Source organism: Psychrosphaera aestuarii (assembly GCF_017948405.1).
GTDB lineage: Bacteria > Pseudomonadota > Gammaproteobacteria > Enterobacterales > Alteromonadaceae > Psychrosphaera > Psychrosphaera aestuarii.
Map to the genome: position 1 here is coordinate 519045 of NZ_CP072844.1, position 57671 is coordinate 576715.

At 39.4% G+C, this 57671-nt stretch carries 52 protein-coding genes and 2 rRNA genes (2 of these 54 cut by a window edge); 50 read left to right on the top strand and 4 right to left on the bottom strand.

The window, feature by feature from the left end; all coding sequences use genetic code 11:
• The 6 genes from J9318_RS02420 to J9318_RS02445 form a co-directional block, all read left to right on the top strand.
• Positions 1-828, top strand: a 23S ribosomal RNA gene (locus J9318_RS02420) (it extends 2053 nt beyond the left edge of the window).
• A gap of 121 nt (positions 829-949) precedes the next feature.
• Positions 950-1064: ribosomal RNA gene (rrf, locus tag J9318_RS02425) — 5S ribosomal RNA — on the top strand.
• Between the two features lie 114 nt (positions 1065-1178).
• Positions 1179-1661: a YajQ family cyclic di-GMP-binding protein gene (locus J9318_RS02430; protein ID WP_210560965.1), complete on the top strand. Its 483-nt coding sequence runs from the start codon at positions 1179-1181 to the stop codon at positions 1659-1661.
• Positions 1662-1825: 164 nt separating this feature from the next.
• Positions 1826-2359 carry a hypothetical protein gene (locus tag J9318_RS02435; RefSeq protein ID WP_210560966.1) on the top strand — a complete coding sequence of 178 codons (534 nt, stop codon included), beginning with the start codon at positions 1826-1828 and terminating at the stop codon, positions 2357-2359.
• Between the two features lie 233 nt (positions 2360-2592).
• Entirely contained in the window at positions 2593-3540 is a 948-nt protein-coding gene (gene dusA, locus J9318_RS02440; protein WP_244732000.1) for a tRNA dihydrouridine(20/20a) synthase DusA, read from the top strand.
• A 170-nt stretch (positions 3541-3710) separates the two neighbouring features.
• Positions 3711-3944, top strand: a complete 234-nt coding sequence (locus J9318_RS02445) for a hypothetical protein (protein ID WP_210560968.1) — start codon at positions 3711-3713, stop codon at positions 3942-3944.
• Positions 3945-4008: 64 nt separating this feature from the next.
• Here the strand turns inward: J9318_RS02445 and J9318_RS02450 are convergent, their stop codons facing one another.
• Positions 4009-4254, bottom strand: coding sequence for a hypothetical protein (locus J9318_RS02450; RefSeq protein WP_210560969.1), 246 nt, complete (start codon positions 4252-4254; stop codon positions 4009-4011).
• Between the two features lie 236 nt (positions 4255-4490).
• On the opposite strand from J9318_RS02450, the gene J9318_RS02455 reads away from it, so the two are divergent.
• The 6 genes from J9318_RS02455 to J9318_RS02480 all read left to right on the top strand — a co-directional run bounded on the left by J9318_RS02455 (position 4491) and on the right by J9318_RS02480 (position 8035).
• Positions 4491-5210, top strand: a complete 720-nt coding sequence (locus J9318_RS02455) for a PspA/IM30 family protein (RefSeq protein ID WP_210560970.1) — start codon at positions 4491-4493, stop codon at positions 5208-5210.
• A 9-nt stretch (positions 5211-5219) separates the two neighbouring features.
• Entirely contained in the window at positions 5220-5429 is a 210-nt protein-coding gene (locus J9318_RS02460; RefSeq protein ID WP_210560971.1) for a PspC domain-containing protein, read from the top strand.
• A 16-nt stretch (positions 5430-5445) separates the two neighbouring features.
• Positions 5446-5772 carry a hypothetical protein gene (locus J9318_RS02465; RefSeq protein WP_210560972.1) on the top strand — a complete coding sequence of 109 codons (327 nt, stop codon included), beginning with the start codon at positions 5446-5448 and terminating at the stop codon, positions 5770-5772.
• Positions 5773-5839: 67 nt separating this feature from the next.
• A complete protein-coding gene (locus tag J9318_RS02470; RefSeq protein WP_210560973.1) occupies positions 5840-6283 on the top strand; it encodes a copper chaperone PCu(A)C in 444 nt (147 codons plus the stop codon).
• Positions 6284-6298: 15 nt separating this feature from the next.
• On the top strand, positions 6299-7276 hold the full coding sequence (locus tag J9318_RS02475; RefSeq protein WP_210560974.1) for a DUF2333 family protein: 978 nt from the start codon (positions 6299-6301) through the stop codon (positions 7274-7276).
• Between the two features lie 6 nt (positions 7277-7282).
• Positions 7283-8035, top strand: coding sequence for a TIGR04219 family outer membrane beta-barrel protein (locus J9318_RS02480; RefSeq protein ID WP_210560975.1), 753 nt, complete (start codon positions 7283-7285; stop codon positions 8033-8035).
• A 12-nt stretch (positions 8036-8047) separates the two neighbouring features.
• Here the strand turns inward: J9318_RS02480 and J9318_RS02485 are convergent, their stop codons facing one another.
• On the bottom strand, positions 8048-8929 hold the full coding sequence (locus tag J9318_RS02485; RefSeq protein WP_210560976.1) for a TIGR03899 family protein: 882 nt from the start codon (positions 8927-8929) through the stop codon (positions 8048-8050).
• 175 nt (positions 8930-9104) lie between these two features.
• Here J9318_RS02485 and J9318_RS02490 point away from each other — a divergent pair, with 175 nt between their 5' ends.
• Complete coding sequence (locus J9318_RS02490; protein ID WP_210560977.1) at positions 9105-11345, top strand: bifunctional diguanylate cyclase/phosphodiesterase; 2241 nt, start codon at positions 9105-9107, stop codon at positions 11343-11345.
• Positions 11346-11355: 10 nt separating this feature from the next.
• Here the strand turns inward: J9318_RS02490 and uvrA are convergent, their stop codons facing one another.
• Positions 11356-14178: an excinuclease ABC subunit UvrA gene (gene uvrA, locus J9318_RS02495; RefSeq protein ID WP_210560978.1), complete on the bottom strand. Its 2823-nt coding sequence runs from the start codon at positions 14176-14178 to the stop codon at positions 11356-11358.
• A 303-nt stretch (positions 14179-14481) separates the two neighbouring features.
• Between uvrA and J9318_RS02500 the strand changes: the two genes are divergently transcribed.
• From J9318_RS02500 to J9318_RS02535, 9 genes are all read left to right on the top strand, one after another.
• Positions 14482-15360 (top strand): PEP-CTERM sorting domain-containing protein, encoded by an 879-nt coding sequence (locus J9318_RS02500; RefSeq protein ID WP_210560979.1) that lies wholly within the window; start codon positions 14482-14484, stop codon positions 15358-15360.
• Positions 15361-15467: 107 nt separating this feature from the next.
• Complete coding sequence (gene prsT, locus J9318_RS02505; protein WP_210560980.1) at positions 15468-18260, top strand: XrtA/PEP-CTERM system TPR-repeat protein PrsT; 2793 nt, start codon at positions 15468-15470, stop codon at positions 18258-18260.
• 80 nt (positions 18261-18340) lie between these two features.
• On the top strand, positions 18341-19708 hold the full coding sequence (locus J9318_RS02510) for an MFS transporter (protein WP_210560981.1): 1368 nt from the start codon (positions 18341-18343) through the stop codon (positions 19706-19708).
• A 17-nt stretch (positions 19709-19725) separates the two neighbouring features.
• A complete protein-coding gene (gene ssb, locus J9318_RS02515) occupies positions 19726-20364 on the top strand; it encodes a single-stranded DNA-binding protein (protein WP_460851074.1) in 639 nt (212 codons plus the stop codon).
• Between the two features lie 41 nt (positions 20365-20405).
• Positions 20406-20903: a hypothetical protein gene (locus tag J9318_RS13995; RefSeq protein ID WP_244731820.1), complete on the top strand. Its 498-nt coding sequence runs from the start codon at positions 20406-20408 to the stop codon at positions 20901-20903.
• 53 nt (positions 20904-20956) lie between these two features.
• Positions 20957-21790, top strand: a complete 834-nt coding sequence (locus J9318_RS14000; protein WP_244732003.1) for an ATP-dependent DNA helicase — start codon at positions 20957-20959, stop codon at positions 21788-21790.
• Between the two features lie 78 nt (positions 21791-21868).
• Complete coding sequence (locus tag J9318_RS02525) at positions 21869-23458, top strand: tetratricopeptide repeat protein (RefSeq protein WP_210560982.1); 1590 nt, start codon at positions 21869-21871, stop codon at positions 23456-23458.
• A gap of 20 nt (positions 23459-23478) precedes the next feature.
• Entirely contained in the window at positions 23479-23994 is a 516-nt protein-coding gene (locus tag J9318_RS02530) for a hypothetical protein (RefSeq protein ID WP_210560983.1), read from the top strand.
• A 401-nt stretch (positions 23995-24395) separates the two neighbouring features.
• On the top strand, positions 24396-26252 hold the full coding sequence (locus J9318_RS02535; RefSeq protein ID WP_210560984.1) for an EAL domain-containing protein: 1857 nt from the start codon (positions 24396-24398) through the stop codon (positions 26250-26252).
• Here J9318_RS02535 and J9318_RS02540 read toward each other — a convergent pair.
• Positions 26223-27179: a 1-aminocyclopropane-1-carboxylate deaminase/D-cysteine desulfhydrase gene (locus J9318_RS02540; protein ID WP_210560985.1), complete on the bottom strand. Its 957-nt coding sequence runs from the start codon at positions 27177-27179 to the stop codon at positions 26223-26225. The two genes, J9318_RS02535 and J9318_RS02540, sit on opposite strands and share 30 nt — an antisense overlap.
• A 75-nt stretch (positions 27180-27254) precedes the next feature.
• Here J9318_RS02540 and J9318_RS02545 point away from each other — a divergent pair, with 75 nt between their 5' ends.
• The 28 genes from J9318_RS02545 to hflX all read left to right on the top strand — a co-directional run.
• Positions 27255-28217: a hypothetical protein gene (locus J9318_RS02545; protein WP_210560986.1), complete on the top strand. Its 963-nt coding sequence runs from the start codon at positions 27255-27257 to the stop codon at positions 28215-28217.
• Positions 28207-28815 carry a PilN domain-containing protein gene (locus tag J9318_RS02550; RefSeq protein ID WP_210560987.1) on the top strand — a complete coding sequence of 203 codons (609 nt, stop codon included), beginning with the start codon at positions 28207-28209 and terminating at the stop codon, positions 28813-28815. The genes J9318_RS02545 and J9318_RS02550 overlap by 11 nt, the downstream gene beginning before the upstream one ends.
• On the top strand, positions 28812-29471 hold the full coding sequence (gene gspM, locus J9318_RS02555) for a type II secretion system protein GspM (RefSeq protein WP_210560988.1): 660 nt from the start codon (positions 28812-28814) through the stop codon (positions 29469-29471). The genes J9318_RS02550 and gspM overlap by 4 nt, the downstream gene beginning before the upstream one ends.
• Positions 29455-29787 carry an agglutinin biogenesis protein MshK gene (locus J9318_RS02560; protein WP_210560989.1) on the top strand — a complete coding sequence of 111 codons (333 nt, stop codon included), beginning with the start codon at positions 29455-29457 and terminating at the stop codon, positions 29785-29787. The genes gspM and J9318_RS02560 overlap by 17 nt, the downstream gene beginning before the upstream one ends.
• Before the next feature lies 1 nt (position 29788).
• Positions 29789-31468, top strand: coding sequence for a pilus (MSHA type) biogenesis protein MshL (gene mshL, locus J9318_RS02565; RefSeq protein ID WP_210560990.1), 1680 nt, complete (start codon positions 29789-29791; stop codon positions 31466-31468).
• 2 nt (positions 31469-31470) lie between these two features.
• On the top strand, positions 31471-32394 hold the full coding sequence (locus J9318_RS02570) for an ExeA family protein (protein ID WP_210560991.1): 924 nt from the start codon (positions 31471-31473) through the stop codon (positions 32392-32394).
• Positions 32391-33638 (top strand): tetratricopeptide repeat protein, encoded by a 1248-nt coding sequence (locus J9318_RS02575; RefSeq protein WP_210560992.1) that lies wholly within the window; start codon positions 32391-32393, stop codon positions 33636-33638. The genes J9318_RS02570 and J9318_RS02575 overlap by 4 nt, the downstream gene beginning before the upstream one ends.
• Positions 33639-33640: 2 nt before the next feature.
• Entirely contained in the window at positions 33641-35365 is a 1725-nt protein-coding gene (locus J9318_RS02580; protein ID WP_210560993.1) for a GspE/PulE family protein, read from the top strand.
• 14 nt (positions 35366-35379) lie between these two features.
• Positions 35380-36597 (top strand): type II secretion system F family protein, encoded by a 1218-nt coding sequence (locus J9318_RS02585; RefSeq protein WP_210560994.1) that lies wholly within the window; start codon positions 35380-35382, stop codon positions 36595-36597.
• Positions 36598-36600: 3 nt separating this feature from the next.
• Positions 36601-37107: a hypothetical protein gene (locus J9318_RS02590; RefSeq protein ID WP_210560995.1), complete on the top strand. Its 507-nt coding sequence runs from the start codon at positions 36601-36603 to the stop codon at positions 37105-37107.
• 95 nt (positions 37108-37202) lie between these two features.
• Positions 37203-37766: a type II secretion system protein gene (locus J9318_RS02595; protein WP_210560996.1), complete on the top strand. Its 564-nt coding sequence runs from the start codon at positions 37203-37205 to the stop codon at positions 37764-37766.
• Positions 37767-37778: 12 nt separating this feature from the next.
• Positions 37779-38297, top strand: a complete 519-nt coding sequence (locus J9318_RS14095; protein WP_210560997.1) for a prepilin-type N-terminal cleavage/methylation domain-containing protein — start codon at positions 37779-37781, stop codon at positions 38295-38297.
• A gap of 75 nt (positions 38298-38372) precedes the next feature.
• Entirely contained in the window at positions 38373-38888 is a 516-nt protein-coding gene (locus J9318_RS02605) for a pilus assembly FimT family protein (RefSeq protein ID WP_210560998.1), read from the top strand.
• The gene (locus J9318_RS02610; protein WP_210560999.1) at positions 38875-39429 is read left to right on the top strand and encodes a type IV pilus modification PilV family protein; all 555 of its coding nucleotides are present in this window, start codon (positions 38875-38877) and stop codon (positions 39427-39429) included. Before J9318_RS02605 ends, J9318_RS02610 begins: the two co-directional genes overlap by 14 nt.
• Complete coding sequence (locus tag J9318_RS02615) at positions 39429-40253, top strand: PilW family protein (RefSeq protein ID WP_210561000.1); 825 nt, start codon at positions 39429-39431, stop codon at positions 40251-40253. The genes J9318_RS02610 and J9318_RS02615 overlap by 1 nt, the downstream gene beginning before the upstream one ends.
• Complete coding sequence (locus J9318_RS02620; protein ID WP_210561001.1) at positions 40243-40719, top strand: hypothetical protein; 477 nt, start codon at positions 40243-40245, stop codon at positions 40717-40719. The genes J9318_RS02615 and J9318_RS02620 overlap by 11 nt, the downstream gene beginning before the upstream one ends.
• A complete protein-coding gene (locus tag J9318_RS02625) occupies positions 40712-47101 on the top strand; it encodes a LamG domain-containing protein (RefSeq protein ID WP_210561002.1) in 6390 nt (2129 codons plus the stop codon). Before J9318_RS02620 ends, J9318_RS02625 begins: the two co-directional genes overlap by 8 nt.
• 151 nt (positions 47102-47252) lie before the next feature.
• Positions 47253-48296 (top strand): rod shape-determining protein, encoded by a 1044-nt coding sequence (locus J9318_RS02630; protein WP_155696002.1) that lies wholly within the window; start codon positions 47253-47255, stop codon positions 48294-48296.
• Between the two features lie 87 nt (positions 48297-48383).
• Complete coding sequence (gene mreC / locus J9318_RS02635) at positions 48384-49217, top strand: rod shape-determining protein MreC (RefSeq protein WP_210561003.1); 834 nt, start codon at positions 48384-48386, stop codon at positions 49215-49217.
• Positions 49217-49705 carry a rod shape-determining protein MreD gene (mreD, locus tag J9318_RS02640; RefSeq protein WP_210561004.1) on the top strand — a complete coding sequence of 163 codons (489 nt, stop codon included), beginning with the start codon at positions 49217-49219 and terminating at the stop codon, positions 49703-49705. Before mreC ends, mreD begins: the two co-directional genes overlap by 1 nt.
• A gap of 6 nt (positions 49706-49711) precedes the next feature.
• Positions 49712-50281, top strand: a complete 570-nt coding sequence (locus J9318_RS02645) for a Maf family protein (RefSeq protein ID WP_210561005.1) — start codon at positions 49712-49714, stop codon at positions 50279-50281.
• Entirely contained in the window at positions 50278-51750 is a 1473-nt protein-coding gene (gene rng, locus J9318_RS02650) for a ribonuclease G (RefSeq protein ID WP_210561006.1), read from the top strand. Before J9318_RS02645 ends, rng begins: the two co-directional genes overlap by 4 nt.
• 17 nt (positions 51751-51767) lie before the next feature.
• Positions 51768-52235 (top strand): tRNA (adenosine(37)-N6)-threonylcarbamoyltransferase complex ATPase subunit type 1 TsaE, encoded by a 468-nt coding sequence (gene tsaE / locus J9318_RS02655; protein WP_210561007.1) that lies wholly within the window; start codon positions 51768-51770, stop codon positions 52233-52235.
• A 62-nt stretch (positions 52236-52297) separates the two neighbouring features.
• The gene (locus J9318_RS02660) at positions 52298-53572 is read left to right on the top strand and encodes an N-acetylmuramoyl-L-alanine amidase (RefSeq protein ID WP_210562343.1); all 1275 of its coding nucleotides are present in this window, start codon (positions 52298-52300) and stop codon (positions 53570-53572) included.
• Between the two features lie 8 nt (positions 53573-53580).
• Entirely contained in the window at positions 53581-55332 is a 1752-nt protein-coding gene (gene mutL / locus J9318_RS02665; protein ID WP_210561008.1) for a DNA mismatch repair endonuclease MutL, read from the top strand.
• Positions 55333-55359: 27 nt separating this feature from the next.
• On the top strand, positions 55360-56289 hold the full coding sequence (gene miaA, locus J9318_RS02670; protein WP_210561009.1) for a tRNA (adenosine(37)-N6)-dimethylallyltransferase MiaA: 930 nt from the start codon (positions 55360-55362) through the stop codon (positions 56287-56289).
• A gap of 85 nt (positions 56290-56374) precedes the next feature.
• Positions 56375-56620, top strand: a complete 246-nt coding sequence (hfq, locus tag J9318_RS02675) for an RNA chaperone Hfq (RefSeq protein WP_210561010.1) — start codon at positions 56375-56377, stop codon at positions 56618-56620.
• 104 nt (positions 56621-56724) lie between these two features.
• Positions 56725-57671, top strand: partial view of a ribosome rescue GTPase HflX gene (hflX, locus tag J9318_RS02680; protein WP_210561011.1) — the 5' portion only. 343 nt of this gene lie beyond the right edge of the window; the window shows 947 of its 1290 coding nt (coding positions 1-947); its start codon is at positions 56725-56727; the stop codon falls past the right edge of the window.

The window sequence follows — 57671 nt, forward strand, 5'->3', positions numbered from 1 at the left end:
ACTACAGCTTGACACTGAACATTGAGCCTACATGTGTAGGATAGGTGGGAGGCTATGAAACTTGGACGCCAGTTCAGGTGGAGCCATCCTTGAAATACCACCCTTGTATGTTTGATGTTCTAACATTGGCCCCTTATCGGGGTTGTGGACAGTGTCTGGTGGGTAGTTTGACTGGGGCGGTCTCCTCCCAAAGAGTAACGGAGGAGCACGAAGGTTTGCTAAGTACGGTCGGACATCGTACGGTTAGTGTAATGGTAGAAGCAAGCTTAACTGCGAGACAGACACGTCGAGCAGGTACGAAAGTAGGTCATAGTGATCCGGTGGCTCTGTATGGAAGGGCCATCGCTCAACGGATAAAAGGTACTCCGGGGATAACAGGCTGATACCGCCCAAGAGTTCATATCGACGGCGGTGTTTGGCACCTCGATGTCGGCTCATCACATCCTGGGGCTGAAGTCGGTCCCAAGGGTATGGCTGTTCGCCATTTAAAGTGGTACGCGAGCTGGGTTTAGAACGTCGTGAGACAGTTCGGTCCCTATCTGCCGTGGGCGTTGGATGATTGAGAGGGGCTGCTCCTAGTACGAGAGGACCGGAGTGGACGAACCGCTGGTGTTCGGGTTGTCATGCCAATGGCATTGCCCGGTAGCTACGTTCGGAATCGATAACCGCTGAAAGCATCTAAGCGGGAAGCGAGCCTCGAGATGAGTCATCCCTGACAGTTTAACTGTCCTAAAGGGTCGTTGAAGACTACAACGTTGATAGGTAAGGTGTGGAAGTGCTGTGAGGCATTAAGCTAACTTATACTAATTGCCCGTGAGGCTTAACCATACAACGCTTAAGTGTTCTCCTACAGAGACTCAAAATTATTTTGGTTGAATATCCAGCTTTCTGATTGTTAAGACAATTTACGTAAGCGGTGTTTTTATAACATCGATTACAAACAGCTTTGCCTGGTGGCAATAGCGCTGTGGAACCACCTGACTCCATTTCGAACTCAGAAGTGAAACGCAGCTGCGGCGATGGTAGTGTAGCATTTGCTATGCGAGAGTAGCTCACCGCCAGGCTCCCATACTAACCCCTTGCACTATGTGCGAGGGGTTTTTTATTGCCTCCGATTTAATCCACACCCCGTTTTAGTTATACTTGGTTTAAAACCATCAATTAAAAGAGATAAAATAATGCCTTCAATGGATATCGTTTCTGAAGTAAATTTAGAAGAAATGCGTAACGCTACCGAAAACTCGAATCGTGTATTAAGCACCCGTTATGACTTTCGTGGTGTTGAAGCTAGCTTTGAATGGAAATCTCCAGCAGTAAAAATCAAATGCGGTGGTGATTTCCAAGCAAAACAAATGGTAGATATTTTGCGAAGCCAGCTAGTAAAACGCCAAATAGATCCAAACGCAATGGAGATTTCCAAAGCAGAATTTTCTGGGCGCGCCTGTTCTCAAACAGTGACAATCAAGGAAGGTATCGAAAAAGACATAGCTAAAAAGATTGTCAAAATAATTAAAGACAGCAAACTAAAAGTTCAAGTTGCTATTCTAGGTGAAGAGCTCCGCGTTACAGGTAAAAAACGTGATGACTTACAAGCGGTTATGCAACTGGTAAGAACGAGTGAGCTTGGCCAACCGTTTCAGTTTAAAAACTTTAAAGATTAAATCACAGTAAACATAGCTACTGACTTTGCGCATCCAGTTCCTTTGTATAAATGGTCGGTGTTAGTAAATGATCTCTGCTTGGTATTTTTCGTATTAAATTATGAACAAGGTGACTAAGCAGCGATTGTGCAAACATCCTATTAAGCAAAATTAAGAGAACAGTTATGTCATTTAATGCCTCCACAATAAACAAAGATAGCAACTTGTTCATGGTCGATGGTTTGCCATTGATTACGGTTTATGACGATAACTTTTTTGTGCGGAATGATTATGATGTCCTGTCGGTGGGTCAACGAAACTACTTAATTCGATATTTTAATAAACTTGGTTTTACCCAAACAAGCGGTAAGACCTTAACTAAGTCTATTACGACACTACACATTCCTAAACCAAACTCTAATCTTGCAGTCTCTTCTTTTGACGAACGTTTTCTTAAGTTTGACGGAGCCAATTATTATTGTGTTACTCCTACCATGTTCGCTGAAGCGCTTTTTTACTTAACATTGGATAAACAAAATCATGATGTTATAAAGACTTTACGTAGATTGATCAAAAAATGCCCTTATAATATCGAGTGGTTAAGGGATGTAAGTTATCACTCTCCGATAGAGAATATCACCAAACACACCTACCAAGATTTGGTAGATTATCAATCCTTTATAGTCCAGAAGCGTTACAAAAAGAAAAAGTCACTTTGATGGTTAGCTATATGTTTTGAAATGCTATAATACGCCACTATTTTTATCCTATTTTGGTGCCCCTGAGGGGGTTTTTTTGCCCCTGAGGGGGTGAAATAGGGGTGTTTATACCGGAAAACGCCGTTTTTGGACTTTTATTAATTCTCCATATGGGTGCTGTAAGGTCATGTATTTAATGAGGTATTGTCAAAGTGACTAAGAAAAAACTAGATAGGCGTTTTTGCGTAGCTCCAATGTTGGATTGGACTGACCGCCACTGTCGTTATTTTTATCGTACTATGTCCAAGCATTCAGTTTTGTATACAGAGATGGTCACTACTGGAGCAATCATCCACGGAAAGAATGATTTTTTAAAGTTTAACGAGAGAGAACAACCAGTCGCTTTACAGTTAGGTGGCAGTGATCCTGAAGCGTTAGCACACTGTGCCAAGCTAGCCGAAGAAAGAGGCTACGACGAAGTAAACCTTAATGTAGGTTGTCCCTCGGATCGTGTTCAAAATGGAATGTTTGGTGCCTGTTTAATGGCAAAGCCTGAATTGGTTGCGGAATGTGTTGCGGCGATGAAAGCAGTGACCACAATTCCCATTACCGTTAAGTCTCGTATTGGCATTGATGACCAAGACAGCTTTGAGTTTTTACTCGATTTTGTGACAAAAGTTAAAGCAGCAGGTTGCGATACATTTATTATACACGCAAGAAAAGCTTGGTTAACTGGTTTAAGCCCGAAAGAAAATCGTGACATTCCACCACTCGATTACGGCCGTGTTTATAAAATCAAGCAGATGTTTCCCGACCTAGAAATCATAATTAACGGTGGCATAAAAACCTTAGAAGAAAGCATTGAACACCTAGAGCACGTTGATGGTGTTATGATGGGTAGAGAGGTTTATCAAAACCCTTATATTATGGCCGACGTTGACGCTGCTATTTATGGTGAACCAACAAAAAAAATAAAGCGCTCAGAAGTTTTATCGGAGATGTCCGAGTATATCACTCTACATGAGCAAGACGAAGGGCGTGCATGGCATGTGCTTCGCCATATGATGGGCTTATATTTAGGTTTACCTGGTGCCAAAATATGGCGTAGATATTTGAGTGAAAATGCGGTGAAAACAGACAAAAAAGGTAAAGAACTTGTTGAAGAAGCAACCTCGTTCTTTAGAGAAAGGGGAATTGACTAATAATTGGTTAAATTAACTAACCAATCAATATCTTGAAAATCTTCAATTTGTTTGTTTGTACTTGCAAACCTCAAGTGGCCCTTTAAATATAGGGCCATTTTTATTTCAGGTATGGCACAACCTTTGTAATAGTATCTCCGACTAAACATAAAAACATCAGGAGATAAGTCATGCAATCATTAGTTTTAATCAGCAGCCTAGTTCTAAATACACCAGTTTCAATTAGTTCGTTATCTGATACTCAAGACTTAAATAAGTTAATTAACGAGCAAGTTAGCACCGTGCAGAAACAGGTTCGCCACAACACTCAATTGTCTATTTTAGACACAGACATTTTACAAGCTAGACATATAGTGAAATTAGTAAAAAGCGCGAGTAGTACAAACAACGAAGCAAGTGAATAATTATGGTGAGTTCGTTAACGCTGTTAGTTGTTTCGATGTTGCCAGTAATTAGTTTGGGAGTAGTTTACGCACTAGTAAACGCAGTTAACTCCTCTAATTTATTTAGCGCGGTTTTTTCATACATAAATAAGCAAATTAGTTTGTAGTCAATTTGCTTTAGTTGCTTTAATCCTCCAAATTCCAAATTCCAAATTCCAAATTCCAAATTCCAAATTCCAAATTCCAAATTCCAAATTCCAAATTCCAAATTCCAAATTCCAAATTCCAAATTCCAAATTCCAAATTCCAAATTCCAAATTCCAAATTCCAAATTCCAAATTCCAAATTCCAAATCTAATGTGCCGGCGATTTATAAATCGGCTTCAATTTTCATACTAATGGTTTTTAGCGCTAATACGAATTATATGGCTTCGTTAATCTTGTTGTGTTTGTTTGATTAAAAGTTAGTCAAATTAACCACCAAATAAATGTTTCAGATTCAACTCATTTTCCTTTCTGAATTTATAGTTATTAAAAACAAGCACTTATAAAGTTCATTGGAGTGGCATGACGATTGAAAGTATAAAAGTGATTTTGATTAACCCACTAAACGATCAGGAGATTACCATGGGTGTACTAAATAGATTTGTTGATGTAGTAAACGCGAACCTGAATGCAGCTTTAGATAAGGCTGAAAAACCAGAGCATATGTTAAGGCTAATTGCTCAAGATATGGAAGAGGCTCTGGTAGAAGCTCGCACACATGCAGCTAGTCTAATTGCTGAAAAAAAACATATCACCAGAGAATTGGATTTAATCTTAAAGCAGCAAAATGAATGGCAAGTTAAAGCAGAATTAGCGCTAAGTAAAGATAGAGAAGATTTAGCGAGAGACGCGTTAGTTCAAAAAGAAAAAACATCTAGTGAGGCAGAAGTATTAAAGGCGCAGTTGGTAAAAATAGAAATGGATTTGGAAACAATATCATCCGACACGAGTCAATTGCATGTAAAGCTAGCTGAAGTAAAAGAGAAGTTAAAAAGTACCTATCGACGTCATGAGTCGGCATCGGTTCGTCAACGCTCTCAACAAGCAATGGATAGCAATAAGATTGATATGATCAGTAACCGTTATGAAGCATTGCAGCGCAAAGTGGATGACCTAGAAAGCCAGGCAGATGCATATGATTACACATCAAGTAATTTGCAAGATGAGTTTAAGAAGCTAGAAGTCGAGTCAAAAGTTGATGATCAACTAGCACAATTAAAGAAAAAATTAGCTAAAGCTTAGGAGCGAATTATGAAAAATGAATATATTGGTAATCCAATTACTAAAGACGCATTAAATAGAAAGTTAACCGGTGTATGTGCAGGTATCGCAAAACATTTCAACCTACCGGTTTGGGCTGTTCGAACCGGTACCGTGATATTTGGTTTGTTTTATCCATCTGCAGCCATTTTTGGTTATCTCTTGGCATCGATTTTGATGCCAACTCGAAAATACTACTAATTGAAGGGGGAGCGTTATGGCTAGTTTTTTTAAAGTTACTCTATATCTACTAGGTATATGCTTTATATTAAGCTTGTTACCAACTTTTTACTTCAATGTGGAAGGGTTTAATCACTGGGTAAGTATTGGTGGAATAACAGAAAATATCATTGGCTTTGGAGTCGCAATCATTGTGTTTTTTGGTCTTGCGGTTGCATTTATAAGTTTGTTCGCTGGATTATTTGTTGTATTCGCAATGATAGTTGGAGGGATTATATTAGCGGGTCTAACGGCTACTTGGCCAATTGTTCTGTTAGCTGTGTTCGCTTATTTAGTATTTTCTCGAAAAGAGAAAAATCATTAAATAAATATCCAATCAAGACCTAGGTTACGGTATGATTATTATCAAATAACTTTGTTAGGTGTCTGAAATGAAAATAATTGTACTTTTATTAGGTTTATTATTGGCGAGCACAAATGCAATTGCTGATTTATCAATTTCTGCGACTGACGCCTCAGTTCGTGCACCAATACCAGGCATGAAAAATACCGTTGGATATCTGAAGTTAACCAATAATGGTATATCTGACGTAGTACTTGTAAGCGCACAAAGTAACGCATCAAAAGTACTTGAATTCCATAACCATGAAATGACAGATGGGGTTATGCGAATGTATCAACAGCAAGAAGTAAAAATACCAGTGGGTGAAACAGTAGTTTTTCAGTCTGGTGGACTACACTTAATGTTTCTAGACGTTGAGCCTAGTCTAAAAGGTACTAATAGCGTAGACGTTACCTTTGGAACGAAAAGCGGTGATAAGTTCACCATCCCGTTTAACGTTGAGTCAATAAAAGTAAAACATCACCATCATTAAAAGAAGGTCAAAAAAATGCAAAAGTGGTTAGCAGCAGGCCTTGGAGCTATTGTCGTTCTGTCTATTTTACTGGCACAGTACTGGAGTTTCATGCCAGATGTTTTTTCTGTAGAAGAGCGAGCCCTTTCAAAAGCAAAACAATTAAACACAACACCGGTTACAGGCTTTACAACAACGCATACGTTAATTGAAGTAACAAAAGTACTGCTGGATAAACCGGGTGGGTATTTATCAAATGACATAGCGCCACCTTCGGTATTTCTAGACAATATCCCTGCATTTGAATTTGGGGCGTTAGAAATGAGCAGAGATTTAGCATTAGCCTTGCGTCGAGATTTCAGTCGCTCTCAATCTCAATCGGTAGAAAACCCGTATCTAAAAGTCGCGCAACCACAATTCAGTATTGATCATAACTCGTGGGCTTTACCAAGCTCCGAGTCTTCTTATCGTATGGCTGTAGAAGCTCTAGAAAAATATCGTGATTCATTAAGCGATGAACAACAAGGTTCGGCACAATTTTATGCACGCGCCGATAATTTAAAAGACTGGTTAAATGAAGTAGAAAAACGCCTAGGTAGCTTGAGTCAAAGATTAAGCGCGAGCGTCGGTCAAGATCGTATTAACATTGATTTAGCAGGTGACACCGCAGCAATACAATCCACACAAACCGCTAAGAGCCAAATGGTACAAACGAGTTGGTGGAAAATAGATGATGTCTTTTATGAAGCAAAGGGAGCGAGTTGGGCTCTATTGCACTTTTTGAAAGCGGTTGAAATCGATTTTGCTAGCACGTTGCAGAAAAAAAATGCACAAACGAGTTTGAAACAAATTATCCGAGAGCTAGAAGCGACACAACAAGCTATTTGGAGTCCAATGATATTAAATGGCAGTGGATTTGGAGTGTTAGCAAATCACTCTCTTGTAATGGCTAATTATATTTCAAGAGCTAATGCTGCAATTATCGACCTTAAAACATTATTAACGCAGGGTTAAGCTATTATGTTTGTGTCAGTTTTGAAAATTATCGCGTTGGTCTCTTTGTTAATCATTGCGTCACCTCTATACGCAAAAGATATTTTCAGTTTTTCACTTGGAATTGATCAATGGAAGAATGATGCTCCCTCAACTTATGGAGTCGCCAGTGATAATCTACTTGAATTTAAAGACGAGGGTGCTACAGCACGACAGCTGGAGCTTTCCCTTAGCCATAAGCTGCCACTGATACCAAATATTCGATATGCGACGTCATCGACAGATCAAGCAGCTAATAATACGCTTGCGCAAACTTATGTTTTAGGCGGAGAAGTGTTTAGTGTTGCCAGTCAGTTATCGTCAGAAAATAAAACTCAGATACATGACGTGTTACTTTCTTATCCTATGCTCGATTTTAGACTGTTAAAAATGGACATGGGACTTTTGGCGCGTTACCAAAAGTTGGAGATTAATACGAGTAAAATTGGAGACACTCAGCAGTCAATGGTCGACTCCGATAAAATTGTGCCTATGTTGCATGTAAACTTAGAGAGCGGAGTCCCATTACTCGGGTTCTTCGTATTTGCTGAATTCAACAAAGGTGACAATAACCATCTATATCAGAGTGGTATTGGCTATACTTTTGACAATAATCTAATCCCAGACGTCGATTTAAGAGTGGGCTTTAGAAATGAAAATATAGACTTTACCGCAGGTGATGGTGTTATTTTCCATCAAGAATTAGACGCGACTTTTGCTGGAATGAGGGTACGCTTTTAAACTTCAATTGAGCTATGCTTTTGTGGCAACTTGATGATTGCTATCGAATAAGTCGGTAAAGTCGTTTAGAAGATATTGTAAAAATTCACTGTCATCAGGTGCATTCACCAAGCGACTAAGTTCGTAACCAGACTGAGTTAACTTATAGTAAGTAAAAACGATATCTTTCTGTTTTATTGTTACATTAAAGCTTTGTTTGTTTTGCGCTATAGACAGTGAGTCATTGACGTTGTAAGCAGCGGATTCAATCTCTTGTTGATGTATAAGTCCTAATTCTGCCAATGAAATTAAGTGTGTATAAGACAATCCGAACTGATTTAAATTTAAACTAATCTTCCCTGTATTTGAAAAGAGACTTATCAGTGTGGGTTTTTTGTATATGCCAGTTAATATCCTACCTGAATGTTCTTCATTAAATCGACACATAAGTTTAACGGCTTTATAAAATATTTTTGCCTCTTTAGTTCCAAGTTCCGCCAGTGTTTTTAAACTTCGGTATGAAAAGGAACCTTGTTGAACTAACTCTACAGATAAAATTTTTGCCCAAAGTTCATGCATTGATGGTGTATAACAACATTTGGCCATATCAGTAAACTTCATTACCCAATCCAAATCTAACCTATCAATGAGGACATCACCCTTTACATAGTCTAGGGCCAAACTAAATATTTGTTCTAAATTATATTGCTGTCTAGCTTCAGTAATTTGATCTCGTTTATTGATGCGCTGCGATATGCTTAAGTCGGGGTCTCGGAGTAACACAACTTCATCATTCTTGAGACGATTGATTACTTTGTTCTCTTGGTCATGTGTTGTAGAGATTTCAAAATCTATACCCGTTAATTGCTTAACGAGGTTTAAGTATTTTGTTCGTGAATCTACAGAGTTAGTCATTTAATTTTTTATTCTTAATCACCGAGTTATTCATAATCTTGAAAACATCAACAAAAGTCAAAGAAATGGCAATATTTAAATAGTAAGTTTTTGTACAAAAAGTGGTTTTGTTTCTACACTTAGGTTGGACTTTATGAATTATAAGTATTATTTCTAACGAGGATGTTGCTGGCCGATGCCAACTCAAAAAACTAAAAGCCAAGATGATTTTCTTTTTTCGGGACAATTACTTACCGCTGACGATAACATTAACGAACAAGAATGTTTGGACCATTGGAATATCTTAATTGTTGATGACGAACCAGAAATCCATCAAGTTACAACGATGGCGCTAGCAGGTGTAAAAATTGCGGGTAAAAAGCTCAAGTTTTTCCATGCGTACAGCGCAGCGGAAGCGTTAGAGCTTTTAAAAGAACAAGATAAAATCGCCGTGACGATTTTAGACGTTGTTATGGAAAGTGATGATTCAGGATTAAAGTTAATTCGCTGTATAAGAGATAAGCTGGCGTTACTAGACATGCGTATTATTTTACGCACTGGACAGCCTGGCTTTGCGCCTGAAGAACAAGTTATCTCTGATTACGAAATTAATGACTACATAATGAAAACTGAAACGACTCGGAGTAAGTTGTTTACGTCTCTGTGTTCTGCTATCAGATCTTATCAACAACTCTGCATTATCAGCGAGGCGCGAGACTTTCTGCAGCGACTCACTATCATGAATAGTGAATTAATATCTCAAACGACGTTTACGTCGTTTGTTCAATGTTTAGTCCATAACTCGTTAGAATTATTCAGTGCCTCTGGCCCGGGTTTATTATTAATAGATCAAGGAAAAAAGAAGGGCGAGCCTACTCGATTTGAAATTGAATATAGCAGTGAGCGCACACATCAGTTTGTAGGACAAAACTTTGAGGATGCTCTGTCTGACGATATTGTTGTTAAAATTAAGCAAACTATACTAAGTCAAACCTCTTATACACTCGGCTCTGACTTGATTTTATTTATTCCATCAAAGTCATGTAGCGTTATATTGATACTGTTTGATGTTTATCCGAACATAATTCGACCGGAACTTATTCAATCATTTGTATCTAATATCGCCTCCGATGTTGATAATTCTTTGCTTTTAAAACAGATTAGTAACATCGCTTATCTGGACTCGTTAACAAAATTGCCAAATAGAACCAAGTTTATAGAGGACTTGGATTCTCTACATAAATCGAACAAACAAATAAAGTCAGTTACATTAATCGATATAGAGCACTTCTCAGATATTAATGATGGCCTCGGTCAGGATTATGGCAATTTGCTACTTGTCGCAGTTGCAGAACGGTTAAGTTCAGAATTTAGCGAATCTGTGATGATTTATCGAGTTGCTGCCGATGTATTTGGCGTAATAGCGACGACGACATCCCTTGACGAAAATGAAATCCTACGGATATTCGATTTACCATTTATGGCCGGCGAGCACCTAATCCCAGTCAACGTCCGAATTGGTATTTCTAAAGGTGAAAATAATGTAGCCAACGGTTTAATACTTATTAAACAAGCAAATATAGCTTTAAATCGAGCTAAAAAAGGTCAACAGAATAGAGCAAGTTACTATGCCTCCGAGATGGAAGATGAGACCGCATGGCGCTTAGATATGATTCGTAAACTCACCGATGATTTTTATGCGCAAAAACTTCAGGTATGGTACCAGCCGCAATTAAATTTAAAAAACAATAAGATTATAGGTGCCGAGGCATTGCTGAGGTGGCCGAATGGTAATGGTGGATTTTATTCACCTCTAACATTTATACCGTTAGCTGAATATACAGGACTTATTGTTGATATTGGTAGTTGGGTTATTGAGCAAGCTTGTTTAGAGATAGTGCGGTGTAACAAGCTCGGGTATAAAGACATTCGCATAGCTGTAAATGTATCTATGCCGCAATTTAAGAATAACACTTTTGTTGACACCGTTTTATCTATTACAGAAAAACATAATGTTAAGCCTGAAAATCTCGAGTTAGAAATCACTGAAAGTGTAGTAATGGACGATACAACATTAGTTGTAACGGCCTTAGAACGTTTAAGACAGTTAGGTTATACAATCGCGATAGATGATTTTGGAACTGGGTTTTCATCTCTCAGTTATTTACACAAACTACCGATCAATCGGCTAAAAGTAGATCGAGAATTTATCAAAGATATTGGTTTTGGAGGCGACGGAATTTTAGCAGAGACAATCATTAACTTGGCCCAAAAGCTTGGTTTAGAGGTTATCGCTGAAGGAATTGAAACGGCTTATCAACAGGACTTCATAAAACAATTAGGGTGTGATGAGGCACAAGGTTATTATCATGCTAAGCCAATGCCAGCTGACGAACTTGAAGAATTCCTTCAAAATTTCGACAGCCAACATAAGTAATTGTAACGATTTAATTTAGTAACGGTTTAAGATATTTTGCGGTGAAAGATCCTTCGACATCGCATATGTCTTCCGGTGTTCCTGCAGCGACAATAGTTCCGCCGCCAGAACCACCTTCCGGCCCCAAATCAATAATGTAATCAGCCGTTTTTACAACATCTAAGTTATGCTCAATAATAACAATAGTATTACCATGGTCTCGAAGACGATGGATTACAGTTAATAGCTGCTCAATATCATGGAAGTGAAGGCCTGTGGTAGGCTCATCTAAGATATACAGCGTTTGTCCTGTATCTCGCTTCGACAACTCCTTAGCAAGTTTAACACGTTGCGCTTCACCACCGGATAAGGTAGTTGCGGACTGACCTAACCGAATATAACTAAGGCCAACATCCATTAACGTTTGTAATTTTCTTGATATTGCAGGAATAGCATCGAAAAACTCTCTTGCGTCTTCTACCGTCATTTCAAGTACTTGGTTTATATTTTTACCTTTGTACGTGACTTCAAGCGTTTCCCTGTTATATCTCTTACTACCACACACATCACATGGGACATATACGTCCGGTAAAAAGTGCATTTCGACTTTTATAAGGCCATCACCTTGGCACGCTTCACAGCGACCACCTTTCACATTAAAACTAAAGCGACCGGCTTTATACCCTCGAGCCCTCGCTTCTTGAGTTCCAGCGAATAGATCTCGAATATTAGTAAATATTCCGGTGTAGGTTGCTGGATTAGACCTAGGTGTTCTACCAATTGGGCTTTGGTCAATATCAATAACTTTGTCTAACTGCTCCAGGCCGGTAATTTCTTTATATGGTGCAGGCTCAGACAACGTCGCTTTATTTAATGCACAGTGAGCAATAGGAAATAAAGTACCATTAATTAGTGTAGATTTACCCGAGCCTGATACGCCGGTAACACATGTCATCAAGCCAATAGGGATATCTATGGAAACATCTTTTAGATTGTTCCCTGTGGCGCCTTTTAACGATAACCATTTATCTTTGTTAACAGACACTCGATTTTGTGGAACCTGTATTTTTCTTGCACCGGATAAAAATTGTCCGGTTATTGAATTAGGGTTGTTTTTTACCTCTTCTGGAGTGCCTTTGGCGATTATCTGACCACCATGAACACCTGCTCCAGGACCGATATCAATAACATAATCAGCAGCTCTAATCGCGTCTTCATCATGTTCAACCACAATCACGGTATTGCCGAGATCTCTCAGATGTACCAATGTTTGTAATAACCTATCATTGTCACGTTGATGCAGTCCTATTGATGGCTCATCTAGAACATACATTACGCCCACTAAACCGGCACCAATTTGACTTGCTAGTCTAATTCTTTGCGCTTCACCACCAGAGAGTGTTTCGGCACTTCGTGATAAAGACAAATAGGTCAATCCGACATTAACCAAGAAACCTAAACGCTCTCGTATCTCTTTTAAAATCTTTTCTGCAATTTGTGCTTTTTGGCCACTTAAATTTAAGTTTTCAAAAAACTGACTCGCGTCACCAATTGACATATCAGTAATAGTAGGCAAATTAGTATTTGTTACAAATACATGGCGAGCTTCTTCTCGTAAACGGCTACCACTACAGCTTGGGCATGGCTGTGTACTAATATATTTAGTTAACTCTTCTCGTACTGTATTTGATTCGGTTTCTTTATATCGACGTTCCATATTAGGCAATATACCTTCAAATGGATGATTGCGAACAACAACGTCGCCTCGGTCATTCATGTACTTAAATTCAATACTTTGTGCACCGCTACCATTTAATATGACTTCGCGATGTTCAGCAGGTAAGTTATTAAATGGCAGGCTTAAATCAATTTTATAATGTTGAGCCAATGACTTTAACATTTGGAAATAATAGAAGTTACGCTTATCCCAGCCTCTAATAGCCCCACCGGTTAAACTTAGTTCGTCATTAATTATTACTTTATCTGAATCAAAGTACTGTTTAACACCTAAACCGTCACAACTTGTACAAGCGCCGGCTGGGTTGTTAAATGAAAATAAACGTGGCTCTAGTTCCTGCATTGAATATCCACAAACTGGACACGCAAAATTAGCACTGAAGGTTAATGGTGGAGTATCTCCTTCCATAAAGGCAATGTTAACGATACCACCACTTAGTTCTAATGAAGTTTCTATAGACTCGGCAAGTCTTTGTTGAATGTCGTCACGAACCTTTAAGCGATCAACAACGACTTCAATAGTGTGCTTTTTATGTAGCTCTAATTCAGGAGGATCTGATAAATCACACACCTCTCCGTCGATGCGGGCTCTGATAAAGCCTTGGGCAGATAAATTCTCTAATGTTTTTACGTGCTCACCTTTCCGGTCTCTCACAACCGGAGCAAGAACCATTATTTTAGCGCCTTCTGGCAAATCTAAAATACGATCTACCATTTGCGATACCGTTTGTGCTTCTAACGGTTCACCGTGTGTAGGGCAAGTTGGCGTGCCTACTCGAGCATATAAAAGGCGTAAATAGTCATAAATTTCGGTGATGGTTCCGACAGTTGAGCGTGGGTTATGTGAAGTCGACTTTTGTTCAATAGAAATTGCTGGTGATAAACCTTCAATATGATCTACGTCAGGCTTTTCCATTAACGAAAGGAACTGGCGTGCATATGCCGATAAAGATTCAACATAACGTCGCTGGCCTTCAGCGTATAAGGTATCAAATGCAAGTGAAGATTTTCCCGAACCTGATAGGCCGGTGATTACGATTAATTTATCGCGAGGAATTTCAATATCTATATTTTTCAAATTGTGGGTGCGAGCACCACGAACTTCAATTTTATCCATATTCACTTCTTACCAATTCATTAGATCAGACAGTATGACACTAAACCGCCCAAGGCGTAAATAAAACACTGTATGAATAAACGAGTACAGAAGATCACTTTAGTCAAAATTAAATGTGGTCAAAAATGGACCAACCAGTTAAAATACGCTTTAGCTGTCATGCTTTTTTACACTTTGTTTTTTGGTTTTGGATATTCCTAATAAAAACAAAGGTTTGTATTCTAGTCCGATGATTGCTATACGACAATTAGGAAACGAATTATTTTAGTTGCTCGGTACATCACTGAGTATGAAGGAAGTAGTGTGTTAAGAATATTATCAATTATTTTAGTACTAGGTACGGCATTAAATGCTCAGGCTGATACAACAACATTAGGATGGGACTTCGGAAACCAATCTAATTTTGTTAATACGGTTGCTGGTGAAAATAACTCAGTTACTAATGACTACAGCTCGTTTGATGCAATGAGTTATCAGCATATGGCAGGTCGTGGCTGGGTAGCATCAGATAGAGAAGCTCTAACGGTTAGTGGTTGGTCTATGGTAGAAAACCCAAATCGTACTGATAGACTAACAGCTGTAGGAGCTGATATTTATTCATGGGGTAGCTATGGTATTGGCGTTGTTAACCAAAATGAAAGCTATTCGAATAACGAACATGCAATTGATAATCGCAATGTTAACCAAGGTGAAAACCAAGAGTTTGTATTGCTGTCGTTTGCAGAAGAAGTTGCATTAGAAGGTTTTTGGGTTGGCTGGGAGTCAACATATGGTGCCGGTAATGATGAACTAAACATCGGAACACGCACATTGTCTACTCGCGCAGTGAACAAAATTGAAGATGAAGATCGTAACGTAGCATGGAAACGTGGCTTTTTAGACAACTCTATGACCAGCGCTATTAATACTACAGGCTCTGTGGCTAATAGTAGAAATGTTGTTTATTATTCAATCGGGAATACAACTGGTACCACGTCTAAGCATTGGATTGTTGGTTTGTTTCAGGAAGTAGTAAGCGGTAACTATGATGCGTTTAAACTTCGCGGTATTGTTGCTTCAAGAACTACACCGACAAACGTTACTGAAGTGCCTGAACCATCAACGGTTGCGATGTTTGCTTTAGGTCTATTGTTACTTTTAAGACAGCAAAAATCTAACAAAAAGTTTCAGTTTCACGCTTAGGATTTACTCTTCTAACAAATATAAAAAAGGTGGCGTTTGCCATCTTTTTTGTTTTTAATAATCTTATTTTTCCAAATTCTATATTTATCTTTTACAGAGGCATAAAAATGCTTAAACGCTTGTTATTTCCTGTCGTTGTCATCTTTTCACTTAGCTTTAGTAATATCTCTTTTTCTGCAAATAATTATTATGAACAGGCTGTACAAGCATTTAACGAGGGCAACTATGAAGCCAGTTTCATTTATTTAAAAAACGCTTTAGAGCAGCAACCAAGAAACTTACCGGCAAAAATATTGATGGGTAAGATATACCTGCACAAAGGTTATTTTGATGAGGCTATTACTGAATTTGAAGAGGCGTTGGTTTACAAAGCAGATATCAACTTAATTGTTGCCGACTATGCAAGCGCGCTTAACTTCGCCAAGCAATATAAAAAGGTCTTAAGTTTTTCGGATGGTTATAACCTGAACTTACAGAGCCAATATGAATTGTTACTTAATAAAGGCATAGCTTACCAAAACTTAGATTTAACAGAGCTAACAAAACAAACGTATGAAAAAGCAATTCAACACGCCAAAGCGGATATTAGAGCTTTTAATAGTTACGCTGCATTTCTATTAGCCAAAGGAGAGGTATCCGAGGCAGAAAGGTTAGTGAAAAAATCGTTAGAGAAGACACCATATGATCATCGAACCTTACATTTACTTGGCACGGTACAAATAGAAAAGGGGGATATTGACGCAGCAATAGAGTCTTTTGAAAATGCCTTGTTAGATGTTGAAGAAGATCCTGTTGTACTTCGCTCACTCGTTAGAGCTTATATTAAAGCTGATAGGTTAAAGGACGCGAAAAACCTGATCGATAATATATTAGAAATGACGCCAAATGATCCACATATGATGTTGTTATCTAGCTGGCTACTATCAATTGATAAAAAGGATGCGGAATCAGCTCAGATGTTAGAAGCATTATCAAATGCAACATCTTTGATACCGGAGGATGTTTTTAATGAAGACCCTTCTTTAATATTTGTCGGTGCATTATCAGCTTATTTACAAGGCAACCTTGAGCAAGCCTCAAAAGATCTTACTCGTTACTTGGCGGTTCGTGCTGGTGATACAAACGCCATTGCCATGTTATCTGACGTATATATAAAATTAGGAAAAGAACAAGAAGCTGAATTGCTATTAGAGCGTTATGAATCAAGCGTTATTAAGAATAAAGACTTAGCTATTCGATTAGTTGATCTTTACAACAAAAATGGAAAACGTTTTGATGCAGAAAGACTTCTATCTAAGCTGCAAAGCGAATATCCCAATGAAATTGATATTCTTTTACGTCAAGTTAACTTATTAAACAAAGCTGGTCGCTCCATGGAAGCAAAGCGTTTAATCGAAAGCATTGAAAGTAAAAATGATACAACGACATCCAGGTTAGCGTTGGCCAAAGGCTTAATGTATTTACAAAGTGGTGATATATCCAATGCGTCATTAATTGCGGAACAATTATTACAAGCCCAGCCCGAAAACCTAGAATTACTAAATTTTAAAGTCGCAGTTTTAATAAAACAGAATCAAGCGGAAAAGGCTCAAGCGATTGCAGAGCAAATTATTGAACAAAAAAGTGAATTTTTTGAAGCTAGATTTAATTTAGCAACCGCATTGAAAATGCAAAACAAAGTTACTCAAGCGCAAAGTATATTAATAGAATTATTTGAATTAAGACCAGAGAATAATGATGTTAAATATATGTTGAGCGAAACGTATGCGATAAATAAACAGTTTGATAAAGCCATTCCTTTATTAGAGACCATTACTCTTGGGGTTACGGGTCAGCGAAGTAAAGAACTGTTATATGATATTTATTACCAGTTAGGTGAATTTACGCAAGCAAATCGTATCATTAAAGACCTTACCAACACTAACTTGTATAACGTCGAATACTTATTTAAATATGTTCAAACCCTTAAAAAGCTAAATCGATTTACCGAAGCAAAACAACAGCTTGGTATTCTTTACGGATTAGCTGAGAATAATGGTCGATTGCTTTTTGATATTGCCGTTTCACAAAGGGGGATCGACGATATTGAAGGGGCAAGTACAACGTTAAGTCGATTAACAAAATTACTACCCAATAACCTTCGCGTGAAATTGGAAGTCATTAGGCTTAGCATGGCGCGCGGAGATATTGATAGCGCAAAACAACAAGCCATTGCGTTAACTAAATCACATAAAAATGAGCCAAATATACTATTGCTTTTAGGTGATATTGAGTTGCTCTTAAAAAATAAAATTAACGCGTTTGACTATTATTGGCGAGCATTTGAGGTGGATAACAAGTTTAATATGGCGTTAATGAATTTGTATCAACTAGCAAAAGACGGCATAAATAGTGCGCGATTGACGACAAAATTAAAAGCCCTAGCTGAAGAATATGATAATGAACTGTGGCGTAAGAAATTACTGGCCGATCACTATACAAATTTAGGGGACTTTAGTTCAGCACTACCTATATACCTAAATTTACTAAACAATAAGATATACCAGCAAGACCCATATTTACTGAATAACTTGGCCAATATTTACTTAGATGAGAATCTAGATAAAGCTTATGAGTACGCGATAAAAGCTTACAAGATTAATGATGCTAACTCTGCAATAGCAGATACATTAGGCTGGATATATTTTAAATTAAATAGAAATGATGAAGCGTTACAAACGTTGAGAACCGCATTTGCAATGGACTCGTCAAATCCAACCGTGCGTTATCATCTTGCTAATGTGCTAATAAAGTTAAACCGTAAAACCGAAGCGAAAAATGAACTTGAGTTTGCAATAAAAAATGCAAAGTCTCATGTTTGGTTAAATGAAGCGAAAGTGTTGCTAGAACAGTTACGTTAGCCGTTTAATAATAAGTGTTTTCACAGTATACTAACCGGCTAACTTATAACGTCACATAAGCACTGTTAACACATCGAACTATGCATTCAGATAAACTAAATAATCTTGAGAAGCGCACAGCAGTTTCGCTAGCGTCAGTTTTTGCAATCCGTATGCTGGGATTGTTTATGTTGATGCCAATTATGGCTATATATGGTCAATCACTTGATGGTGTATCGCCTTTATGGATTGGTTTAGCTATTGGTGCTTATGGCTTGACGCAAGCAGCCTTTCAAATCCCAATGGGCTGGTTATCAGACAAATACGGCCGTCGTCGAATCATTGTTTTAGGTTTGGTTATTTTTGCAGTTGGCAGTGTGATAGCTGGTTTAGCAGAAGACATAGTAACAGTGACAATAGGCCGGGCAATCCAAGGTATGGGAGCGATAGCCAGTGCTGTACTCGCATTAGCTGCAGACGTCACTCGTGAGGAACAGCGACCAAAAGTGATGGCCGTCATTGGCATGTGTATTGGATTAAGCTTTTCGGTGGCGTTAGTGCTTGGCCCAATGGTTGCTGAATCATTTGGCTTGTCGGGTGTTTTTTACCTTACTGCAATATTAGCAATTGTTGGAATTATTATTGTTTTGACATTAGTTCCTAGCTCTGTGACTAAAGCACGCTCAGGTGAAATAACCGCGAGCTCAGGTCAGATTTTTAGCATGATGTGTAACCGCCAATTATTGAGATTAGACTTTGGTGTGTTGGTACTGCATCTCATGATGACTTCCATGTTTATCGCAATCCCGGTGTTGTTTTCAAAAAGTGGATTTGCAGTGTCAGACCATTGGATGGCGTACTTACCCATATTACTGCTTTCGTTTGTCTTCATGGTGCCGATGATTATTATTGCAGCTAAAAAGTCACAAGAAAAATCATACTTCCTGTTTGCAATTGGCTTATTAGTAGCATCGTCATTTGCTCTTGCGTTAAACACAGATTTTGCCAATATCATTGCAATGCTTTTTATCTTTTTTATAGGCTTTAACTTTTTGGAAGCAAGCTTACCAGCACACGTTTCTCGAATTTCTCCTGCTGGGCAAAAAGGCACGGCTATGGGAGTATATTCAAGTAGCCAGTTCATGGGGGCTTTTTTAGGCGGTGTAACAGGGGGTTACGTTGCAGAAACATTTGGCTTTACTTATTTGTTTGCGAGTAATGCGGCGCTTGCGGTATTATGGTTTGTTTTCGCATCTGGTATGGTATTACCAATTAGCTCAAAAAGAGTATCTATTCCATTTGATTCTGACAATAAAATTGATTTAGAGTCCCTTATAGAAAATATTTGTCAGTGTGCCGGTGTGATCGAAGCAACGCTGGTGGAAGATGAAAACCGAATTTATTTAAAAGTTGATAAGCAGTCTTACGATGAAGTGAGTGTGAATCAGCTAATTACCAATTTTAATTAGTTTGCAGGAGAATTATTATGGCTCGCGGAGTCAATAAAGTTATTTTGATAGGTACACTTGGTACAGATCCAGAAGTTAGATATATGCCAAATGGCAACGCAGTAGCTAATATCAGCCTAGCAACTAATGAATCTTGGAAAGACAAAAATACTGGCCAAATGCAGGAAAAAACTGAATGGCATAGAGTTGTTGTATTCGGTAAATTAGCTGAAGTTGCTGGTGAATACTTACGTAAAGGTTCACAAGTCTATTTTGAAGGCAAATTGCAAACTCGTAAGTGGCAAGATCAAGCGAGTGGCCAAGAAAAGTATACAACAGAAGTTGTTGTAGATTTTGGTGGTCAAATGCAAATGTTAGGTGGACGTAGTGATAATGCTGGCTCTGCACCAAATGCAGGCTTTCAAAAACCAGCAGCAACACCGGGCGGTTTCGCGCAGCCGAATCAAGGTATGAATCAGAATATGAACCAAGGCATGGGGCAACAACAAGCGCCATCGCAACAAACATCAGCACCTGCTAACCAGCCATATCAAGCTCAACAGCAGCAAGGCAACTATGGTCAGCAAAACCAAGGTATGCAACAAAACCAGCCTCGTCAGGCGCCAACACAAGCTCCGGCACCTAGTATGGACTTCGATGACGATATTCCGTTCTAGGAAACGTATATTTTAAAAGTGTAAATATAAATCGCTTTTTAATGAAATATCAAACCAAACCCAGTGTAAAAGCTGGGTTTTTTATTTTTGGTCAACACTGGTCAGTCAGAGGCAACAGGCTAGTCGAAGACATGGAGACAGGTGAACAGCTAATCAAATTTATTGCTAAAGAAAATGACAAGCGCTTAAGTGCAGCCTTAGAAATAGCAATAAGAAAGGAAATTGATAAAGGCCATACCTATACATCACAAGCGGATCTGCGCCCACGGCTAACAAAATTACTTAAAGACAAAGAACTTGTTAGCCAAGCATTTAAAGCTGGTCATGATAAAGCGCAATACATCCTTAACATTGAAACTGGAAATTATCATCCAACAGCTCAGTTGCTGATGGAAAGTGTCGTTGCTAAACGACTAAAACAGCTATCTGAGCAAACAGATCTTTATGATGAAAAAGCCAACAGTGCCTACCTGAAAGCTGTTAGTGAGTTACCTTATGAATTAACGCAAAAGCAAACTGAGGCTGTACAACGTGCTTAGATAAAGCAATTAGTTGTATAACAGGAGGGGCTGGTACAGGCGAAACTACGGTACTGAAAACAGCATTGCGTGCATATCATCAAATGGGATTTGAAATACACGCTGTTGCTCTGAGTGGTAGAGCAGCTATGCGTTTGCATGAGTCTATCGGTTTTATTACATCAACAATTGCTAATACCAAACTTGATATCGTAAAAAGGAAAGAAGGCACAACAGGAATCCCTGAATATTCAAAGTTGATTAATCAAGGAATTGTTCCTGACAACCTGTCATCAGGAGCAATCTATTTTCATCAAACTGAAAGAGATGATATAGCTAGAGTTTGCTGTGACCTATACCAGCAATCCCCTAGTGATAGTCGAATCATGGCTCCAACTAAGAAGTTAGTCGCTGATATAAACAAGTTAACGCAAGAGGCAGTTAACTCTAATGGTAAGTTATTGGAGTTCACTATGCACGGAGAGCAGTATTATCAAAACCTCAGACTAAATGATCAAATTCTTTTTACTCAAAATCACTATGACAAAGGCATACAAAATGGCTCACTTGGCACACTAACCAATGTTGAATTTTATGGTGATATTTATGGCGCAGTCACCCTTGATACTGGTGAGGTAATTGAGGTCAACCAACCTGTATTGGATTGCATGGAACTGGGTTATGCAATAACCCTACATAAAGCACAAGGCTCACAATTCCCTAGAATTATCATTGCCCTACAAAAAGGTCGAATTGTAGATAGAGCTTGGCTGTATACAGCAATTACTAGAGCAGAAGCAGAAGTTCATATTGTTGGAAATAAATCAGAATTTCAGGACATAATTAAAGTGCCAAGTAATGCGTCAAAAAGGAATAGTTACCTAGTTGATTTATTGAAGAAAATCTAAGTTATTTATTTATTTATTTATTGGATTTTTGTATATTTTTACACTTTGTAACAACTTTATAATCGGAGTAGTAATTTAATGGATGTTGTAAAAGCCTGTATTGGATTAGGCATAGGGATACTTTTAAGCGGCTGTGCAGCCACTTACGAGTCGGCAGAAAAGTCATATCAAAAAGGGGAAATTAACGAAGCAAGGAAAGACTGGGAAAGTCTAGCAAAGGAAGGTGATGTCAGGTCTATGTACCGACTATACACATCAGCGAGACGAACCTCAGGCAGCGATATAGAGTGGTTACAAAAAGCTGCTGATTCAAATTTAGCAGAAGCACAATATGATTACGGTATGTGGCTTCATGGCAAAGAAAAATACCAAGCATCTAAAGATTATTTAGAAAAAGCCTCTGAAAACTCTTCACAAAAAGCCAAATCATTTTTATCAAATAATGAAAAAACATTTCCTCTATGGTTAAAAGTCGAAAAAGGGGATGAAAATGCCCCTGCAAAGCTTGGTCAATATTACTGGGAAAAGAAAGAATACCTCAGTGCTGTTAAATGGTATGAGCGTTGCACAGAGGTTGATATCTATTGTTCTTTTAATCTAGGTCTAGCTCATGCCAATGGTTATGGAGTAACGCAGGATTACAAAAAGGCTATTGAGTGGTATTTATTATCTTCAGAGAAAGGGAACTTAGATTCTGCAAGAAACTTAGCTTGGCTCTATGAAGATGGTAAAGGCACTGAAGTAAATAAATCAGAAGCTTTTAAGTGGATGAAAATAGCAGCCAAGAAAGGATGGAAATATGCAAGTATTTCTTTAGGCAGATTTTATTTGTATGGTATTGGTACTGAGAGTGATACAGATAAAGCGATTGCACTTCTTAACCCATATTCAGGAAAGGACCTTAGCGCTACTTATCATTTAGGAAGAATGTATTATTTGGGGCTGGGCGTTGAAAAAGATTATAAAAAATCTTATCAGCTTTTTTCTAGCAAGGTTTTAGCTGAACATGCTGCTTCTATTTACTATTTAGCTGAACATCACTACAGAGGGTATGGCTTAGAAAAGGAACTAAGTAAAGCATTTGAGCTATATACAAAAGCTGCTGAGAAAGGCGATGCGAGTGCAACATTTCGTTTAGGTTGGATGTATGCAAATGGTGAAGGCGTTCAAAAAAATGATAGAAAAGCGTTTTATTGGTATACCCAAGCATCAGAAAAAGGGAGTGCACCAGCTCAAAACAACCTTGCCGTTATGTATGATAGTGGGACAGCAACTGAAAAAAATAAGTACACGGCATTCAAGTGGTTTAAAAAGTCAGCAGAACAAGGCAGTGCAACAGCACAGCACAACTTAGCTGGCATGTATGAGGACGGCTCAGGAACTCGAAAAGACTTTCAAAAAGCTGTTTATTGGTATGCTAAAGCGGCACAGCAGAACCATCAAGGGGCGCAGTCAGGTCTTAATAACATCCTGTATAGAGTTACTAAAAAGTATATAAATGTCAGTGAGTCTAGCTTATATGCTAAGCAGGACTTTGATAGCCAAGTTATAAAAAGAGTAGGTCGTGGCGATACAGTTTATATTATTTCAAACAGCCGAGGTTGGAGCCAAGTTTACTTCCCTGAAAATAATTCGCTTGGCTACGTTCACAATTCACACTTACGATAATAATTAATGGAATATAAATAATGAAAAAAACAATATTTGCGCTATTTGCGTTACTAATTTCAAATGCAGCATTAGCTGATCCTACGGTCTTTGGTTTAACAATTAGCAAGACTAAAGTTGAAGAATTGAAAAACAAATATTCAGTAACTTATAAAGGGCAGAACAAATATAGCGGTGGTGATATGTATGAAATTGCCACAGGACAAATTGGTTTCGATGGTCTTAACAGCTTGACAGCAATCTTCAGCAAAGAAGGTGTTTTAATTGCTGTTTTAACAGGTTTTCCAAAGTCTAAGTTTGATTACCTGAAATCTTCACTGTCGAACAAGTATCAGTTAGTTAGCCAGAAAATCCCGTTTGTAGGTAACAAGTCAGCTAAGTACAAGGATGGCAATACTGAAATCGAATTAGATGCTCCGCACATGAGTTTTGAAATGACGATGAATTATATTCATACGGACTTACTAAGAGCATTCAATAACCAATCAGCCAGCGAAGAAAGAGCTAAAAAGAAAAAAGAAAGCTCAATGCTATAACGGCAAACCAAATGAGCTATGATAAGCCGCATGGATGCGGCTTTTGCACTTCACTTTCCAAATACCCGCAACTCCTTCCTGCTAAGCTAATCGAATACAACACTGATCATGCTCGACTTGTTGGAACAAGTCGTACTCAAATGTTAAGGTTATAAACAATGTAAAAATTCATGGATGAATGATTACCGATGAAGGACTCAGCGCAAATTACTTTAATTTTAAAAGTTGATTCTTTATTAAAAGTTTTGTTTAAGCTCTTTGTTATTAAATAATAATCTGAATTATGAATTGGGCTTTTGACGCAAGTCGCCTGGTCGGAGCACCATAATGGGTACGAAGGTTGATTGTATTTAAAACAGGCAGTACATTGGCTTAACGGAATAACAATAAGTATAAAAAATATGCAGTTAACCAAAGTGCTTTACCGCGGCCTAATGAGTTCTGCAGGTTATATCATTTTGTCGCTGTTCATTTTTACTAATAGCGTATTATTCATCGCTTTGAATTCTGTCTATCAAAGTAACATCAAACAACAACTAGCCCTGCTTTCAGCGTCCACCCAAATATCAAATAGCGTTTTACCTAGCCCAACTAATAAAACGACACTTCAAAATCAAGTCGCAAAATTGACGAATCAGAGTGATTTTATAATTAGCTCATTGGTAAGAGATAAAAGCGAAGCTTATGCTGCGAGCATGGACTCGAAATTTAATAGCACTAGCTTATTGATAATAGGTGAAAATTATAATCTGGAGGTTCAGTTTAGATCTTTCTGGCGCATTCATCTAAAGACATTCCTCGGTTATAACTTCTTATACGGACTAATCTGTATTTTAAGCATTATGTTTACCCAGCGACGCCTATTTAAGCACTGGAAGATTTTAATTCAACTAGAAATGTGGGCAAGCCGGCAGGCTAAAGATGATAATTTTAAATTCTTTATTTCTAGTGAAAAATATCATTTAGTTAACACCATTCGAAAGCTAAATAATCAAAGGATTGAAGCTAAAAAAAGCGGTCAAGAAATCGATCATCTAATCCGCAGTCAGGCGTTTCTGGATCAAGTTACCGGATTAGGGAACCGGCGTTACTTTGACAATCGACTTGAAGCTCTATTGCAAGAAGAAGGTGAAGTAAGAGGTGCTGTTTTTTTTATAAACTTTGCAACACTTGATAAGTTAAAAAACCTTCAAGGAAAGAAGGCCACTGCCTACTATGTGAAAAATTACGCTAATTTATTAATACCTTACCTAGACGATACTCAGCAGTCTATCGTTGCTCGACTTACTTACAGCGAATTTGCGATCTTAATCCCTTTCGTAGATGCAAAAATCGTTGAAAAAGTAGCATCTGAATTAATCGATAAAAGTCAGAGACTTGCCTTACCATTTGGCTTAGATCAAACCACGTCATGTTACATAGGCGTAAAAATGTTTGATCAAACCGAGACGTCTTTTCATATTTTGGCAGAAACCGATTTAGCACTTCGAGCCGCTCAGTTACAAGGTCCATCGAGCTGGTTTATGTATGAGGCGAATTATTTACCAGAGTCTGAGGTTAAAGGCTCAGTTCGATGGCGAATATCGTTAGAAAAGGCATTAAAAAGCAGACACTTTTTACTCGACTTAAAGCCAGTTAATACCTTCACCGGTAAAGTTGAACAATTTGACGCTACGCTCAAAATGATCGATGAACAGCAAAATTTAATAGCGGCTTGTATATTTATGCCAATGGCCCGCAAAAGTGGGATGATAGCTGAAATTGATAAGTTAGCTTTAGAGTTAGCATTAGAAGAATTAGCGCAATTAGAAACAACACCTATTTCAGTGCGCTTGCACATAGATAGTCTGTTAAACCGTGATTTTGATTTGTGGTTAGTTCGATTTCTAAAACAAAACTCAACGATGATGCCAAGAGTCATAATAGAAATTTCAGAATTTGAGCTTACTAATAATGTGAAACAAATCAGGCAGCTGCTTAAAATCGTTAAGCGTTATAATGGCAATGTTATGGTAAGCCAGGTGGGCTTATATGTTGTTGACTTGAGTTATTTAAATCTACTTAGCGTTGATAGTTTAAAGTTGCACCCGAGTATATCGGGGCTGTTGCAAAATAAATATGAAAATCAATTATTTATTAAAAGTCTAGTTGGTGTTGCCAATACTCAGAAACAAAAAGTTATCGCTACTGGTATAGAATCCGAAAGTCAAATTAAAAAGCTTAAACATTTAGGTGTAGATTGTTTCCAAAGAAATTGAGTCGAGTACCGGCGCCCATGCTTTCGCACATAATTTTTTAGCGTAAATTAAGCCATGTATTCCTTGCAATCCACCGGTATGAATAGCTAAAACGTTATCGCTATCCGTTAAACCAAGTTCGTCGCGCTGGTGGCATAACGCATAGAACATTTTTCCAGAATAAATAGGCTCAATCGCTATTCCTGTTTGCGCGTGAAAGTCTAAGCAAAAATCGATTAATTCATTATTAAACTTGGCATAACCGCCAAATAAGGCGCCGCTGTAAATACATGATGCCTTGTTTAAATATGGTTGAACTTCATCAAAGACCCTTTCGTCATTCACACAAGCCATACCGATTAACTTTTTATTAGGCAGTGTTTTAGCGAGCCCTTTTAACGTGCCACCCGAACCTAGTGGCACAGCAATAACATCATAATTGACATCTTCTAAACACTCAGTCGCGAGTTCATTTACTCCTAAGTTGCTGAGCTCGTTGGTTCCCCCTTCGGGAACGAAATGATAGTTAGGATACTGTGACTTTAGGGATGTTAGAAATTCAGGTGTATGTCGCGCCCTATATTGCTCGCGGCTTACGGCTATCAATTCCATACCATTTTTTGCAGCAAGGTTTAATGTCGGATTATTTTTATCAATTTTATGGGTTCGAATGAAGCCTACCGTTTTCATGCCTGCTCGAGCACCAGCACTGGCGGTCGCGGCAATGTGGTTTGAGAACGCACCTCCAAAGGTAGCAATACCAGATTTATTATTTTCGACTGCAAATTTTATATTAAACTTTAATTTACGCCATTTGTTACCGGAAATAGTGGGGTCTATAAGATCATCCCGCTTAACCCAGAATTGAACTTTTTTACCAATACTAAGCTGATATTCAACTAGATCTATTTGGGTTCGCACATATTTGTCAAAAAAAGCAATATTCATAGGGTTTTGCAGTTGAATTGTTGAGGCGTATCAGGATACATTAGTCGATCAGCAGGGAGTATCAAAAAAATAATAATGAGTTTAACTTTGCCAACTTCAATTTTAAATATATTTCAAAAGAAAAAAACGAACTTTAGTGCGGGCATTTCTATATTACCCGATAAGGTGCAATTGGTGAAAGTTGAGAGCGTAAATGGCTCTATGCAGTGTGTTGGCTTTGATGTGGTCTCGACAACAACCGATGATCAAGCTATCACAGCATTAGAGACGCTAATTAACAAACACCAACTCGTTTCTGCAGAAACCACCATTATTCTTCCAGCGAATAAAGTTGAAAGCACTCAATTAGATACTTCGGAACTTCCAGATAGAGAAGTAACAGCAACACTCCCTTGGAAAATTAAAGAGCTTATTAACATAGCGCCACAGGATATGGTGTGTGACTATATTGACATGCCATTGCAACCAACTGGACAACAGCCAAAAACACAGGTTTTAGCAGTATCTAGAACCTATTTAGAACGAGTTATAAAGCCCTTCCATGATGCAGGTGCACCCATTCATGCACTAACGACCGAACAATTTGCGCTTGCTAAATTGCAAACAACGCAAGATGCTGCGCAGTTAATTTTTATACAACATCACAAATCCGATGCCATTTTACTTATTGTGAAAAACCAGCAGATTTGTTTTGCCAGAAAAATTCGAAATACGGCGGCCACAATCGATATGACCCCAGAGCAACTTCAAATGGGTGGCAGCGATATGATTGCAATAGAGATTCAGCGTTCGATAGACTATTTTGAAAGCCAACTGAAACAACCGCCAATTAAAAATGCTTTCCTTGCAATGGAAGGCAACAATGCCGACTTATTAGTTGACGCACTTAATCAAGTTTTACCAGTAAAAACAAAACTCATACCATTAGATAATCTTGATGGGCAATCGGATTTGGACTCAAGTTATATTGCTGCCGTCGGTGCGGCTTTGTACTCTCAGCCACTTAAAATTGCGGTGGAGGCCAAAAATGAAAACTAATATTAACTTTTACACCGAAGACTTAAGGCCAAAAGTTTATTATTTAACTTTGACTAACATTGCGATTGTGTCTGGCATTTTTCTTTTGATAATGGTGTTATGGTTTGCTCAAATTTCTTTATCTAATAGTCAATTAGCAAAACAAAAGCAGGCACTACAGAATGAACTAAGTTCTGAAGAAGAGCAGTCAGTAAATTTTCAAGCCGCATTAATTAAGCACAATGACACAACGCGTTTTACCAATGCAAAAAATGGATTGGAGCGCGAGTTAACGGCCAAGAACGCGCTGTATAAATTAGTTTCAGCGCAGTCATCAGCCGATGCAATTGACTATTCTGTTGTGATGGAAGAACTGACGCAACACCACGATCATAACCTTTGGTTAAAGGACTTTCGTTTTAATAAAAACAACGTCACTTTTCACGGTTACGCATTAGAGTCTAAAGCGGTTACGCAGTGGATGTCTTATCTTCAAGCAACAAATAGCTTTACCGGTAGAGAGTTTAGCCTTTTGAAAATAAACGCTATTAACGATCAAGTGTTAGAGTTTAATGCTGCTACAACCGTAGGCGATAATAGCCAGGAGGCTGGACTATGAACCAATGGCAAGCATGGAACGATAAGTTTATCGCATTGACTCAACGTGAAAAGGTGATAGTCGCCCTAGCTGTAATCTTTTTAGTAACATATGGTTTATTTTTTATTGCTGTGAAGCCTGCTTTAGACAGTCAAAATGCGCTTTATAAATCTAAGCAGCAAATTAGCAAACAGGTTGATGCAATTAGCAATCAAATTACCAATATTAAGCAGGCTTTAAATCAAGATCCGAATGCAGAATTAAAGCAACAGATTAAACAATTAAACGCAGAGTTAGCCAAAGTCGAATCTGCACTTAGTCATGTAATGGATGACTACGTCGCGCCGGAAAAAATGGTCAAAGAGTTAACTCGTCTATTGGAAACTGAACGACAAATCCGAGTGACTGGGTTGTCAGCGATGTCTCCTGAGCTTATTAAAGCGGATTTTGTCGAAGGTGAAGACACTATTGAGCTACCTGTATTGTACAGCCATAAATTTGAGCTAATTGTGGAAGGTGAATACTTTCCTTTAATGAATTTTGTTAAAACAGTTGTCGCTAGAAATAAGCAGTTTGCCGTTGACGATTTACGTTATGAAGTCGATGAACATCCAAAAGCGCAACTAACATTAACCTTAGTAACGATAAGTGATAGCAAAAATGTTATTCGATTATAAAACTCTATCGAAATTAGGGGCGCTATTTTTAGCGTTAGGGTCACTTTCTGTTTCGGCGGATAAGATTCACGATCCCACATTACCAAAGATCAATTTAAATGTAGCAGACAATAACACAGCGCAAGCTATGTCGAATGAAGCCTTATCGCTCCAAGGCATAGTAAATAAAAAAGGCGCGAAAATGGCTATTTTATCTGGCAAACTTCATCGTGTTGGTGATGTTGTTAATGGTTTTAAAATTAGCCAAATAAATAATAATAATATTGTTCTGCTGAAGTCAGGCTCTCAAAAAAGATTATATGTATATGAAAAGTAAAATGAATAAAATCAAACCTTTATTAATTTCATGCCTGGCAACAAGTGTTTTAGCTGGTTGTAGCCTAAATGATTCACCACGTAAATCAGATGAAGTTCATCAAGTATTTAATGAACAATCTCAAGCGGTTGCTAAGCAAAAAGAACTCGCTATTCCTGATTCAGTCAGTGCTGATTTAATGATGCCAACAACATCCCCTATCGATGTTGGAGCAATCGAAGATAGATTCAACGTGGCAGCTAACGGCGTGCCTGTTAAGCCGTTCTTACAGGGCTTGGTGGCCGACTCCCCGTACAGTGTTGCCTTTCACCCTGGCGCACAAGGTAGTATTAGTCTTGATTTAAAAGACGTAACAATTCAAGAGGTTGTTGAGGTTCTTTCCAGCCTGTATCCATTAGACATTCAGTTTCGTGGCAAGGTAATTCAGGTTTATCCAGCAACAATCAAAACAGAAACTATTGCAATTAACTACCTAATGCTGAAGCGTTTTGGGATGACATCGACCAATATCAACTCTGGTGGCATTGTTCAGCAAAATGGTCAGAACGGGCAGAATGGCACTCAAGGCAACAACGGCTTTGGCAACCAACAGAATAGCAGCTTTGGTAATCAGCAAAATGGTCAAAATGGTTTTGGTAACTCTATGGGTATGGGGCAAGGAAATGGTTCAAATATCCAAACCAGTTCAGAAAGCGACTTTTGGAAAGAGTTAGAAGATACGCTAAAAATGATCATGCGCTCTACCGATGAGTCAATAGCGAATGTTGTTGTAAGTCCTCAGTCTGGATTAATAACCGTTCGCGGTTTAACCTCGGATATTCAAGCAGTTAAAGACTTTGTGAAACGCTCAGAACAAAGCTTAACTCGCCAAGTAATATTAGAAGCAAAAATAGTAGAAGTTGCCTTGGACGATGATTACCAGCAAGGCATAAATTGGCAAAACGTCATGGCAAATAATGGTGGCACGAATTTCACCTTTAATACCACTGGTGGTAGCTTCGGAAATGAATTAAGTGCGGCACTTGGGGGCTTAACCAGCTTAAGTTTTACTAACACAGACTTTTCTGGCGTAGTTAACTTATTAAAAACCCAGGGTAATGTGCAAGTTCTATCTTCGCCAAGGGTAACGGCGACGAATAACCAAAAAGCGGTATTAAAAGCGGGTAAAGACGAATATTTTGTAACGGATGTATCGACAACAACTGTAACGGGTACAGCAACGTCCACCACACCTGAAATTAACTTAGAACCCTTTTTCTCTGGCATTGCGTTAGACGTTACGCCTCAAATTAGCGACCAAGGTGAAGTCATTTTACATGTTCACCCTTCGGTAACAGAGATTGATGAACAGCAAAAAGTTGTCACGCTAAACGAAGAACAGTACATATTACCACTAGCGCAAAGCAATATTCGTGAGTCAGATACCGTGATCCGTGCTAAGAGTGGTGAAATTGTTGTGATTGGTGGTTTAATGCAAACGATGTCGTCAAATGGTGAGTCGAAAGTACCATTCTTAGGAAGCATTCCAGTACTTGGGAACTTGTTTAAATCTAAACAGGATACTGAGAAGAAAAAAGAGTTAGTTATACTAATTAAGCCAACGGTTGTAGGCACAGGTACATGGCAAGAGCAAATGAAGCGCAGCGCAGATATTTTGAAACGCTGGTATGGTGATGAGTAAATATGTACTTGTACCACTTTGGGCTTAGGGAACTTCCTTTTTCTCTAACCCCAAACACTAATTTTTATTTGCCGCTGCAAAGCCACTCTGAAGCGATGCAGGTTTTATTAACGGCACTAAAAACGGGTGAAGGTTTTATCAAAGTAACCGGTGAGGTTGGTACAGGAAAAACGCTGCTTTGTAGAAAGTTACTTAATGAAATACCTGATGCTTTTGAAGTGGCTTATATTCCTAACCCGGCTTTAAGCCCTGAAGAAATGCGCTATGCCTTGGCGAGTGAATTGGGTATTAAAGGTCTAAGCAGGATCAACCAACAGCAGTTAAGCCAAAAAATTCAGCTAAAACTATTAGAACATAATCAACAAGGTAAAGGTGTAGTCTTAATAATTGATGAAGCGCAGACCATTCCATGGGAGACGTTTGAGGCACTAAGGCTATTTACTAACCTTGAAACCGAATCAAGAAAATTAATTCAGGTCGTTCTCTTTGGGCAACCGGAGTTAGATAAAATGTTAGCGACGCACAGACTCCGTCAACTTCGTCAGCGGATTACTTTTTCGTATCAGCTAAGAGGTTTGACCGCAAGTGAGTTAAATCAATATGTTCAACATAGACTCTTAGTAGCTGGGTTTGACTCGGATAGTTTATTTGATAGTAGGGCACTTGCTGCATTGCACAAATACAGTAATGGCGTGCCGCGATTAGTGAATGTAATGTGTCATAAAGCTTTAATGTTAGTTTATGGCGAAGGGGAGCAAACTGTGAGTAAAAAGCATATCCAGCTTGCCGCCCAAGACACAGATGCCATTGAGACAAAAAAAGTGGATGTAGCAACAATAGCGATTGTTGCAATGCTAATGGTATTAACTGCAGTAGTTACATTATTTGTAATTGATGTACCGGCTGTTCAGGAGTGGATGCAGTGAGTGTGATTAATAAAATGCTTAAAGATTTAGATAATCGACAAGAGCAACCAGAGACAATGGTTAAGTCAGGACCAGCGAACTCGTCATCAACATCAAACACAACAATGGTTGGCAAGGGATCAATAGCTTTATTGGTAGTAATAGTGATTTTGTTAGCAACCATAAGTTGGCAAATTTTTAATGGAACGCCTGCCGTTACTACACAACCAACATCGACATTACCAAGTTCACAAAAAGTTATTGATGGCGTTGTTGTTGAAATTGAGCCAACTGTCGCTGAGCCTGTGGCAGCTGACATATCTGACATATCTGACATATCTGACATACCTGAAATACCTGAAATACCTGACGTCGCTGAACAGGTGCCGGCAGAGTCCACTGATGTATTACCAGCAGAACCAGAATCTGTTCAAGTCGTGATGGAACCCGCCGCTCAATCAGCGCCTGAGCCAACGCCTGAATTGGACGAGTTAACGGAAAAGGAAGCGAATTCATTAACGACAAACTTAGTTACTGATTCAACTGAAAACTCATCAAATAACGTCGCGACTGAATCCTCACGTAGCACTAGTTCAACTAGCACTGCTAAAAATGCTGAAGTCACAACTCCACCAAAACCATCGACTGCCGAACAGCCACCAGTTTTTATTATTGAAAAAACATCGTCTGAGTTAACGCCACAAGAGCGCATAGCTAAGTTACTCAGCAAAGCAAAAGAGTCATACGATAGAGGTTACGTTACAGAAGCTATTGAGCAGCTCACTCGCATTCTCTCGATATCCGACAGCAACGTAGAAGCGAGAAACTTATTGGCGGCGGCTTGGTACGGAAGAGGTGAGGGTAACAAAGCCATATCAATTATTAATGATGGATTACAGCGATATCCATTAATAGAAGAGTGGCGAGTAACGGCCGCTAAAATATTTTTCAAAGATAACAACGCAGCTGGCGCCTTTTCATATTTAGATGTGAATCTAGAAAGTGCATCGAAAGAATTTTATACCTTAAAAGGAAATTTAGCTCGAGAGCTAAAATATTTTGCCAAAGCAGAAGCCGCTTACGCACAGTTAACCAAACTTGAACCTTTTGTGGGCAATTGGTGGCTTGGCTTAGCAATCGCACAAGACAGTTTAGGTAAAGCTTCTGATGCAATATCAAGTTATAAAAAAGTATTAGATGTTGGCGGAGTTTCTTCGCAATCAATGTCGTTTTCGCAAAACAGAATTGACGTTTTACAAGGGTAATCATGGCGGCTCCAAAATTAAAGAAACGATTGGGTGACCTGTTAGTTGATGAGGAAATCATCAGCAATGATCAATTGATGTCGGCGCTGTCGGCACAAAAAGAATCTGGCCGAAAACTTGGCTCTGTACTAATAGACTCAGGTTTTATAACGGAAGAGCAGTTGTTACGCTTTTTAGCGCAACAGTTAAACCTTCGTTTCATTAATATCGCTAACGCACAAATTGATCCTAAGCTTGCCTCCGAGCTATCTGAGGTTCACGCGCGCAGACTTCGAGCGCTAGTACTAGAAAGTACAGAAGATAGCGTGACGATTGGCATGTCGGATCCAGCAGACTTGTCGGCTATTGAGCAGCTATCAAACCTGTTTGGCTCTAAATCTATTGAGATTGTCGCGGTTCGTGAAAGTCAGCTCCTATCTGCATTTGACTCACTGTACCGCAGAACAAAAGAAATTGAGCAATTTGCTCACCAACTGCAAGCGGAATATGAAGAAAGCGCTGATTTTGATTTTGCTGCAATGGACGGTGGTGAAGAGGGTGATACAGTTGTTGCCAAGTTACTTCGCTCATTATTCGAGGATGCCGTTCAGGTCCGCGCATCTGATATTCATATTGAGCCAGATAAAAATAGCCTACGAATTCGTACACGTGTTGATGGCATTTTGCAGGAAAGCATCTTAAATGAAGTGAACATTGCACCTGCCCTTGTCTTGCGCTTGAAGCTAGTTGCTGGCTTAGATATTTCGGAAAAACGTTTACCTCAAGACGGTCGATTTCATATCAAAGTTAAAGGGCATGAAATAGATGTTCGTATTTCGACTATGCCAATTCAACATGGTGAGTCGGTGGTAATGCGACTACTAGATCAATCTGCCGGTCTATTAAGTTTAGAAGCGACGGGTATGCCACCTCACATTCTTATGAAAGTAAGAAAGTTGGTGAAAAGTCCAAACGGAATGTTTTTAGTTACTGGGCCAACAGGTTCTGGTAAAACAACGACGCTATATGGTTGTTTGAGTGAACTTAATAATGCTGAGAGTAAAATCATCACGGTAGAAGATCCAGTTGAGTATCAACTACCACGCATTAACCAAGTACAAATAAATACCAAGATCAATTTGTCATTCTCTTCTGTATTAAGAACGGCATTACGTCAAGATCCAGATGTAATTATGGTCGGTGAGATTCGAGATCAAGAGACCGCAGAAATTGGTTTGCGAGCCGCATTAACTGGACACATGGTTTTATCTACCTTACATACCAACGATGCCATTTCTACTGCATTACGATTAATTGATATGGGCGCAGCACCATACTTAGTTGCAAGCTCTTTGCGCGCAGTACTTGCGCAGCGACTAGTTAGGCGAGTCTGTGATGTGTGCAAAACCGATTATACTCCTGATCCACAAGAGTTAACGTGGGTTTCAAATATTGCTCGTAAAGACATGAGTGGCGCTAAGTTTAGCCATGGTACTGGTTGTCAAAATTGTAACGGTACAGGCTATAAAGGGCGAGTTGGTATTTATGAATTATTAGAAATGACTAATGAGACACTGATATCGGCGTTACGTAACGGTGATACGGAAGCATTCTCAAACGCTGCAAAAGCACTACCGGGTTATCAAACGCTTGGTCAAGCCGCTTTAGATTATGCTCAAGAAGGCATAACTAGCATTAAAGAAGTGTTACGAATTTCGGAAGTAGTTGCAGATACTGCAACGTACTAAGGTTGGATTGAACGATGCCATTTTTCTTGTATGAAGCAAAAGATGCCAAAGGCAAGAGCATTCGAGGCCAGATTGAAGCCACGAATGAAGGTGCAGCCGCTGACGTATTATTAGCGCGTCAGGAGTACCCGACGAAAATTACGTTAACTGAGGAAAAGGAAGAGGGCTCCGGTTTATTCGATAACCTTTTTGATCGAGTCACGACTCAGCATCTAGTTGTTTTTTCGAGACAAATGTATTCGCTTACTAAAGCGGGTATTCCTATGATAAGAGCAATTTTAGGCTTAGCGGATAGCTCGACTAATAAAGCTTTAGGTCGTACACTTGCAGATGTTGCTCAACAATTAGAACGAGGTCGTTCGTTGTCGGCCGCGATGGCAAGTCACCCTAAAATCTTTCCGCGTTTAGCGATAAGTATTGTTCATGTAGGTGAAAATACCGGTCGATTAGAAGATGCATTTTTACAGTTAGCTGAATACTTTGAGCGTGATGAAGAAACGAGAAAGCGCATCAAGTCAGCTATGCGTTATCCAACCACGGTTTTAGTCGTAATAGTTATCGCTATGTTTGTATTAAATTTATTAGTGATACCAACGTTCGCGACCATGTTCTCAAAACTAGGCGCAGACTTACCTTTAGCAACCAAGATCTTAATTGGCACTTCAAATTTCTTTGTTAATTATTGGCAGTGGTTGTTTATATTTATTATTGGCAGTATTTTGATATTCAATAGCTGGCGAAAGTCAGCATCGGGACAATTACGCTGGGATAAAATTAAATTATCGATACCTTTTGTTGGCTCAATTATTGAACGAAGCCTATTAGGGCGATACGCTCGAAGTTTCTCAATGATATTAGAGTCTGGAGTGCCTATGACTTCTGGCTTGTCACTAGTTGCAGAGGCGGTCGATAACAAGTTTATGGAAACGCAAATCAAAGAAATGCGCCGTAACATAGAAAAGGGCGACTCTTTGTTGAGAGTATCTGTAAGTAGTAATTTGTTTTCACCATTAGTGTTACAAATGGTGGCGGTAGGTGAAGAAACTGGACGAGTGGATGAACTGTTGAAAGAGGCTGCTGATTATTATGAACGAGAAGTTGATTTTGATTTAAAGAGTTTAACAGCAAAGATAGAGCCGATATTAATAGGTTTTGTGGCAATTATGGTTGGTGTGCTAGCTCTCGGTATATTTACACCTATGTGGGACATGATGTCTGCATTCAAAGGTTAGTAGATGAAAAATCTGCGGCAACAAGAAGAGTCATTAACAGAACACTGGTTTTTTCGAGTGTTAATCGGACTTATGCTAATTGCTGTGTTGTTTTTTACTGCTAGTCGCTATTTGTCAGACGTATATGACGATGTGGGCGAATACAAAGCATCATTAATGGCGGATAGATTTGTAAAGTCGGTTAGCCATATGCATCAACAATGGATTACCACGGGCAAGCCAACGCTTATGACGCTCGATTATTATGAAACTGCGAGCAGCTCAAAAGAAATTGAAGTGCAGATGAATAAATCTGGTTGGCCATTGAATATTGGTACAGATTCGGGCTTGTTGAATTGCGAGCAACTTTGGATTTATTTTGCCGAAACGGAATTAATAGAAAGTGACGCATCAACAATTGAAATTGTACAGCAACGTACATCGTGTTCTTACTATTGGCAAAGCGGTGGCGTTAATAAAAAAGTACTTGAATATGATGTACATGTCGGTCGAATGACTCAGAACCATTAATTTCCTGATAAATTTACCGATATAGTAGGATAACTGTTTTAACAACGACAATTTTTATATAGACTAAATTTAAATTTTTACTGAGGTTTTAAAAAATGAAAAGACAACAAGGTTTTACGTTAATCGAGCTAGTAATCGTTGTGATTATTCTTGGTTTCTTAGGTGCAGCTGCTGTACCTCGTTTATTAGATGTGACAGACGATGCACGTGACGCTTCAGTAGAAGGTGTTGCTGGTGGATTTGCTAGTGCAGTTGGCCTTGTTCGTGCTGAATGGGAACTAGCTGGGCGTCCAAGCGGTAATACAAATATTAATTACGATGGTATTGCATTAGACGTAACAGATTCAGGTTACCCTGCTGGTAATTCAAATGAAGCAACAGCGTCAGCAATGACAGCTTCAAGCTGTGAGTTTGTATTCCAAAGCATGTTCCAGTCTGCGCCTACAACGGTAATTGCAGATGGTGCTAACACTTATGATGGCGAACGTTACATTGTCCGTTTTTCTGCAAACAATGAGTGCCAGTTTGTCTTAGCTCAAGGTTTAGAAAATGGTGACACAATATCTGCAACCTATGTAAATAACGGTGCGACAACTGCTGATCGTCAAGGTTTTGAATATAATGCCGATAACGGTCAAATTACAGTATTCAAAAACTAGTAAGGATATACGATGAAAAACACTCAACAAGGTTTCACGTTAATCGAGCTGATTATCGTAATTGTTATTTTAGGTATTCTAGCCGTTACTGCTTCACCTAAGTTTTTAGATTTACAGGGTGATGCTAAAGCCTCTACTGTTCAAGGTCTATCTGCATCTTTAAAAAGCGCATCGAACATTGTTTATTCAAAAGCGTTAGTGCAAGGTAAAGCAAATGCTGCGACTGAGACGACAACAAATCCAGCTATTTCTGTTATTTACGGTTACCCAGCTGCTGAATCTATGGCCGCTATTTTAGATATTTCTCAAGTAGCAGCTTCAAATTCGGCAGTAGCTGAAGGCATTGATTGGGAAGTTGCAGTAAATTCTGGCGGCACAGCGGCTCGAATCTACCCAGCAGGTTCTTATGATGGCGATGCTGCATTTTCTAGTGACACAGCATGTTATGTAGAGTTTACAGAAGCATCTGCGTCAGGTAGTCCAGCAGTAATAACTCCAGCATCTGTAACATTAACAACAAGCGGTTGTTAAGTTAGACGATTGTAAATATATAGAGGCAAAATCTTTGCCTCTTTTTAATCAGAGGTTCCGATATTGAGGAGCAAATTGATCAAGTCAGCGGGTTTTACACTTGTTGAATTAATCGTAGTAATTCTCCTGATTTCAGTATTAGGGATCACCGTATTGCCAAAACTGCAAGGCACCTCTGAATATCAACTCATTTCCCAACGCGATCAACTGGTGTCTTTATTAAGAACCGTTCAATCTCGCGCAATGCAAAACACTCAAGATGATACGTTTACATGTCACCGAGTTTTATTTCTAGCCGATAAAATAGGCTTGTCTGCCCAAATTACGGCAGGCGCCAATACCGGTGGTTGCGCTACAGGCGTTGTGGATACAAGCAATAATCAAACACTAGATTTTTTGGTTATTGAAGAGCTATCAAGTTATACGGCGACAAACCGTCAAGGAAGCGCCATCTCTACAATAGATTTTGATAGTTGGGGGCGTGCCATTACGAATGTCGGAAATTGCACAAAGCCAGGCTGCAAAATTACAATAGAGACTAATTACGCGGTGTGTATTAACAACCAAGGTTATATCAATGTTTGTCAATAATAAGGGATTTACATTAATTGAACTTATTGTCGGAATAGTTGCCTTATCCGCGGCATTGCTGTTACTTACTGGAGTGTTGGTCCCACAGGCAGAAAAAAGTACGAATCCTTGGTTTCAGGTACGCTCAGCAGAATTAGCCCAGTCTATAATGAATGAAATAAATGCACGTCGCTATGACGAGAATTCTCCGACTGGAGGTAGCTTAATTCGTTGTGATGAGGCGGGTGGAACGGCATGCGTAACTGCGCTCCCTGTTTGCCCAACTCCGGGACAACCCCGCGATTGGGTAGAGGAGAACAGTCGAGATGTTTATGATGATATTGACGACTTTCATTGTTTAAGCCTTTTGGGCGATCAAATCACGAACATAGAAAACACCAGTTTATTGGAAGTATATAGAGCATTTACGGTCAATGTTTATGTTACTTATGCGGGTAATGACCTTGGTTTAAATCCGAGATTAGCGAAACGAATTACGGTCTCAGTAACACCACCAAAAGGTGAAGTTATCAGTTACACGTCATACAGGACTAACTATTAATGACCAAGTTAGCACGGCGTGATGATAACCAAGGTTTTACTTTGATAGAGCTAGTACTCGTCATTGTGATTCTGGGCATATTAGCAATTGCAACATCAAAGTTTATTGTGTTTGGCACACAAATCTATTTGCAAGCAACCGATCGCCAACATGTACTAAGTAAAAGTCGTTTTGTTGTAGAGCGACTAACCAGAGAGTTAAGAGCTAGTGTGCCAAATAGCGTGAGGATTTCACCAGATAGAGCCTGTATAAACTTTGTACCAATTAAAGCATCAGGGGCGTACCGAGATGATGCAAATGCTATCCAACCGCCGTTTTCACCAAAGGCTGGGACAGAAATTGATATTGTAAGTTGGTCAGGCAGTTATGCTCTAAATGATCGTTTTTATGTGTTTCCGCAAACATCTCGTGATATTTATTTATCAGATACTCAGTGGGCGTCTATTTCAACTGCAACACCAAATCCTACAAGCCCCAACTATCGTATAACGCTTACTAGGAATAATACGTTTCCATTTTCATCGCCAAATAAACGTTTTTATACGGCGCGAACGTCGGTTTATTATTGTTTAGCTAATAATAGTATTTACCGATATGAGCAGCCGTCGATATCAGGCTTTTTCTTTCCCGCAAACGTGGTTGCGGCATTTGGAGACTTAATGGCCGAAGGTTTAACGAATGACTTAGCGCTAGAGCCACCTTTTAATTATAGACCTGGGGCTTTGTATCGAAACTCTGTGGTGAACTTGTATTTTGAATTTGCCGCAAATCAAAGTGAAAATATGTTTTTTAATCAAGAGGTACATATTCCAAATGTTCCTTAATGTCCGTTCAAATAAAAAAGCGCTTCAACGCGGCAGTAGTTTAATTGTTGCTGTATTTTTAATTGTGGTTTTTGCGATTTTAAGTTTAGGGATCACCCAAACTATTTCGTCTAGTACCGATCAGAACATTAATGAAATATTAGGCACGCGAGCTTTGTTAGCAGCGGAGAGTGGCAATGAAATTGCGCTACAGCAATTGTTCCCAATCAGTGGTGTAGTATCTAGTTGCGTGGCAACACAGCAAACCTATTTTTATACAGATGGATTGCTACATTGTAACGTAGTCACAAGTTGTAAAGAGCAAACGGTTTCGGATGTTAGCTATTATCAAGTTGTAAGTACCGGCATTTGCAAAGCCTTATTACAGGGATCCAATGTCAATAAACAGTCAATCGATTCAAGATGTTTAGCCAATGAGCTATGCGTAAGTAGAACCATAGAAGTTGAGGCAATTGCAAATGAATAACAAATTGCTTTTTTCCATTATGTTTCATTCGTTAGTGATATCTACGGCTGCAATTCTGCTTGCTCAACCGGTGCAAGCCGAAGGTTTTGAAGACTCTGTGGTTACCGGCGTAAAAACGCAATACAACGATACGACATGGGCAGCGTCAAACTTAATTGATGGCAATGACAGAACACGCTGGTTGAGCCGAGATCAAACTAACGATATTAACTTTCTTTTAAGCTCAACGGGCGATCCCAAATGTTTTGAAGGGCTTAAATTAAAAAATTACACGAATAGCGGCCGCAATATAAAAGAGTTTGCCTTACTGACCACCTCTGACGATGCCCTTGCTGGTGACTTTGGAACGGCTGGCTGGCAACCAATTGTAGCGGAACAAAACCCCACGGGTCTGATCAATTATTTAAGCTGGGCGCAGGGGGCTCGCATAGTTAGCATCGATGCAGAATACAACGCAACGACGTGGGCAGGCGAACATATTAATGATGGTGATACGTCATCTCGATGGATATCGAGATCGGGCCGAAATATCATTGAATATAATTTTGATACTGATTGGAACGGCACTACGGGTGACGGGATCACTATAGACGAACTAGAAGTATTTAATTTTGGTACCGACGACATTGCCGTAAAAGAATTTCAAATAGAGTACACAACGGACGGTGTGACTTGGCAACGACTAGAAGTACCAAGCTCTATGGCTGGCGATCCTGAGTATATTTTTTCGAGGGATATTGACGGAGGAATATTAGGTCTTGTTGATAGTGCGTACAACAATACAAACTGGACAGGCGATCACATTAATGATGGTGATCAAAATACGCTTTGGTTAAGTCGTAAAGGTAATAATAGTATTGAATTTACTTTTGATCCTAGCAGAAATGGTATATCAGGTGCCAATGGCGATCTAAACGACTTGTTTAATCTTGATCAAATTAGGCTGATAAATTACGGCGAAAACGACGACCGTTCCATTAGGCAGTTTCAAGTAGCGGTAAAGACGCTTAGTAACCCTAATTGGCAGAAACTAACGGTGCCTGGCGCACAAGTAGGCGAAGCTAATTATAACTTTGCGTTGTCATATCACGGCGGCTTATTATCCGAAATTAGCAGTCAGGTAAACACCACAAATTGGGGCGCCGACAACATTCATGACGGTGATCAAAACACGAGATGGTTATCGCAAGATCAAAGCTCTCAATTGGCGTTTCGTTTTGATGCTAATGAAGACGGCGTTGCAGGGGAGCCAGAAGATCAATTTACCTTTGAAGAGTTTTACATGCTCAACTATGGCAATGACGATCGATCAATAAAGCAGTTCCAAATCCAAGTTACTACAGCATCAAATAATACTTGGCAGAATATCCCCGTTCCAGGCGCTGCGATTGGTGATGCAAACTTTAACTTTGCATTAGTAAATAATGGTACCACTCTAAATGCTATCGATAGTGAACTGAACGCTACGAGTTGGGCCGCCGCTAATATACATGATGGTAATTCTCAAACACGTTGGCTTAGTCGTAAAAGTAATAATGTTTTGGAGTTTGGCTTTTCTGAAGCTCCATTTATGTTTGAGCGCTTAGTATTGCAGAATTATGGCGATGACGATCGTTCAATAAAAGAGTTCCAAATAGAAGTGCTTACCGCTAATTCTTTAGGTTTATGGAAACTTCTTCCAGTGCCTGGAGCGACAATAAATGACCCTAACTTCAACTTCGCACTGGATAATAATGGTGCTGAACTAAGCTATATTGAGTCAGAGTACAATACGACGTCGCTCGCTGCAAAAAACATTCATGACGGCGACGAGAGCACGAGGTGGCTTGCGAGAAAGAGCCATACTAAGCTCGACTTTGTTTTTGACGTTAACGGTAATGGCGTTATCGCGGAAGCAGGTGATAGGTTCACCGTGGAACGAGTGTATATAAAGAACTACGGGAATGACGACCGATCAATTAAAGACTTCCAATTAGCTTACCAAACGCTGACGGATACTAATTGGCAATATATCCAAGTACCAAATAGTGTTGCAGGAGTCGCTGGTTATGACTTTGTTTTGCCCGCTCATGGTGGCTCCATATCACGTGTAGATTCAGAATATAACAGCACAAGCTGGGCCTCAAAAAATATACATGATGGCAACTATTCAACTCGCTGGTTAAGTCGTAAACAAGATAACGAAATCGACTTTACGTTTGATACCGATCGTGATGGCGTATCAGGTGATAGTATTAATCTCGATACAATTGAATTGATTAACTATGGTATTGACGATCGCTCAGTTGCTACTTTCTCTATTCAATACCAGCAAGCTGGCGGTGCTTGGCAGAACGCACAACTGCTTGATGGTAGTGAAACGATTAACGCGGCGATGAACAATGATGTACAAACATGGTCAATTAAACCGCTCGCAAATGTTACCGCGGTGCGCTTTAAAACTTATACCAATCACGGCGATCCTAGCTATACAGGGGTCAGAGAAATAAGACTCAAAGGTGCTACAGTTGGACCAACTTATTCATTCCAAGCCCAAATGAGCACCGCCGGCCAATATTTTGAGTTAGACAACAGTAACTTGCCAACTGACATAACGGCATTTAGGTTAGAAACCGTGACAAACCATGGTGATCCAAGATACACAGGTGCCGCTGAATTTAGAATACTTGGGCCGTCGATTAGTGAAACGACAATTTTTACTGCGCTTCAATCGGATGCTAAACAGGAATTTATATTGGACTCTGATGATGTTCCAACTGATGTAATCGGCGTTAGACTGCGGACAATTAGTAATCATGGTGACCCAACATATACAGGTGCTAAAGAATTTGAAATTATTGGGCCTGCCGTATCTGAGACAACAATTTTTGAAGCTCAGCAAATAGATACCGGTCAAACCTTTACGCTAGATGCCAATGATGTTGTAAATAATGTTACCGGCGTTAGGCTAGTGACGATAAATAACCATGGCGATCGTAGTTACATTGGGGCCAGAGAGTTTGAAGTTAGAGGATCGTCGGTTACCGAAAGCAAGACGTTTGAAGCGCAAATGGGGCTAGCGCCACAGTCCTTTAGGCTGGATCCGGAAGACATCGCGAATCAGGTTACAGATGTAAAGTTTATAACGATAAATAATCATGGTGATCCAAGTTACATAGGTGCGCGAGAAATTGAAATATTGGGGCAATCTGTAACACCGGCACACTCGTTTTATTTGCCACAATCAAAAGGACCTCACCAAATTGTTTTAGATGATGAGGATAAGGTTTCCGGCGCCACGGGGGTAAGATTTATCACCATAAATAATCATGGAGACCGAACGTATACCGGTTTGACGGAACTAAGAATTTTAGGCACCGCAATTACTCCAAGTTATATTTTTAAAGGCGAAAATACCACACGTCTCCAAGACTTCAGTTTTGATTCGACGAATGCCAAGTACTTAAGGCTGCATACTATGACGAGTTATGGCAGTTCCAGCGACGCGGCAGCAGCCGAATTATCTTTAGTAGAGGGAAACTGTGCGTCTGGACAATGGCGACTTGACGAGTTTAGTTGGGATGGTTCAGATGGTGAAGTATTAGATAGTTCAGGTTCGGAGTTTCATGGCAAAGCCCTAGGCTTTGGCAATGGAACTGGTGCCAACACGGCTTTTCTTGATTCCGCCATTGCAGGGTCACCTGGCACTTGTCGATACGGGGTATTTGATGGTGTGGATGATTACATTGAAGTTGAAGACCGTGACAGCCTAGACAATACTTCGCAGATAACATTATCTGCCTGGTTCAAAGCCGATAGCCTTAGGCAAACCAATGGTACTAATGCGAGAGGGCTATTATCGAAGCGACCTGACTTTAATAGCAATATCTCATACGGGATGTTTTTCTTAAACGGCGGTAATAACAGGCTTTATATAGATATTGATGGTCACAATAATCGCTTTGCAACACAAACTAGGTTTAATACGGATCAGTGGTATCACGTTGCAGTTGTGTTTGATGGCTCCTTGCCAAGCAACGAACGCGTCAGTGTTTATGTGGATGGTGTGTTAGATGGTAAGTACCGAGAATCGAGTACTCTTATCCAAAATACCAATTCTAATTTTTACATCGGCAATCTATACACCGGCACAAGAGTTTTAAAAGTATTTGACGGGAGTATTGATGAAGTTAATGTTATTCCTTTTGCATACTCTCAAGGTCAAATAAACAAGCTGATGCGACAAACTCGACCTTGTGCTGCAGGATTAGATCATATTGAAATTAGTCACAGTGGATCTGGTGTATCTTGCGCTGCGCATACGGTAAACCTTAAAGCTTGTGCAAATGCGGACTGTTCAGCGCTATATACGGGCTCTAATATAGATTTTACGCTACAAAAGGACGTTGCCGGCGTGATCACGGATTTAGCAACTTACACTATTGATGGCACTACAGGTGTACTTAATAATGCTCAGTTTGTTGAGACAAATACCGGTGTCTTTAGTTTCACAGGTGATGCTTCCTTGGCTACTAATGTCGAATGTGTAAATACAAGTTCAGGCAGCAACTCATGTGATTATAATGTATCTGCTAGTGGCTATATTGTAACGTCCGGCAATAATAATACCGCGCAATCATGTACTACAAACTCATTTGTTATCCAGGCTGTTAAATCTCCGGATACGGGGGTCGGTGGTGCATGCGTGCCTGCGTATGCAAGTGGCAACTTCCCACTTACGTTTAGTTATAGTTATGTAAACCCAGATGGATCATCCGTTTTGAATACGGCCTCGGCAAACATTCAAGGTCAAGTACATACTGCAAGTCAAACAGGGTCTGCTGTAAACGTAGCATTTGATGCCAATGCACAAGCTCAAATCGATGTTTCATATGTGGAAGCCGGGCAGATTTCAATTGTTGTGAATGATGCGGATGGTAAACTTTCTAGTACTTCTGCAGTTTTAGGGTACATACCAAGCAAACTATCTGCTCAATGGGCGGATGGCAATGCAAATAATTTAGCTGCTATTGATGAACAAGTCGTGATCTCAGGTCAGTGTGCAGACGGCACTGTGCTGCAAAACTATGTACCGTCAGGAAAATACTTAGTTCAAGCCAATAGAAGCATGCCGTCAGATGCTGAAATTCTGTCGGTTAATTCCTCTCTCACCCCTAATGACTTAGAGAACTTAGTTATCGCCAATAGCGTTAATATTGTACCGAACTCAAGTGGTGACATAGTTGATGTTAGCGCAAGTGCTAATACTAACGTGCTAGATTTAAATTATGATGAGGCCGCAAGGTTGCAACTGACATTTACTGACACCGACTATTTAGGTCAAAGTATTACAACGGACAGTGCTCTAGACGGTTTTTTTGCAATTAATCATTACAGCGCATCAGTCAATACGCCAACGCTAGCTAGTTCTTGCAACATGTTTTCTTATATTGGACAAGAAATTGATTGGAGTACTAAACCGGAAGTAACCTTAACGGCGCGAAACGCTATTAATCAAGTGACGCAATTTGCAGACGTCTTAAATTATTGGCAACAAAACATTACTGATATCAGTACTGGAATGATAGGCAATACTTACGTTGAAAACACACCAAACGCCAACAACACAATTGGCGTGAACAACAGTAACCTTTCTATCGCAGAAATCGACCTTGATAAAGTTGATGGCAGTCGTAGCTATCAAATTTCCAATCAATTACTGCAATATTTGAAAACTCGAACACCCGATATACCATTTAATGCAGATGTTAATTTAACAATACCAGCCAGTGCCTTCATTGATAGTTTTGGTATAGGTATAAAAAATGACAATACAGATACAAGCTTTCAGGCGGTCGTTTTTAGTAATATTGTAGGGCCCGAATTAGTTTATGGTCGCATGAAAGTTGATAATGCATTTGGCTCAGAGTTGCAAGATTTGCCATGGCGAGGGGAATTACAAATGTTCAACTCAAGTAGATTATGGCAGCGACAAGAAAATGATAGTTGTACCGTTTTCTCGCAAGACGCTATAACTATCGATGGTTTAAATCAGTTTGACGTTATTAATAATCCACCGAAATACACGTTAGACACGACTAATGCGCCAACGCAGTTAGTTAATTTTGAAACTCAAACAAGCGTAACGGCGATATCAGGCTTTATATCTTTGCCATTTGCTGCGCCGGGGAATTTGAACATAGGTAGTGTAAATATAGACGTTGATTTAAGCTTAGATAATTCATTCTTGAGATGGGATTGGGATGCAAGCGGTACAGGCACATTTACTGATGCAGATGGTGATGGTATCGATGATGCACTCGATTTAAACTTACCAACAACGAAAGTTACCTTCGGACGATTCCGTGGTAATGAACGAATTATTTACAAAAGAGAGCGTTAGATTGTAAAGAGGGGTAAATTAAAGCCACTTTTTGTAATTAAATCACTGAAAAGTGCATTTGTTTACAATACACTCTTGCTCAGTCAATAACCGTTAGGTAAAGTTAGTGGTTATTATCTTGATGAAGTTTTCCAAAGGAAGTTAAAGCGCCATGTTCAAAAATCTGCGCGGCATGTTTTCAAACGATTTGTCTATCGACTTAGGTACGGCAAACACTCTTATTTATGTTAAAGACCAAGGAATTGTTCTTAATGAACCTTCAGTAGTTGCTATTCGTCAAGAACGAGCTGGTGGCCCTAAAAGTGTAGCCTCAGTGGGTGGCGAAGCGAAAAGAATGTTGGGTAGAACGCCAGGCAACATAAAAGCAATTCGACCAATGAAAGATGGTGTAATAGCCGACTTTTATGTTACTGAAAAAATGTTACAACACTTTATAAAACAAGTGCATAGCAACAACTTTTTACGTCCAAGCCCACGAGTGTTGGTTTGTGTCCCTTGTGGTGCAACTCAAGTCGAGCAAAGAGCTATTCGAGAGTCGGCTTTAGGCGCGGGTGCTCGTGAAGTATTTTTGATTGAAGAGCCTATGGCTGCAGCAATCGGTGCAGGCCTGCCGGTTTCTGAAGCAACCGGCTCAATGGTGGTTGATATCGGTGGTGGTACTACAGAAGTGGCTATCATCTCACTAAATGGGGTTGTGTATTCGTCGTCTGTTCGTATAGGTGGCGACCGCTTTGACGAAGCAATCATTAACTACGTTCGTCGTAATTTTGGTAGCTTAATTGGTGAAGCTACAGCTGAACGTATTAAACAAGAGATTGGTTTTGCTTATCCATCTCAAGATGTAAAAGAATTAGAAGTGCGTGGTCGAAACCTAGCTGAAGGTGTTCCACGTTCATTCACACTAAACTCCAATGAAATTTTAGAAGCCTTACAAGAGCCATTATCTGGCATTGTTAGTGCGGTTATGGTGGCATTAGAGCAATCACCACCAGAGCTAGCTTCTGATATTTCAGAGCGCGGTATGGTATTAACAGGTGGTGGTGCTTTACTTAAAGACCTTGATCGCTTGTTAATGGAAGAAACTGGTATTCCAGTGATTATTGCTGACGACCCACTAACTTGTGTTGCTCGTGGTGGTGGTAAAGCATTAGAAATGATTGATGTTCATGGTGGAGATGTATTTAGTTACGACTAAAGCGTCTTGTTAGGCTCGTCATTCCATGAACCATTACGGCAGTTTCGACTGCCGTTTTGCTAACAAACGATATAACTTAGGTACCGTATGAACCCCATTTTTGGCGCAGGGCCAGCACTTTCGTTAAGATTTGCCATTGTCTTTGTACTTAGCATTGTAGCCATGACTGTTGATGTTTATACAGAAAGCTCTAAACAAATTCGTAGCACCCTAAATAGCTTAGTTGCCCCTATTCAATATATTGCAGATTTGCCTCAGCAAAGTTTCGATGCGGTTTCAAAATACGCCGCTCGTAAACAATTTATATTAGATGAGAACACCCGCTTAAAAAACCTTCAGCTCATTCAAAATGAAAAGCTTCAGCGTTATCAAATGCTGTTGAATGAAAATAACAAATTACGGGCTTTACTTGATACTAATGCTCGTATTGAAGCGCGTAAAGTTGTCGCAGAAATTATGGCCGTTGCTAGCCATCCATACTCTCATAATGTATTAATTGATAAAGGTCTAAGTGATGATGTGTTTCAATCACAGCCCGTCATTGACGAATTAGGTGTAGTTGGACAGGTGATATCAGCAGGCAACAATACTGCACGCGTCATACTATTAACGGATCAAACACATGCAATACCGATTCGAAATTTAAGAAATGATATTCGTGGTATTGTCAGTGGAACAGGGGTTATTAACCGTATGGTTTTAAATAACATTCCTCATGATACCGATATTAAAGTTGGCGATAGACTCATTACTTCGGGTTTAGGAGGGGTATTTCCAGATGGTTACCCAGTTGCAAAAGTGACCGAAGTGAAAGTAGATTTAAGTCAGCCTTTTTTAAAAATTACTGCTGTGCCAATTGCGCAAGTCAATCGCCTAAGGCATGTATTGTTGTTATGGCCTGAAAAAAAGGAAAGTGAATAATGGCGAAGGTTGGTGGTTCACCTTGGTGGTTTATTGGCATCACTATTTTTGTTGCGCTTATACTGAGCATTATGCCATTGCCACTAGAGTTAAAAGCATTCCGTCCCGACTGGCTAGCATTAGTGTTAATCTACTGGACAATGGCTTTACCGCATAGAGTCAACGTTGGGGTTGCCTGGATGCTCGGGTTTATTCTAGATATTCTATTGGGTACGGTTTTAGGTGTTCACGCCTTAGCTATGTCGCTGGTGGTTTATATATCTGCAAATAATTTTCAGAAATTACGCAACTTTTCTGTCTGGCAACAAGCGGCGATTATTTTTGTATTCTTGATTTTGTATCATTTCGTGATTTTTTGGAGTAATCGTTTTTTAATTCAGGTTACTTTTTCCATAGAATATCTATATCCAGCGTTAACAAGCAGTCTTTTTTGGTTATGGCTATTCCCAGTGCTTCGCGGCTATCGTCGTCGCTTTAAAATTCGATAAGGCCTTATGAATATTATACTTGCAAGTCAGTCGCCACGACGAAAACAATTATTAGGTTACATAGTTTCAAACTTTGAACAGAGAAGCGCTGATATTGATGAGTCTGTTTTGGAACAAGAGTCGCCGGTAGATTATGTTGAGCGTTTGGCAAATGAAAAAGCCATGGTTATTTTTAACAAGATTATTGGGCCGGAAAATTATTTAGTAATTGGCTCGGATACTACGGTTGTTAATGATGGTGAAATATTAGGTAAACCAGATTCTCTCGAAGATTGTAAGGCAATGTTGTTAGCCCTATCAGGAAAAGAGCATCAAGTTTTAACTGCTTTCAGTATTGTCACTAAAGCAAAAACGATAACTAAAACAGTAACCACGCAAGTTCAATTTACTAATATTTCAGAGCAACAAGTTGTAGAGTATTGGAATACCGGTGAACCACAAGATAAGGCCGGTGCGTACGCTATTCAGGGTATTGGTGGCAAATTCGTAAAATCTATTAACGGTAGTGTGAGCTCGGTTGTTGGTTTGCCATTAGCTGAGTTAGACTCGACGTTAAAGGAGTTCTTAGTAGTATGAGTGTCGAATTATTAATTAATATTACGCCAAGCGAAACTCGCGTAGCCGCAGTTGAAAATGGCATGTTACAAGAACTCCATGTTGAGCGACAAAGTACACACGGTATCGTTGGAAACATATATCTAGGTAAAGTAAGTCGAGTTCTCCCGGGTATGCAAGCTGCGTTTGTCGATATTGGTATGGAAAAAGCGGCGTTTTTACATGCCTCAGATATCATTACTTATGATGACGAAAAAGACCAAATAACACAAAATAGTAATACTGCGCGAGATATAAAAGAGCTCGTTCGTGAAGGTCAAAAAATCATAGTCCAAGTTGTCAAAGATCCACTAGGTACTAAAGGTGCTCGTTTAACCACAGACATTACATTGCCGTCGCGATATTTGGTTTTTATGCCCGATTCAAAACACGTAGGCATCTCTCAGCGCATTGAAAATGAAAAAGAGCGGTATCGTTTAAAGTCTGCTGTTGAAGCTTATTATGAAGAAGGTGAAGGCGGGTTTATCGTCCGTACAGCCGCCGAAGGTGCTGGCACTGAAGAGCTAGCGCAAGATGCTGTTTTTTTGAAAAGATTGTGGCAAAAGATAATAAAGAAAAAGAAAAAAACTCGAAATCAAGCGGTTCTGTATGAAGATTTAAGTCTCGCTTTTAGAGTTATTAGAGACTTTATTACCGATGAGTTAGAGCGTGTTCGAATTGACTCAAAATTGATGTACGGTGAGCTTCTCGCGTTTACAGAAGAGTTTATGCCTGAGATGTCAGCAAAGCTTGAGTATTACCCAGGTGAGCGACCAATTTTCGATTTATTTGATGTTGAATCAGAGATTAAACGAGCCTTAGATAAAAAGGTTGAGTTAAAGTCAGGCGGTTATCTCGTTATCGATCAAACTGAGGCAATGACAACAATTGACGTGAATACAGGTGCATTTGTAGGTCATCGTAGTTTAGAAGACACTATTTTTAATACTAATAGTGAAGCAACCCAGGCTATTGCTCGTCAACTTAGGTTACGAAACTTAGGTGGTATTATCATCATCGATTTCATTGATATGGATAGTGTCGACCATCAGCGTAGAGTGCTTCACAGCTTAGATTTAGCATTAGGAAAAGATAAAGCGAAAACAAAAATAAATGGCTTTTCAAACCTAGGCTTAGTTGAGATGACTCGAAAACGCACCAGAGAAAGCTTAGAGCATGTATTGTGTGGAGCTTGTCCAGCGTGTAAAGGCCGAGGTTATGTCAAAACAGTAGAAACAATCTGTGCCGAACTATTAAGAGAAATTGTAAGAGTTAACCGAGCATATAAAGCGGACCAATTTGTTGTATATGCATCGCCAGCCGTTGCTGAATCACTGATAAATGATGAGTACCATAACTTGGCTGAACTTGAAGTATTTATTGGCAAACAAATTAAAGTTAAAACAGAACCTATGTATAATCAGGACCAGTTTGACGTTGTTATGATGTAAATAGGCAATTTAAGAAAATGAACACTTTCACCACGCTACTAAAAAATGAAGATGCAACGGTATCCATGGGTAAGGTCATTGCTCAGTCGTTATCACCCGGTATGACGATATTTTTGCATGGTGATCTTGGTGCCGGAAAAACGACGATTAGTCGTGGCATAATTCAAGGTTTAGGTCATGAAGGCAGAGTGAAAAGCCCAACATACACATTAGTTGAGCCGTATGAGTTAGCTGATGTTACCGCTTATCATTTTGATCTATACCGCTTAGCCGACCCAGAAGAGCTTGAATTCATGGGCTTTCGAGATTATTTTAATGATAAGGCAGTTTGTTTAATTGAATGGCCAGAGAAGGGCCAAGACTTTTTACCGCAAGCCGATTTAGAGTTATATTTGACATATGTTGGCGAACAACGTGAAATAAGATTTAAACCGTTATCTAATCTGGGTAACGAAACCGTTAAAAAAATAGAGTCTAATTATTAATAGTGTTTATGAGGTTTAATACTGCAGTGTCTAAATTTATAAAAACTATTATCGTCATCTGCATGATACTAGTGGCCACTCCATCGTATGCTTCAGATAAAATCAACGGAGTAAGGATTTGGCCTGCTCCAGATTCTACTCGAGTCGTTTTAGACTTATCCGGTCCTGCTGATTTTAGTTACTTTCAATTAAGTAACCCGCAACGATTAGTTATTGATTTGAACAATACAAAACTTGCTACATCGTTAAACGGATTGGCAAAAGACGCTCAAATTATTACTAAGGTTAGAAAAAGTACGCCAAAACGAAAGGGCTCGACAAGACTCGTACTAGACCTGGTTAAAAAAATAGAACCTATGTTGTTTGCGCTTCCCCCTGCAGGCCCATACGGAAATCGTTTGGTCATTGATTTATTAGACAAAGAAGAAAAGGTCGAAAAGGCGAAGCGTGTTATTGAGACAGACAGAGATATAGTTATTGCAATTGATGCGGGACATGGCGGTGAAGATCCTGGTTCAATTGGTCGAGCTGGAACCTTTGAAAAACACGTAACATTATCGCTCGCTAAAAAAATAGAAGCATTAATTAATAAAGAAAAAGGGCTTAAGGCGGTTCTTACCAGAACAGGCGATTATTATTTAGATCTAAACAAGCGCACAAAAAAAGCCCGTGAATCTGGCGCTGAATTATTAATTTCTGTACACGCTGATGCCTTTACTACACCTGGTCCTCACGGCGCCTCGGTTTGGGTACAAAGTAACAAGCGAGCAACAACTGAAGTGGGTCGCTCGCTAGAGAGAAAAGAAGAACACTCTCAATTACTCGGCGGTGTTGCCGAAGCAATTAAAGATACAACGACAGAAGAGTATCTCATGAGAACCTTTATTGACTTGTCTATGGATCATTCAAGAGATCAAGGTTTTACAGTCGCTTATGCGGTATTAGATGAACTCAAAAAAGTAACGTCACTCCATCAGCGAAAACCACAATCAGCTAGCTTAGGTGTATTAAAGTCGCCCGATATACCATCAATTCTAGTAGAAGGCGGTTTCATTTCGAATCCCAAAGAAGAGAAGATGTTAACAAATGCGTGGCAACAAAATCGTTTAGCCAATGCCATTGTTAATGCCGTTAAAAAGCATTTTAAAAAGCGCCCGCCTGAAGGCACCTTGTATGCAAAACTTCATAGGTCTGTGCAACACAAAGTAAGGCCTGGCGAGTCGTTATCTTTGGTAGCTCAAAATTATAAAGTGTCCGTATCTTCTCTAAAGTCAGCGAATAGTTTAAAGAACGACGTGATAAGAGTTGGCCAAGTTCTCTCGATACCTCAGTCGTAATAACGTTTATGACAATAAAAATTTTACCACCGCAGCTGGCTAACCAAATAGCTGCCGGTGAAGTCGTTGAAAGACCTGCATCGGTTGTTAAAGAGCTTGTTGAAAATGCGTTAGATGCTGGCGCTGACAAAGTTGAAATTGACATTGAGCGGGGCGGCCACAAAAAAATCCTCATCAAAGACAACGGTAAGGGAATTCCAAAACAGGAACTTGCGCTTGCCTTGTCTCGCCATGCAACGAGCAAAATCACCAATATAGATGACTTAGAAGCGATCGTTAGTTTAGGCTTTCGTGGCGAAGCCCTAGCATCAATAAGTTCGGTTGCGCGACTAACCATGACGTCTAAGCCTGTTTCACAACCAGAAGCGTGGTCGGCGATTGCTGAAGGCTTGGATATGCAAGTAGACGTTAAACCCGCGGCTCACCCAAATGGCACAAGTGTTGAGGTTTTAGATTTATTTTTTAACACCCCTGCAAGAAGAAAGTTTTTACGTGCAGAAAAAACCGAGTTTAATCATATCGAAGGTTTGATTCGTCGTATTGCAATGAGTCGCCCTGATGTAACTTTTGTATTGCAACATAATAACAAGGTAGTTAAACGCTTTCGTTCTCAAGCCGCAAATACAAACGCCATCAAACAGCAGTCAGCAAGAATCGCAGAAGTCATTAATAGCCAATTTGTCGAGCATTCCAGTGTAAGAACAGCAAAATACGACAATATTTCTGTGTCTATATGGGCGAAGTCACCTCAAGAGTGTAAGTCGGTGAATCCGGCACAATACTCTTTTGTTAATGGTCGTATGATGCGGGACAAACTCATTCAACACGCTATTCGTCAAGCATATGCAGACACATTACACCCAGAGCAACAGCCTGAGTACGTTTTATTTGTAGACTTACCAGCAACTGATGTTGATGTTAATGTTCACCCTGCAAAACATGAAGTCAGGTTTCATCATGCCCGACTGCTACATGATTTAATTGTAGGCACAATACAGGAATGTTTAGCAGACTTTAATAAGTCGCTACCGATAGAAACGCCACAAGTGACTGAGCAGGCGCCGCCAGCTTGGTTAGCACACAGTAACGTTAACGTCACAGCATCAAGTGATAAGCCATCGTTTAATCGATCAGAATTAAAGCCGCTAAACCGACCCGATCCTATAAAATCATTTTCAGGATTAACGCCTGTTAGTTTGTCAAACGTGAGTGCTGAATTTGACAAAGCACCAAGCATTGAAAATAGCACTTTTACTATTATCAAAGTTCAGTCACAGATTGTTATGGTGGAACACCAATCAAAAATTTGGTTAATAAGTTTAGCGGAATTATTTGATGTTAACACCGTTGCAAAACTATCCGACACGCAGCTGCAACCTGCGCCATTGCTGGTGCCAATTCGTATAAAAATTAATGAAGATGAAATTAAACAGGTTGAAGAGGGTAAAAGGCAACTTCATGACTGTGGGTTTGATGTAAAGCTACATCAATCATTTTTAATTATTAAACAAGTACCAAGTATTATTCGCAGCCGCGATTGTAGTCGTTTTTTACCAGACTTCTTCAATGCTTTATTTAGTTGTGGTGGTTGGACTAAAAACTCAATAGTCAAACTCATTAGTGAATCAAACGATATTCCTAGTGATAATCAGAATATATTGAAACAATTGCATATACTTAAAGGACATGCTGATTTTGACAAGCAATGGAATAAAATCGCAAAGGTAATAGATTTATCTAACATCTATCATCTTATCTAGAAATAAATACCAGAGATTAATATATTAATGACCGAAAATTCCAATAACACCGTAATATCAATTATGGGTCCTACCGCATCGGGAAAAACCGATTTAGCGATGCAGTTAGCCGATATAATTAACGGGGACTTGATAAGTGTAGACTCTGCACTCATATATCGAGGGATGGATATAGGTACTGCAAAACCAACGCCAGCAGAGTTAGAAAAGTATCCTCATAAGTTAATTAGTTTTTTGGATCCAGCACAAGTTTATTCTGCAGCAGATTTTAGAACTGACGTACTAAAAGCAATTGAAGAAAGCTTTGATAACGGGAAAACCCCTATACTCGTCGGCGGTACGATGATGTACTTTAAGGCTTTAATCGATGGTATCTCAGATTTACCGGAAGCAAGTGCAGAAGTGCGCAGTGAGATTGAAGCAATGGCAAAGGAGCATGACTGGGAATATGTTCATGCCCAGTTAGCCAAGGTTGATCCGGTCGCCGCAAAGCGAATTCATCCAAACGATCCGCAAAGAATTAATCGGGCATACGAAGTGTACCTGATAAGTGGAAAAACGATGACTGAGCTAATGGCAAAGGAAAAACAGCCGATACCTTATAATATTAAGCAGTTTGCTTTTATGTGTGAGGACAAAACTGAACTTCATCAACGTATTGAGCAACGCTTTAATATTATGCTAGAGCAAGGTTTTCAGGCAGAAGTAGAAGCGTTAATGAAAAGGCCAGACTTGCACTTAGATTTACCAGCGATAAGAGCCGTTGGTTATCGTCAAATGTGGCAACATTTGAAAGGTGAGCTTGACTGGAATGAAATGGTTTTCCGTGGAGTCGTAGCGACGAGGCAATTAGCCAAAAGGCAACTTACTTGGTTACGTAGTTGGCCCAACGTTATGTACCTAGAAGTAGGAAAACAAAAAGAAAACTTGCAACGCATAATAAACTCGCTAAGCTAAGCTTAAGCAAAGTTGTATTATCGCTGATGTGCAAGGTTTACCTAACAACAATAAATAATAAAACTAATGAGAAGGAACATTGACAATGGCTAAGGGGCAGTCCTTACAAGACCCGTTTTTAAATGCATTACGTCGTGAGCGAATTCCGGTTTCGATCTATTTAGTAAACGGTATAAAATTACAAGGCCAGGTTGAATCATTTGACCAGTTTGTCATTTTGCTTAAAAATACGTTAAGCCAAATGGTTTACAAGCATGCAATATCAACAATCGTGCCCGCCAGACCTTTCCAGACTAATCCTCATTATGCTGGCAACGACGATTCAGAATAGTATTTATAATTTTATTTAATTATTAATCCGATTTTAAAAGGGAATACGTATTAACGTATTTCCTTTTTTGCATTTTACGCAACACAACCTATTAGGAAGTTCATTTGTTCGATAGATATGAAGGCGGCGAACAAGCCGTTTTAGTCCATGTAAACTTTTCGGCGGAAAACGATCGAGAAGATTTAGAAGAATTAGGCCTGTTAGTGTCATCTGCCGGTGTGTCTACCTCAGCAGTAGTAACGACAAGTCGTCACTCTCCAGACGCAAAGTATTACGTTGGTACGGGTAAAGCCCAAGAAATTGCCGATACAGTTCGTGCAGAAGGCGCAGATATTGTTATTTTTAACCACTCGTTATCACCCTCTCAAGAGCGTAACCTAGAAGCATTATTTCAATGCCGTGTATTAGACAGAACCGGTTTGATACTTGATATTTTTGCGCAACGAGCACGTACCCATGAAGGTAAGCTTCAAGTTGAATTAGCCCAGTTGAGACACATATCCACACGTCTTATTCGCGGCTGGACCCATTTAGAAAGACAAAAAGGCGGTATTGGCCTTCGTGGTCCTGGTGAAACTCAGCTAGAAACCGATCGACGATTACTCAGAGCCAGAATTTCACATATCTTATCCAGGCTAGAAAAAGTCTCTAAACAACGTGAGCAAGGGCGTCGTTCTCGTAAAAAAGCCGAAGTGCCAACCGTATCATTAGTCGGTTATACTAACGCGGGTAAATCAACGCTATTTAATGCGTTAACTGATTCAGATGTGTATGCAGCAGATCAACTTTTTGCAACCTTAGATCCAACACTAAGAAAAATTGAATTAGCAGACGTGGGTGAGACAATTCTTGCCGATACTGTTGGTTTTATAAGACACTTGCCTCATGACTTAGTCGCAGCATTTAAAGCGACATTGACTGAGACCCGTGAAGCAGACTTACAACTTCATGTTATTGATGTTGCAGACCCTCGTCGAAGTGATAATATTTTTCAGGTTGAAGAAGTATTACGAGAAATTGATGCCGATGATATTCCTCAACTTTTAGTGTT

Bases quoted from the DNA above. Each gene is read 5' to 3' on its own strand.
- J9318_RS02430 (WP_210560965.1), top strand. From the start codon at position 1,179: ATGCCTTCAATGGATATCGTTTCTGAAGTAAATTTAGAAGAAATGCGT.
- J9318_RS02435 (WP_210560966.1), top strand. From the start codon at position 1,826: ATGTCATTTAATGCCTCCACAATAAACAAAGATAGCAACTTGTTCATG.
- dusA (WP_244732000.1), top strand. From the start codon at position 2,593: ATGTTGGATTGGACTGACCGCCACTGTCGTTATTTTTATCGTACTATG.
- J9318_RS02445 (WP_210560968.1), top strand. From the start codon at position 3,711: ATGCAATCATTAGTTTTAATCAGCAGCCTAGTTCTAAATACACCAGTT.
- J9318_RS02455 (WP_210560970.1), top strand. From the start codon at position 4,491: ATGACGATTGAAAGTATAAAAGTGATTTTGATTAACCCACTAAACGAT.
- J9318_RS02460 (WP_210560971.1), top strand. From the start codon at position 5,220: ATGAAAAATGAATATATTGGTAATCCAATTACTAAAGACGCATTAAAT.
- J9318_RS02465 (WP_210560972.1), top strand. From the start codon at position 5,446: ATGGCTAGTTTTTTTAAAGTTACTCTATATCTACTAGGTATATGCTTT.
- J9318_RS02470 (WP_210560973.1), top strand. From the start codon at position 5,840: ATGAAAATAATTGTACTTTTATTAGGTTTATTATTGGCGAGCACAAAT.
- J9318_RS02475 (WP_210560974.1), top strand. From the start codon at position 6,299: ATGCAAAAGTGGTTAGCAGCAGGCCTTGGAGCTATTGTCGTTCTGTCT.
- J9318_RS02480 (WP_210560975.1), top strand. From the start codon at position 7,283: ATGTTTGTGTCAGTTTTGAAAATTATCGCGTTGGTCTCTTTGTTAATC.
- J9318_RS02485 (WP_210560976.1), bottom strand. From the start codon at position 8,929: ATGACTAACTCTGTAGATTCACGAACAAAATACTTAAACCTCGTTAAG.
- J9318_RS02490 (WP_210560977.1), top strand. From the start codon at position 9,105: ATGCCAACTCAAAAAACTAAAAGCCAAGATGATTTTCTTTTTTCGGGA.
- uvrA (WP_210560978.1), bottom strand. From the start codon at position 14,178: ATGGATAAAATTGAAGTTCGTGGTGCTCGCACCCACAATTTGAAAAAT.
- prsT (WP_210560980.1), top strand. From the start codon at position 15,468: ATGCTTAAACGCTTGTTATTTCCTGTCGTTGTCATCTTTTCACTTAGC.
- J9318_RS02510 (WP_210560981.1), top strand. From the start codon at position 18,341: ATGCATTCAGATAAACTAAATAATCTTGAGAAGCGCACAGCAGTTTCG.
- ssb (WP_460851074.1), top strand. From the start codon at position 19,726: ATGGCTCGCGGAGTCAATAAAGTTATTTTGATAGGTACACTTGGTACA.
- J9318_RS13995 (WP_244731820.1), top strand. From the start codon at position 20,406: ATGAAATATCAAACCAAACCCAGTGTAAAAGCTGGGTTTTTTATTTTT.
- J9318_RS02525 (WP_210560982.1), top strand. From the start codon at position 21,869: ATGGATGTTGTAAAAGCCTGTATTGGATTAGGCATAGGGATACTTTTA.
- J9318_RS02530 (WP_210560983.1), top strand. From the start codon at position 23,479: ATGAAAAAAACAATATTTGCGCTATTTGCGTTACTAATTTCAAATGCA.
- J9318_RS02535 (WP_210560984.1), top strand. From the start codon at position 24,396: ATGCAGTTAACCAAAGTGCTTTACCGCGGCCTAATGAGTTCTGCAGGT.
- J9318_RS02540 (WP_210560985.1), bottom strand. From the start codon at position 27,179: ATGAATATTGCTTTTTTTGACAAATATGTGCGAACCCAAATAGATCTA.
- J9318_RS02545 (WP_210560986.1), top strand. From the start codon at position 27,255: ATGAGTTTAACTTTGCCAACTTCAATTTTAAATATATTTCAAAAGAAA.
- J9318_RS02550 (WP_210560987.1), top strand. From the start codon at position 28,207: ATGAAAACTAATATTAACTTTTACACCGAAGACTTAAGGCCAAAAGTT.
- gspM (WP_210560988.1), top strand. From the start codon at position 28,812: ATGAACCAATGGCAAGCATGGAACGATAAGTTTATCGCATTGACTCAA.
- J9318_RS02560 (WP_210560989.1), top strand. From the start codon at position 29,455: ATGTTATTCGATTATAAAACTCTATCGAAATTAGGGGCGCTATTTTTA.
- mshL (WP_210560990.1), top strand. From the start codon at position 29,789: ATGAATAAAATCAAACCTTTATTAATTTCATGCCTGGCAACAAGTGTT.
- J9318_RS02570 (WP_210560991.1), top strand. From the start codon at position 31,471: ATGTACTTGTACCACTTTGGGCTTAGGGAACTTCCTTTTTCTCTAACC.
- J9318_RS02580 (WP_210560993.1), top strand. From the start codon at position 33,641: ATGGCGGCTCCAAAATTAAAGAAACGATTGGGTGACCTGTTAGTTGAT.
- J9318_RS02585 (WP_210560994.1), top strand. From the start codon at position 35,380: ATGCCATTTTTCTTGTATGAAGCAAAAGATGCCAAAGGCAAGAGCATT.
- J9318_RS02590 (WP_210560995.1), top strand. From the start codon at position 36,601: ATGAAAAATCTGCGGCAACAAGAAGAGTCATTAACAGAACACTGGTTT.
- J9318_RS02595 (WP_210560996.1), top strand. From the start codon at position 37,203: ATGAAAAGACAACAAGGTTTTACGTTAATCGAGCTAGTAATCGTTGTG.
- J9318_RS14095 (WP_210560997.1), top strand. From the start codon at position 37,779: ATGAAAAACACTCAACAAGGTTTCACGTTAATCGAGCTGATTATCGTA.
- J9318_RS02610 (WP_210560999.1), top strand. From the start codon at position 38,875: ATGTTTGTCAATAATAAGGGATTTACATTAATTGAACTTATTGTCGGA.
- J9318_RS02615 (WP_210561000.1), top strand. From the start codon at position 39,429: ATGACCAAGTTAGCACGGCGTGATGATAACCAAGGTTTTACTTTGATA.
- J9318_RS02620 (WP_210561001.1), top strand. From the start codon at position 40,243: ATGTTCCTTAATGTCCGTTCAAATAAAAAAGCGCTTCAACGCGGCAGT.
- J9318_RS02625 (WP_210561002.1), top strand. From the start codon at position 40,712: ATGAATAACAAATTGCTTTTTTCCATTATGTTTCATTCGTTAGTGATA.
- J9318_RS02630 (WP_155696002.1), top strand. From the start codon at position 47,253: ATGTTCAAAAATCTGCGCGGCATGTTTTCAAACGATTTGTCTATCGAC.
- mreC (WP_210561003.1), top strand. From the start codon at position 48,384: ATGAACCCCATTTTTGGCGCAGGGCCAGCACTTTCGTTAAGATTTGCC.
- mreD (WP_210561004.1), top strand. From the start codon at position 49,217: ATGGCGAAGGTTGGTGGTTCACCTTGGTGGTTTATTGGCATCACTATT.
- J9318_RS02645 (WP_210561005.1), top strand. From the start codon at position 49,712: ATGAATATTATACTTGCAAGTCAGTCGCCACGACGAAAACAATTATTA.
- rng (WP_210561006.1), top strand. From the start codon at position 50,278: ATGAGTGTCGAATTATTAATTAATATTACGCCAAGCGAAACTCGCGTA.
- tsaE (WP_210561007.1), top strand. From the start codon at position 51,768: ATGAACACTTTCACCACGCTACTAAAAAATGAAGATGCAACGGTATCC.
- J9318_RS02660 (WP_210562343.1), top strand. From the start codon at position 52,298: ATGATACTAGTGGCCACTCCATCGTATGCTTCAGATAAAATCAACGGA.
- mutL (WP_210561008.1), top strand. From the start codon at position 53,581: ATGACAATAAAAATTTTACCACCGCAGCTGGCTAACCAAATAGCTGCC.
- miaA (WP_210561009.1), top strand. From the start codon at position 55,360: ATGACCGAAAATTCCAATAACACCGTAATATCAATTATGGGTCCTACC.
- hfq (WP_210561010.1), top strand. From the start codon at position 56,375: ATGGCTAAGGGGCAGTCCTTACAAGACCCGTTTTTAAATGCATTACGT.